The organism is Asticcacaulis sp. (genome assembly GCF_047605585.1).
In the GTDB taxonomy this organism is placed as follows: domain Bacteria; phylum Pseudomonadota; class Alphaproteobacteria; order Caulobacterales; family Caulobacteraceae; genus Asticcacaulis.
Genome location: NZ_JASGFK010000014.1, coordinates 1 through 57671, shown reverse-complemented (window position 1 = coordinate 57671; position 57671 = coordinate 1). Strand labels below are relative to the sequence as shown.

The 57671-nt window shown below is 59.4% G+C and carries 45 protein-coding genes and 1 pseudogene; 25 read left to right on the top strand and 21 right to left on the bottom strand.

The annotated features are described in order from the left end of the window. The first annotated feature begins 62 nt into the window (after nt 1-62). A complete protein-coding gene (locus QM647_RS19050) occupies nt 63-1262 on the top strand; it encodes a LysR family transcriptional regulator (protein WP_414997145.1) in 1200 nt (399 codons plus the stop codon). Nucleotides 1263-1814: 552 nt separating this feature from the next. On the opposite strand, the gene QM647_RS19045 is transcribed toward QM647_RS19050, so the two are convergent. From QM647_RS19045 to QM647_RS19015, 7 genes are all read right to left on the bottom strand, one after another. Then, nucleotides 1815-2648: a fumarylacetoacetate hydrolase family protein gene (locus QM647_RS19045; RefSeq protein WP_414997144.1), complete on the bottom strand. Its 834-nt coding sequence runs from the start codon at nt 2646-2648 to the stop codon at nt 1815-1817. Beyond that, entirely contained in the window at nt 2648-3532 is an 885-nt protein-coding gene (locus QM647_RS19040; protein WP_414997143.1) for a VOC family protein, read from the bottom strand. The genes QM647_RS19045 and QM647_RS19040 overlap by 1 nt, the downstream gene beginning before the upstream one ends. Then, the gene (locus QM647_RS19035) at nt 3529-3969 is read right to left on the bottom strand and encodes a GlcG/HbpS family heme-binding protein (RefSeq protein ID WP_414997142.1); all 441 of its coding nucleotides are present in this window, start codon (nt 3967-3969) and stop codon (nt 3529-3531) included. The genes QM647_RS19040 and QM647_RS19035 overlap by 4 nt, the downstream gene beginning before the upstream one ends. Beyond that, on the bottom strand, nt 3962-5470 hold the full coding sequence (locus QM647_RS19030) for a bifunctional 3-(3-hydroxy-phenyl)propionate/3-hydroxycinnamic acid hydroxylase (RefSeq protein ID WP_414997141.1): 1509 nt from the start codon (nt 5468-5470) through the stop codon (nt 3962-3964). Before QM647_RS19030 ends, QM647_RS19035 begins: the two co-directional genes overlap by 8 nt. Further along, on the bottom strand, nt 5467-6261 hold the full coding sequence (locus QM647_RS19025) for an alpha/beta hydrolase family protein (protein ID WP_414997140.1): 795 nt from the start codon (nt 6259-6261) through the stop codon (nt 5467-5469). The genes QM647_RS19030 and QM647_RS19025 overlap by 4 nt, the downstream gene beginning before the upstream one ends. Continuing rightward, nucleotides 6254-7549 carry an amidohydrolase family protein gene (locus tag QM647_RS19020; protein ID WP_414997139.1) on the bottom strand — a complete coding sequence of 432 codons (1296 nt, stop codon included), beginning with the start codon at nt 7547-7549 and terminating at the stop codon, nt 6254-6256. Before QM647_RS19020 ends, QM647_RS19025 begins: the two co-directional genes overlap by 8 nt. A 133-nt stretch (nt 7550-7682) precedes the next feature. Further along, complete coding sequence (locus tag QM647_RS19015; protein ID WP_414997138.1) at nt 7683-8588, bottom strand: LysR family transcriptional regulator; 906 nt, start codon at nt 8586-8588, stop codon at nt 7683-7685. Nucleotides 8589-8841: 253 nt separating this feature from the next. On the opposite strand from QM647_RS19015, the gene QM647_RS19010 reads away from it, so the two are divergent. The 6 genes from QM647_RS19010 to QM647_RS18985 all read left to right on the top strand — a co-directional run bounded on the left by QM647_RS19010 (nt 8842) and on the right by QM647_RS18985 (nt 19072). Further along, nucleotides 8842-11094, top strand: a complete 2253-nt coding sequence (locus QM647_RS19010; RefSeq protein ID WP_414997137.1) for a TonB-dependent receptor — start codon at nt 8842-8844, stop codon at nt 11092-11094. 67 nt (nt 11095-11161) lie between these two features. Continuing rightward, nucleotides 11162-12475: a glycoside hydrolase family 1 protein gene (locus QM647_RS19005; protein ID WP_414997136.1), complete on the top strand. Its 1314-nt coding sequence runs from the start codon at nt 11162-11164 to the stop codon at nt 12473-12475. A 10-nt stretch (nt 12476-12485) separates the two neighbouring features. Continuing rightward, complete coding sequence (locus tag QM647_RS19000; protein ID WP_414997135.1) at nt 12486-13427, top strand: alpha/beta hydrolase; 942 nt, start codon at nt 12486-12488, stop codon at nt 13425-13427. An 11-nt stretch (nt 13428-13438) separates the two neighbouring features. Next, entirely contained in the window at nt 13439-14446 is a 1008-nt protein-coding gene (locus QM647_RS18995; protein ID WP_414997134.1) for a nucleoside hydrolase, read from the top strand. After that, entirely contained in the window at nt 14436-15611 is a 1176-nt protein-coding gene (locus QM647_RS18990; RefSeq protein WP_414997133.1) for an MFS transporter, read from the top strand. The genes QM647_RS18995 and QM647_RS18990 overlap by 11 nt, the downstream gene beginning before the upstream one ends. Before the next feature lie 110 nt (nt 15612-15721). Beyond that, entirely contained in the window at nt 15722-19072 is a 3351-nt protein-coding gene (locus tag QM647_RS18985) for a glycosyl hydrolase (protein ID WP_414997132.1), read from the top strand. A gap of 203 nt (nt 19073-19275) precedes the next feature. On the opposite strand, the pseudogene QM647_RS18980 reads toward QM647_RS18985, so the two are convergent. The 8 genes and pseudogenes from QM647_RS18980 to QM647_RS18945 form a co-directional block, all read right to left on the bottom strand. Next, nucleotides 19276-20553: pseudogene (locus tag QM647_RS18980) on the bottom strand (malic enzyme-like NAD(P)-binding protein); the annotation flags it as partial. Between the two features lie 282 nt (nt 20554-20835). Beyond that, entirely contained in the window at nt 20836-20985 is a 150-nt protein-coding gene (locus QM647_RS18975; RefSeq protein WP_414997131.1) for a hypothetical protein, read from the bottom strand. A 12-nt stretch (nt 20986-20997) separates the two neighbouring features. Beyond that, a complete protein-coding gene (locus QM647_RS18970; protein WP_414997130.1) occupies nt 20998-21813 on the bottom strand; it encodes an SDR family NAD(P)-dependent oxidoreductase in 816 nt (271 codons plus the stop codon). A gap of 119 nt (nt 21814-21932) precedes the next feature. Next, the gene (locus QM647_RS18965) at nt 21933-22142 is read right to left on the bottom strand and encodes a hypothetical protein (RefSeq protein WP_414997129.1); all 210 of its coding nucleotides are present in this window, start codon (nt 22140-22142) and stop codon (nt 21933-21935) included. A 30-nt stretch (nt 22143-22172) separates the two neighbouring features. Next, entirely contained in the window at nt 22173-22631 is a 459-nt protein-coding gene (locus QM647_RS18960) for a GlcG/HbpS family heme-binding protein (protein ID WP_414997128.1), read from the bottom strand. Nucleotides 22632-22820: 189 nt separating this feature from the next. Beyond that, a complete protein-coding gene (locus tag QM647_RS18955; RefSeq protein WP_414997127.1) occupies nt 22821-25178 on the bottom strand; it encodes a TonB-dependent receptor in 2358 nt (785 codons plus the stop codon). 226 nt (nt 25179-25404) lie between these two features. Then, nucleotides 25405-25629, bottom strand: coding sequence for a hypothetical protein (locus QM647_RS18950; RefSeq protein WP_414997126.1), 225 nt, complete (start codon nt 25627-25629; stop codon nt 25405-25407). Further along, nucleotides 25629-27284, bottom strand: a complete 1656-nt coding sequence (locus tag QM647_RS18945) for a phytoene desaturase family protein (protein WP_414997125.1) — start codon at nt 27282-27284, stop codon at nt 25629-25631. Before QM647_RS18945 ends, QM647_RS18950 begins: the two co-directional genes overlap by 1 nt. A gap of 126 nt (nt 27285-27410) precedes the next feature. On the opposite strand from QM647_RS18945, the gene QM647_RS18940 reads away from it, so the two are divergent. The 11 genes from QM647_RS18940 (at nt 27411) to QM647_RS18890 (ending at nt 38992) form a co-directional block, all read left to right on the top strand. Then, the gene (locus QM647_RS18940) at nt 27411-27863 is read left to right on the top strand and encodes a winged helix-turn-helix transcriptional regulator (protein ID WP_414997124.1); all 453 of its coding nucleotides are present in this window, start codon (nt 27411-27413) and stop codon (nt 27861-27863) included. Nucleotides 27864-27993: 130 nt separating this feature from the next. After that, a complete protein-coding gene (locus QM647_RS18935; protein WP_414997123.1) occupies nt 27994-28941 on the top strand; it encodes a LysR family transcriptional regulator in 948 nt (315 codons plus the stop codon). Nucleotides 28942-29049: 108 nt separating this feature from the next. Further along, nucleotides 29050-30093 carry an SMP-30/gluconolactonase/LRE family protein gene (locus tag QM647_RS18930; RefSeq protein WP_414997122.1) on the top strand — a complete coding sequence of 348 codons (1044 nt, stop codon included), beginning with the start codon at nt 29050-29052 and terminating at the stop codon, nt 30091-30093. Then, the gene (locus QM647_RS18925; RefSeq protein ID WP_414997121.1) at nt 30090-31016 is read left to right on the top strand and encodes an NAD-dependent epimerase/dehydratase family protein; all 927 of its coding nucleotides are present in this window, start codon (nt 30090-30092) and stop codon (nt 31014-31016) included. The genes QM647_RS18930 and QM647_RS18925 overlap by 4 nt, the downstream gene beginning before the upstream one ends. Before the next feature lie 114 nt (nt 31017-31130). Next, nucleotides 31131-32456 carry a histidinol dehydrogenase gene (gene hisD, locus QM647_RS18920; protein WP_414997120.1) on the top strand — a complete coding sequence of 442 codons (1326 nt, stop codon included), beginning with the start codon at nt 31131-31133 and terminating at the stop codon, nt 32454-32456. Further along, the gene (locus QM647_RS18915) at nt 32457-33218 is read left to right on the top strand and encodes an SDR family NAD(P)-dependent oxidoreductase (RefSeq protein ID WP_414997119.1); all 762 of its coding nucleotides are present in this window, start codon (nt 32457-32459) and stop codon (nt 33216-33218) included. Nucleotides 33219-33246: 28 nt separating this feature from the next. Then, nucleotides 33247-34227 (top strand): fumarylacetoacetate hydrolase family protein, encoded by a 981-nt coding sequence (locus QM647_RS18910; RefSeq protein ID WP_414997118.1) that lies wholly within the window; start codon nt 33247-33249, stop codon nt 34225-34227. Between the two features lie 29 nt (nt 34228-34256). Continuing rightward, entirely contained in the window at nt 34257-35417 is a 1161-nt protein-coding gene (locus tag QM647_RS18905) for an alpha/beta hydrolase family protein (RefSeq protein WP_414997117.1), read from the top strand. 121 nt (nt 35418-35538) lie between these two features. Continuing rightward, nucleotides 35539-36654, top strand: coding sequence for an FAD-dependent oxidoreductase (locus tag QM647_RS18900; RefSeq protein ID WP_414997116.1), 1116 nt, complete (start codon nt 35539-35541; stop codon nt 36652-36654). An 18-nt stretch (nt 36655-36672) separates the two neighbouring features. Further along, complete coding sequence (locus QM647_RS18895; RefSeq protein WP_414997115.1) at nt 36673-37701, top strand: VOC family protein; 1029 nt, start codon at nt 36673-36675, stop codon at nt 37699-37701. 49 nt (nt 37702-37750) lie between these two features. Beyond that, on the top strand, nt 37751-38992 hold the full coding sequence (locus QM647_RS18890) for an MFS transporter (RefSeq protein WP_414997114.1): 1242 nt from the start codon (nt 37751-37753) through the stop codon (nt 38990-38992). A 73-nt stretch (nt 38993-39065) separates the two neighbouring features. Here QM647_RS18890 and QM647_RS18885 read toward each other — a convergent pair whose 3' ends face one another. The 3 genes from QM647_RS18885 to QM647_RS18875 all read right to left on the bottom strand — a co-directional run bounded on the left by QM647_RS18885 (nt 39066) and on the right by QM647_RS18875 (nt 44146). Continuing rightward, on the bottom strand, nt 39066-40007 hold the full coding sequence (locus tag QM647_RS18885; RefSeq protein ID WP_414997113.1) for an alpha/beta hydrolase fold domain-containing protein: 942 nt from the start codon (nt 40005-40007) through the stop codon (nt 39066-39068). A 19-nt stretch (nt 40008-40026) separates the two neighbouring features. Continuing rightward, a complete protein-coding gene (locus QM647_RS18880; RefSeq protein WP_414997112.1) occupies nt 40027-41844 on the bottom strand; it encodes a tannase/feruloyl esterase family alpha/beta hydrolase in 1818 nt (605 codons plus the stop codon). A 178-nt stretch (nt 41845-42022) separates the two neighbouring features. Beyond that, nucleotides 42023-44146, bottom strand: a complete 2124-nt coding sequence (locus QM647_RS18875) for a TonB-dependent receptor (protein WP_414997111.1) — start codon at nt 44144-44146, stop codon at nt 42023-42025. Between the two features lie 443 nt (nt 44147-44589). Here QM647_RS18875 and QM647_RS18870 point away from each other — a divergent pair, with 443 nt between their 5' ends. The 3 genes from QM647_RS18870 to QM647_RS18860 all read left to right on the top strand — a co-directional run bounded on the left by QM647_RS18870 (nt 44590) and on the right by QM647_RS18860 (nt 48098). Next, a complete protein-coding gene (locus QM647_RS18870; RefSeq protein ID WP_414997110.1) occupies nt 44590-46680 on the top strand; it encodes a TonB-dependent receptor in 2091 nt (696 codons plus the stop codon). Nucleotides 46681-46833: 153 nt separating this feature from the next. Next, complete coding sequence (locus tag QM647_RS18865) at nt 46834-47268, top strand: VOC family protein (protein WP_414997109.1); 435 nt, start codon at nt 46834-46836, stop codon at nt 47266-47268. Between the two features lie 8 nt (nt 47269-47276). Next, entirely contained in the window at nt 47277-48098 is an 822-nt protein-coding gene (locus tag QM647_RS18860; RefSeq protein WP_414997108.1) for an SDR family NAD(P)-dependent oxidoreductase, read from the top strand. Between the two features lie 48 nt (nt 48099-48146). On the opposite strand, the gene QM647_RS18855 is transcribed toward QM647_RS18860, so the two are convergent. Beyond that, nucleotides 48147-48716, bottom strand: coding sequence for a cytochrome b (locus QM647_RS18855; RefSeq protein ID WP_414997107.1), 570 nt, complete (start codon nt 48714-48716; stop codon nt 48147-48149). Nucleotides 48717-48887: 171 nt separating this feature from the next. Here QM647_RS18855 and QM647_RS18850 point away from each other — a divergent pair, with 171 nt between their 5' ends. Further along, entirely contained in the window at nt 48888-50447 is a 1560-nt protein-coding gene (locus tag QM647_RS18850) for a hypothetical protein (RefSeq protein ID WP_414997106.1), read from the top strand. Between the two features lie 74 nt (nt 50448-50521). On the opposite strand, the gene QM647_RS18845 is transcribed toward QM647_RS18850, so the two are convergent. Both QM647_RS18845 and QM647_RS18840 read right to left on the bottom strand, forming a co-directional pair. Next, nucleotides 50522-51127, bottom strand: a complete 606-nt coding sequence (locus QM647_RS18845; protein ID WP_414997105.1) for a PepSY-associated TM helix domain-containing protein — start codon at nt 51125-51127, stop codon at nt 50522-50524. Between the two features lie 57 nt (nt 51128-51184). Beyond that, complete coding sequence (locus tag QM647_RS18840; RefSeq protein ID WP_414997104.1) at nt 51185-52657, bottom strand: hypothetical protein; 1473 nt, start codon at nt 52655-52657, stop codon at nt 51185-51187. Nucleotides 52658-52890: 233 nt separating this feature from the next. Here QM647_RS18840 and QM647_RS18835 point away from each other — a divergent pair, with 233 nt between their 5' ends. From QM647_RS18835 to QM647_RS18825, 3 genes are all read left to right on the top strand, one after another. Next, nucleotides 52891-54681 carry a hypothetical protein gene (locus tag QM647_RS18835; RefSeq protein WP_414997103.1) on the top strand — a complete coding sequence of 597 codons (1791 nt, stop codon included), beginning with the start codon at nt 52891-52893 and terminating at the stop codon, nt 54679-54681. 89 nt (nt 54682-54770) lie between these two features. Beyond that, nucleotides 54771-55088 (top strand): hypothetical protein, encoded by a 318-nt coding sequence (locus tag QM647_RS18830; RefSeq protein WP_414997102.1) that lies wholly within the window; start codon nt 54771-54773, stop codon nt 55086-55088. Between the two features lie 266 nt (nt 55089-55354). Continuing rightward, entirely contained in the window at nt 55355-57550 is a 2196-nt protein-coding gene (locus QM647_RS18825; RefSeq protein WP_414997101.1) for a TonB-dependent receptor, read from the top strand. Nucleotides 57551-57671 lie beyond the last annotated feature (121 nt).

Below are 57671 nucleotides of genomic sequence, written 5' to 3'. Positions count from 1 at the left end.
GCGGTCCGCTCGCTTCCCGTAATCGATGATGAATGCTATCGGTTCTGGTTATAGGAGGAAGCATGGAAGTCTTCAAGCTGCGACGATTGTGGGCCGTGCAGGCGGTTTATGAGACCGGCAGCACGCTCAAGGCGGCCGATCTGAATCATATATCTCAATCGGCTGTAGCGGATGCGGTCAGCGCTTGCGAAACGGATCTGGATACGCGCCTGTTCGAACGTTCGTCCCGCGGCATGGCGCCAACGGCAGCGGGAGATATCTGGTGCAGCCGTGTGACCGCGGCGGCCACCTACCTTAAGGCCGCCGAAGACGCACTGCGAACACGCAGGGGCCGTACAGCCCTTCCCTTCCAGAGGATGGTCACGGAAACGCAGCTAAGAGCCCTTTCCGCCATCATCGAAACGGGCAACTTTAGCCAGGCCGCCCGTCTGCTGGCCGTATCGCAACCCAGCGTACACCGCGCCGCCCGGGAACTCGAAACACTTTGCGGTCTGTCTCTGTGGCGCCGGGATGGCGCCCGCATCGAACCGACACCTGAAGCCCGTGCCATCGCGCAATATGCCGACCTGTTCTTCAGCGAGATCAGCCGGGCGCGGGAAGCGGTCAGGGAATTGCAAGGCGTGATGGATGGCGCCCTGCGCATAGGCGCCCTCCCCCTGGCGCGGTCGCGCTGGCTGCCCGATGCGCTGGCCGGCACATTACGCGCCTTCCCGGACGCCAGGGTCAGTCTTCTGGATGGTCCCTATAATGAACAGCTGTCTGCCCTGCTGCATGGACGCATTGACTTTCTGCTGGGCGCCCTGCGTATGCCCGCACCCGAAGGCATTGTCCAAACGCCCATTTTCGACGATCCGTTTGTGATCCTTGTGCGAGCGGGTCACCCGTTGGCCCTGAATTTCGACAGCGACAAGGACAAGCTGACACCGGAACAGCTGGGGAGTCTTTCCTGGATTCTGCCGCGTGGCGGGACACCGGGCCGGGACAATTTCGAAGCCTTCATCCGCGCCAAGGGGCAGGCTTCGCCTCGTCGGGTGGTCGAGTCCGCATCCCTCGTCGCCACACAGGAATTATTGTTGAGAACGGATCACGCGGCCGTGCTCTCTGCGCAGCAGGTTGGCGGTTCTGTTTCGGCCGGCCTTCTGAAGGTCATGGGCCCTCCCCTGACCGGCTCATCGCGCCGGATCGGCATCAGTGTCCGTCAGGGCTTCATACCGACGCAACTGCAAGCGATCTTCCTGGAACATCTGCAAACAACGTCCTGACGATCTGGACTGATTGAACGCCACCGTGGCTGTCGACAGATTTTGGTCGCGCCGTAAGAGATTGGTTTAGACCTTATGGACCGTCGGCTCTGATCAAACCAGGCGGACTGGGTCGTCGTCTGCTATAACAAATATGAATGCATAAGATCACGCATTCCAATTTTCCGTTATTCAAAAACTGTGGTTTCCTTAAGCCAGAGCACCTGCGCAGTTAGACGCGGGGTCTAGACAGGAATGGAAACTCAATGACTAAGCTCAAGTTAGATCCAGCACTTGTTCTGTGCGCAGGTCTTCTCACCCTTGCCACCTTCGCACTTATTATCGGACCACGTCTGCGTGCTGAACGTGAGACCGGACGGACAATTGAACTGGCTGCCGCATACACTTACGCAATCTCACACGTGGCGAAATAGCCAGGCGTTCGACTTTAGCGCCACCTAAACGATTTAACCCGACAAGCATCCCCAAAATGAGCCCGACCAGTTACCTGGCCGGGCTTTCAAGTTTGCGGGTGGGGAGGAATATCCGCAGAAAATGGGATCAGGCGGAGGCTCACGCCTCATCGATTATGGTGTTTTTCAGCAGACCGACACCTGAGACCTCAACCTCGATGACGTCGCCAGCCTTCATCCACACCGGCGGTTCACGCTTGGCACCGACGCCGCCCGGCGTCCCCGTCAGGATAACATCGCCCGGATTGAGCATGGTGAAGCCCGACAGGTATTCGATGATCACCGGCAGCGGGAACAGCAGGTGGTCGAGCGTGGCGTGCTGCATGACCTGGCCATTAAGGCGCGAGGTGACACTGACCGCGTTCAGGTCGGCGATCTCGTCCGGCGTCACCATCCAGGGACCGAGCGGACAGGTGGTCGGGAAGTTCTTGCCCGGCGCGAACTGGGTGGTGTGCCACTGCCAGTCACGCACCGACACGTCATTGGCGCAGGTAAAGCCGGCGACGTGGTTCATGGCGTCGGCTTCGGAGATATAGCGGCCGCCCTTGCCGATGATGATGGCCAGTTCAGCTTCATAATCGAGGCTGGTCGAGGACTTTGGCCGCAGGACGGCGCCTTCATGGCTGTTCAGCGTATCGGCGAAGCGCAGGAAGATCGACGGATGGCCGACCTTGGCGCGGCCGGTCTCGACGCGGTGGGATTCATAGTTGTGACCGACACAGAAGATCTTGGCGGGGTTGGTGACCACCGGCAGCAGCTGGATATCGGCGAAGGGAATGGTCGCTTCAGCCGTGAGGCTGGCCAAGGCATCGGCCTTCAGGGCTGCTACCAGATCAGCCGGTGCACCCGAAATAGCGCCGAGATCGGAGACCTTGTCGCCTTCGACATGGCCATAGGTCACCCGACCATTATGGGTATAGGATACGTACTTCATCAGATAACCTTCTCTTGCAATGGCAAGTACTTGAATATGCGTTCGGCCTTGCCGAGACCCTCGAAATCCTTATCGGAAATGCCCCATTGGTCGATGCGGTTGGGCGGCCATGTCCAGTCTTCTGGCGCGCCGACCTGGTAATCCTCGGGCACGATCTCGACGGCTGTGGAATATTCGATCACCGCACCGAACGGCGAGATGTAATAGGCGTAGACATTGTCGCCCGGTCCGTGGCGGCCCGGTCCCCAGGCAGGCGTCGCGCCGTGGTCGCGCATGCGGCCTATACCACGCATGACGGCGTCGATATCCTGCATTTCAAACGCAATGTGATTGAGCGAAGCAAAGCCAGCGCGCGCAAAGGCGACGCTGTGGTGCGACGGCGAACAGCGGACAAACACCATGCCCTTGGTGCGGTCGGAGACGCGGAAGCCCAACGCCTTTTCTGCTACCGTGGCTGTTGCCTCGGCGTCGGCCGAATTCATCACCACATGGGTCAGCTTGACCGGCAGATCACGGCCCTCGATCGACGCAACCTCGGTGGCGCCGACGAGGAAACGGAACACCTCGCCCTCCGGCAACTGCACCAGCACGCCCCTGCCGCCACCCGGGTCCTTGCTGATCGTATCCTGGATGATCAGACCCTCGGCCGCAGCACCCTCGCGGATGCGCGCCAGATCGGCGTCATCCACCACAAAGGTCGTCGAGCAGACGCTGGGGCCTTCGGCTTCGGTGAGAGATACCAGATAGGGAAAGGCGCCGGAGCCACGCAGATAGCTGGTGACGCCGGTAATACCCGCATCCGCCAGTCCCCAGATATTGAGGAAGAAATCGCGCGCGGCGGCGGCATTGGGCAGGTTCAGTTCGATGCTGCGCAGGCGGATCATTGGGCGGCTCCCGTGTCATAGGTCAGACCCGCTGCTTCCAGACCCGCGACGGCGGCGCGTTCGTCATTGTCGCCTGTATCGCCGCTGACTCCGACTGCGCCGATCACTTCGCCCGATGCATTGCGGATCAGCACACCGCCGGGTGACGGCGCCATCTGGCCCTGGCTGACGGCATAGAGCGCAGTATAGAAACCGGGATTGCCGGCGGCGCGCTTGGCGAGATCGCGCGTACCGTAGCCCATGCCGATGGCGCCGGCGGCCTTGGCCTGGGCGATATCGAGACGCAGAAAGCCCGCCCCATCCTCGCGCTCGAAAGCGACCGGGCGGGCGCCGGCATCAAGCACGACAATGGCCAGCGGCGAGAATTGGTTGTCACGCGCCGTCTTCAGGGCGGCGGCAATGATTATGCGCGCGTGGGCGAGCGAAAGATCAGGCATGGAGGCTTACTCTGGCAGGCGTGGAATGAAGCTGGTCGTTCAGGGTGTGCAGCAGGGTTTCGAGTTCGGCAGATGTCTTGGCCCGGCCGAAGACATAGTTGTCGGGCCGCAGCAGTACGGTTTCGTCGTTCAGCAGCTCGGTGAGTTGCGGGTGATCGAAGCGGGTGATGCCAAGGCGCGCGATCACCGCTTCGCCGGCGGCCGAGAGACCGTCCGACTGGCCCAGCAGGCGGAAGCCGCCTCCGGTCAGATCATCGAGCAGCGCGCCATCGATGCGCGGCTGAATAAAGCGCTCCCCTGCCCCTTCAGTGACGAGACCATCCGTATAGGGCGCGATCAGATCGGCGGCGGTAGCGATGTCCTGGCCCGAACGCTGGCGCTCGCGGATCTCGTCATCGCGCGCGGCGGCCTTGTGTGGGTCGAGTTCGCAGATATAGCGCCCCGCCGCGACGGCCGCACCGATGACGTGGCGCACCTGCGGATCGCGTTCCGACTGGTAAGTATCGAGCAGGCTGTCATCGGCCAGACCACGCAACACCAGGTCAAGCTTGAACGCCAGATTGCTGACATCACGCAGGCCATGACACATGCCCTGACCGAAGAAGGGCGGCGTCTGGTGAGCGGCGTCCCCGGCGAGAAACACATGGCCCTTGCGCCATTCGCGCGCCACGCGGGCATTGAACTTGTAGGTGGCGGTGCGGACAATCTCGTAGGTGCAGCCCTGCAGGCACGGATCAACGAGCGCATGGATCGACGCCGGTTCGACAATCGCCGTTTCGCTCTCGCCGGGCAGCAGCATGAACTCCCAGCGGCGGTGGGCGCCACGTCCGGGCACGATGGTGGCCGGGCGTCTGGGATCGCAGGTCATAACCGAAAGCTGCTGCGGATCGGCCCCCTCGGGCAGGGACGGAATCGGCGGGAAGCTGATCGGCCCGTCGACATTGGCATCGACCACCAGCCAGGCTTCCTCGAACAACAGGTCATGCAGCTCGATACCCAGGGCGTGGCGCACCGGGCTGCGCGCGCCGTCACAACCAATGGCAAAGCGGGCGGTAAAAGTTTCCGCACCAGCGGTGATCTCGCAGCCGCTGGCCGTATTGCGCACGCCATCGACCAGCACGCCCGGACGAAACTCGATATTGGCGAAACGCTGGAAGCCTTCGCGCAAAGTGGCTTCGAGTTCCGGCTGGTAGAAGAAATAGTCATTGGCCCATCCGAAACGCTTCGGTTTGCCGACACTGCCCATATAGCGGATGACATCGCCGTCGGCGCCGAGGTGCATATGCCCTTGCGTTTCGCGCGTCTGGGGCAGGATCTTGTCGGCCAGGCCCACGCCCTGGAACAGGCGCATCATCTCGTGGTCGAGGTGAACAGCACGCGGCAGCGGAAAGGCATCCGCGAACTGCTCCAGCACCAGCACCTTGTGACCGGTCTGGCCCAGCAGGTTGGCGGCGGTGGCGCCAACCGGACCGCAGCCAACAATTATAACGTCGTAACTCATAACAAACTCTGCTTCAGGAAGGCCAGCAGACGCGGCGCCACATAGGCGCAGTGGCTGGACAGTTCGCGCATGTCTTCGCTGGAAAACCACAAATGGCCCGCACCCGGCACGGTCACATACTGCACCTGTGCGCCGCCCTGACGCAGGCGCAAGGCGAAGACCTCGGATTGCGCATCGTCGATATCCTCATCATGATCGCCATGGATCAACTGGACTTTCAGCCCGCGCACCGCATGGGTGACATGACTGATCGGCGAGGCATCGAAATAGAGACGCGGATTATCGAGCGGCGTGACGCCCAGCATCCGCACGGTCGGGTCTTCGGCGGCCGGCGCATTCTTGATCAGATCCGCCTGCCAGTGCGTCACCAGATCATAGACGCCATAGACGCCCACTAAAGCGCGTATTGGTGGCGTCTTCGCCTCATCGCGCAACAGAGTCGCCAGTGCCGCCAGATGCGCCCCGGCCGAAGCCCCCAGCAGGCCCACACGGCCGACATCCAGCCCCTCGTTCGCCCCTTGCGCCTGAAGCCATTCCAGCGCCGCATGGACATCGGCGAGATTGTGCGGCCACACGGCGCCATTGGTGGTCAGGCGATAGCTGGTGGCCAGAAAAGCAATGCCGTTGGCGGCGAGGAAATGCCCCCATTGCGCCAGCGCCTTGCGCGACCCGCGCCGCCAGCCGCCGCCATGGACGGCGACGACCACCGGATGTGGTCCCGGCGTTTGCGGCAGGTACAGATCGCCCGTGACCTCGCGCGCGACGCTCAGCGTCAGATCGGCCTTAAGCATGTTCTTCCCGGCTGGGCACGGGCGCGCCGGCGATGCGGCCGGATAGCTTGTTCTTGTGGAACTGACCACCCTTCATGATGGCCAGCAGGTTGTCCTTCTTTTGCAGGATGCGGACGTCCTTCGTAACATCGCCATCGACCAACAGAATATCCGCCAGATAGCCCGGCCTGATCTCGCCGACCTCCAGTTCCATCAGTTCACCGCCGAGCTTGGTGGCGGCGTGCAGCACTTCCTTTTCCGTGTAACCAAACAGGTCGACAAAATGCTGGAGATCACGGGCATTGGTGCCATTGGGATTGAACGGGAAGCCGTAGTCGCCGCCGATCAGGACGCGCACGCCGCGGCGCTTCAGTTCCGGAATCATCTTCTTCGCCCGCTCGATGACCGGCTTGGCCATCTCCTTCATGGAGGACATGTCGATATGCGGCGGCGGCGTGGCTTCCAGGGTGGCGACAATGACGCCGATGGCGGGCGCCATGAAGATGCGGTCCTTCTGTGCCACCAGCATATCAATGGCTTCCTCGTCGGCATAGGTACAGTGGTACATGACGCGGACACCTGCGCGGAGGCCCAGCTTCACCGCATCATTACCCTGGGTATGGGCCGACAGAGGGATACCGCATTCTCTGGCCGTTTCGCCAGCGGCCATGGCTTCTTCCTCGGTGCACATCAGATGGTGCGACGAGCCGGGATTGAGCGCGTCCTCGCCGGAAATCACCAGTTTGACCTGATCAACGCCCATGGCCTTGCACTTCTTCACAAAGGACCGGATCGCTTCCGGCCCGCGGCCGTGATTGACCGAGCCGGGCTTGCTTTCATCCTCTTCCGGGCTGCGCTCCAGGGTGCAGGCGCGCAGGCGCGGCCCCGGCAGATAGCCCTTGTTGATATTGTCGCGGATGACGACTTCGATGCGATCAGAAAGCGCGCCGGCGCTGTAGACACTGGTGAAGCCGCTATCGAGCAGGATGCGGGCGTTCTGCGCCGTCACGATCATCATTTCCTCGATCGGCAGCACGAATTCCGGGACGAACCGCTCAGTGGAAGACGGCCAGCTCAGATGGCCATGGGCCTCGACCATGCCCGGCATCAGCACCGCGCCACCGCCATCTATAACCTCGGCGCCGTCCTCGCTGATCTTCGGGTCCTTCTTGCTGAAAAGCCCCTCCGGACGCTTGCTCACCTTGGTGATGCGATCACCTTCGACCAACACTTCGCCGGGAAACAGATCCGAACCGGAACCGTCAAAGATACGGACATTCTTGAATAAAATACGCTTCACGGGCTTCATCCCCTGCTAGGCGCCCGATTTGAAAAAGGTAAGGGCGCACGTCTCATTATTTGAAACGTTTATGGCGGAAGACGCAGGCTAGGGATAATTCAATCGGCCCATGGATACTATCAGCCGAACTTATAGGAAGGGGTCAGAAGCTGCGGGCCAGATTGACCAGAAACTCCTTCAGCCAAAGGGTGCCGGCGTCGTTGTCCTTGTTGCGATGCCATTGCAGACACTCGGTAAAAGTGGCGATTGGCACCGGCGCCTTTAGCACCCGCAAGGGCAGACGCTCGGCGAACAGACGGGCTGTGCGGCTGTGAACCGTGGCGATATAAGGGGTGCCGATGATAGTATCGGCCACGGCATTGAAGGTGGGCGCGTAGACGACAATTCGCCGGTCGATCCCCAGCATATCCAGGGATTTCTGCTCAATATGTTTGGGATTCTTGGGGCCCAAAGTCACGCTGACATGGCGCATATTGAGATATGCCTCCGGCGTCAGACTGTCACCCACCTCCGTATTGCCGTCCCAGACAATGCAGGAGAAATCGTCACTGAACAGAGGCACATGCGGGTGAAGCGGAAAGGTCAGGCCCTGGGGGGTGATCAGGAAGTCGATCTGGCCTTCGTTGAGCAGGGGCGACGTCATGTCCGAATTGAGCAGAACCAGCAGATTTATATGGGGCGCCACGGTCGCCAGTTCACGGATCGCCCGCGTCAGGAAGGCGCTGTAGACATAATCAGAACAGACAAGCGTAAAGTCACGCTCTGCGGTAGCGGGGTCAAAGTCCGAGCGCGTAATGATGATTCGCTCGATCTCTTCCAGCGCCGTCTTTACCGGTTCGGCCAGGCTTTTCGCGAAAGGTGTCGGCTCCAGTCGGCGCCCGACAGAGACAAATAATTCATCCTCGAAATGGGTCCGCAGGCGCGCCAGTGAATTGCTGATTGCTGGCTGGGTGAGACTCAGAATGCGAGCCGTTTCGCTGACCGAGCGCCCTTGCAGCAGATGGTCCAGAATAACCAGCAGATTAAGGTCCAGCCGATGAAAGCGCATACAACCACCTGTTTTTATATGTTTTATTCGCGAAAACGACGTTTTCTTTCCCGCCCTAAACTACACGGTCACGGCAACAGCGCAAGCATAACCCTGCGTGATGGATGGCATTGAACGATTGAATTTGCGGCTTATGGCCACCTCCCCTAGCCTGATATGACCAAAACAAGGCGGCGCGTAATTGCCGCCATCACAGAGAGAAACGCCGCCCGAAGCTGAAACACAGCCGGACGATCAACAGGGAAGGACGACCATGACTCGTCATACAAAAATTCTGGCCTTGATGGCCACGGGCAGCTTGCTGGCCATCAGCACGGCTGCTTTTGCTCAAGACGCCAAACCGGCCAACGATGATCCGACTGTGGTCGTCGTCACCTCACAAAAGCGCGAACAAAAACTCCAGGAAGTCCCCATGGCCATCACGGTGGCCGGCGCCGCCCAGCTGGAACGTCAGCAAGTTACCACGGTGCGTGACCTGGACCGCGTGTCGCCGGCCGTGACCTTCGTCGATGGCGCTCCCGGCGGCGGCGCGGGCATCCGCGGCATCGCCACACAGACTTTCTCGCCTTCAGCCGAAGCCTCGGTCGGTATTGTGGTCGACAATGTGCCGCAGGGCAATGTCAACGTCTCGAACCTGTTCGATATGGAGCGCGTTGAAGTGCTGCGCGGACCGCAAGGCATGCTGTTCGGCCAGTCGGCATCGGCCGGCGTGATCAACATGGTCACCAAGGCGCCCAAGATCGGCGACACGTCCGGCCGCATCCATATCGACTATGCCGACAACGGTACCGCCGGCTCAGAATATGGCGAGCGTGTAGTTCAGGGGGTGCTTAATCTGCCGATCGACAGCCATTCGGCGGTGCGCGTGTCGGGTTTCTATAACAACACCAATGGCGTTGAACGTGATCTGGCGATCGGAGGCGACAATCAGAACACCGACATGGGCTTGCGTGTCCGTTATCTCAACAATATTACGGACAATCTCAAGCTCAATATTATCGCCGACTACGACTACCAAAAGTATGAAGGCAACCACACCTTTGTTTTCCGCAAGGCCACGAATGCGGATACCATAGCCGCCCTTGCCGCCTGCGGGATTACCGCGTCAGAAGACAATAACACTGGCTGTTCGCAATATCCGTCCAACGAAACCTACGCCAATGCCGGCCTGTCCGCGCAATTCGATTACAAGATGGGCGATTACACCCTGACGTCCGTCACGGCCTACCGCGCCCGTGATCTTGGCGATCATAATACGCTTGATATCGTAGCGCTCCGTGGTGTCTATCCGCAACTCTTCCAGGACGAGACCGGCAAGCTTCGCCAGGTGTCCCAGGAGTTTCGCATTACCTCACCCGCCACTGAGAAATATGACTGGGTGGCCGGTGTCTATTTATCGCGCAGCACCAACGACCAGGACGGCAAGGTGGGGCTAACCATAATTCCGGACCCGGTTGGCTCGATCCTGCAATTGGCGGAAGCCGACAGCGCAACCAACAATGCCGCTTTGTTCGGACAACTCAACTGGAACTTCACCTCCAAACTGACCGGACTCATCGGTATCAGATTGAGCCAGGTGGAGGTGTCAGACCGCGAAGCGTTCACCAAGACACTTACCCTGCCGTTCGAGCCTTTCCCCCCCTACAACCCCGTACCCTTTACCTGTGACCTGCTCGGCACCGACTGCGTACCTGCAGGCCCTTATCTTGCCAGTCTCTCGACAAAGGTGAACAACGCGTCCGGCCGCATTGGCCTGCAATATAAGGCCAACCCGGATCTGATGTTCTATGGCACCTTGAGCCGTGGCTTCAAGGCGCCCCAGATCAATGATACGGTTTTTGGAACAGCCGCTATTGTGCGGCCTGAAATCCCGACGTCCGCCGAACTTGGGGTCAAGGGGATGATCGGCCGGGTCGGTATTGACGCCAACCTGTTCTACACCAAGGTCAAGGACTATCAGGGTCAGAGCTGCGTCTTTACCCCGGCACTCACCTGTGGCCCGAAGAACGTGCCGGAAGTCATCTCCAAGGGCCTGGAAATCGACATGTTCGGTAAGCCCCTGCCAAACCTGACCCTGAACGGCGGCTTTATCTACAACCCGGTCACCTATCCAGATCAATATACCGGCTCAGACGGCACCGAGATCGGCGGCACGCAGATGACCGGTGCGCCAAAGTACAAGTTCAATCTCTCGGCCCAATACGATGTAAACCTGCCGAATGATTTCAAGGGCTTTATCAGTGTCGACACGACCTACAAGTCGCTGGTCCATATGTATCCGTCCAGCGACGTAAACTATGACGTCGCGGCGCACTGGATCACCGGTGCCAAGGTCGGCGTCAAGCTCCCTGATGGCTCGACGACTCTATCGCTTTATGCGCGCAACATCGGCAACACGCCCGATCCGGTAAACATCTATCCGGGTCCTTCGACCGGCGATTACCAACAGATCGTTGGCAAGCAGGGCCGCCGCGTCGTGGGCATCTCGCTCGACAAGAGCTTCTAAGCTTCCCTTGCCCGATACTGGCCCGCTTCTTCGGAAGCGGGCCGCTTTTTCTTTACAGGACCTGCCCATGCCCCTTTCCCGTCGCCAGATGATCGCCACCGCCTCCGGTCTGCTCGCCGCTTCATCCGCTGTCACATCTTCAGCCAAGACGGCCGCTTCAGGTTTCACCTTCCCAAAGGATTTCCTCTGGGGCGCCGCCACGGCCGGGCATCAGGTGGAAGGCAATAACGTCAATTCCGACATGTGGTTTCTGGAGCACCTGAAAAAGACTCCCTTCAAGGAACCTTCCGGCGATGCCTGCGATCACTACCACCTCTACGATCAGGATATCGCCATGCTGGCGAAGCTGGGCCTCAAGGCTTACCGTTTCTCGCTGGAATGGGCCCGGATTGAACCGGCCAAGGGCGAGTTTTCCGCCGCTGAAATGAACCACTATGTCCAGGTGGCGAAGACCTGCCTCAAATATGGCGTCAAGCCCGTCGTCACCTATAACCACTACTCCGTGCCGGTCTGGTTCGCGGCACAGGGCGGTTTCGAAAATCCGGAGTCGGTCGACCTGTTCGCGCGTTTCTGCGACTACGCAACCAAGGCCATCGGCCCCTATACGGCTTTGGCCGCCACCTTCAACGAGCCGCAGCTGGGCATCGTCCTGCACTGGATGCTGCCGGACTTCGTCGTCGCCGGCATGAAAGAAGCCATGGCCGATGCCGCCAAAGCCGCCGCATCGGACCGCTTCGCCAGCATCCAGTTCGCCGACCAGGACAAGATGCTGCCAAACCTGCTGGCCGCCCACCAGAAGGGCTATGAAGCGATCAAGGCCGGGCCGGGCGATTTCCCGGTCGGTGTCACGCTCGCTGTGCATGATGTGCAGGCTGTCGGCGAAAACAGCCGCGCCGAAGAATTCCGCCAGTCCGCCTATGGTCCGTGGCTTGATATCGCAAAGACCCATAGCGACTTCGTCGGCGTGCAGAACTACAGCCGTATGCGCATCGACGCCAAGGGGCCGATGCATCCCGAAGCAGGCGTCGAGCTGAACCAGCAAGGCGAGGAAATCTGGCCAGACTCACTGGAAGGCGCCATCCGCTACGTCTACGCCCAAAGCGGCAAGCCGATCTATGTCACCGAAAACGGCCTGGCGACCGAGAACGATGCGCAGCGCGTCGCCTATATTCCGCGCGTCGTGCAGGGTGTGGCCAACTGCCTGAAAGACGGCGTACCCGTGAAGTCCTACATCCACTGGTCGCTGATGGATAATTTCGAGTGGGTTTCCGGTTACGGCCCGAAGCTCGGCATCGTCGCCGTCGATCGCGCTACGCAGAAGCGCACCGTAAAGCCCAGCGCCGTTGTGCTCGGCAATATCGCGAAAGCCAATAAAATCTAGGGAGGATTTCATGCCGCGTTTCAAGAGTGCGTTGTTTGCTGCCTGCCTTCTGGCTCTGCCGGCCACAGCTTTTGCCGGTGATCCCGGACTGGACGCCTTCATGGCCATCTTCAAGGCGCACCCACCCCAGCCGGTGGCTGCGCCCGATATAAAGGCCATTCCACTCTCCAACACCGGATCGCCCGATACCACCCAGTGGGAGATCATGGAGGGCTACCGCACCGCGCGTAATGTCACGCAACCCGCGCTTTATCCCGTCCTGCCCGCCACCGGCACCGCCAATGGCACAGCTGTTATCATCGCGCCCGGCGGCGCCTTCCTGACCCTGGCCTTCGATACCGAAGGCATGGAGGTGGCCAAATATCTGGCGGCGCGCGGCATTACCTGCTTCGTCCTGACCTATCGTGTCGATCAAACCCCGCGCGATATAGACGGTCTGGCCGCCGCCATCGCCAACCGTGTCGGTAAGGCGCCCGCGAAAATGACCCATGGCGATATCCCGGCCGCGTCCGAAGCGCCCGCCCTGGCGGATGGTTTAGCTGCCATGACCTACGTGCGCAGCCATGCCGCCGACTATGGTATCGACGCGAAAAAGATCGGCTTCATGGGCTTTTCCGCCGGCGGTATGGAGACGATGAACGTCGCCACCCGTTATGACGCCGCCACACGCCCCGATTTCATCGGCGTCATCTACGGCGCCATGCATGACGTGCTGCCGCCCGCCGATGCGCCGCCGGCCTTTATCGCCGTCGCCGCCGACGATCCGCTGCTCGGCTATGCCAGCGTGCCGATCTTCGATGCCTGGCGTGAAGCCGGCAAGTCCGCCGAACTGCATATCTATGCCCACGGCGGCCACGGCTTCGGTATGCGCAAGGTCGGCACCAGCGCTGAGCACTGGATCGACGACTATTATAACTGGCTTATCGCCGAACACCTGACTACGGTCCGATAAGCATACGCAAGATGCGCCCAGCCCCAGTCAGTAAAAAAGGCCGCCGGACGTTTCTTCGCGGTGCCGTAGCGGCAGCGGGCGCTGTCGCGACCCGCTGCCTTGCAGGCCCGGTCAGTGCACCGAGGTATCGCCTGATCGTCGACAATGATCTCGCCGGTGATCCGGACGGAACGGTCGCGCTGGTCCACCAGTTGTTGTCTCCAACCGCACAGGTGTCGCTGATCACCACGTCGGCGCTGGATTCCGGACTTGCCCGTATGGCTGGCCTTGCCCACCCGGATCAGACGGCCGCGTCCGGCGCCGGCCGGGCCAACGAAATCGTCAACCGGATTAGGCCCAGGGTCGTGCCGAAGATTGTCGCGGGCGCGGAAACCTTCGGTGTTTCCGATGGCCAGATATCGGCCGCCGCCGAAGCGATCGTTGCCGAAGCGAACCGGGCCGACCCATTGCCGCTATATCTGACATGCGGCGGCCCGCTAACAAACATCGCGGCCGCGCTTAGACGAGACCCATCGATCGCCAGCCGGATGACACTTATCTGGATCGGCGGCTGTGCCTATCCCGAGGGTGGCGCGGAATACAATCTCATGACCGATCCGGCCGCCGCCCGTCAGGTGATCGAACAATCGCAAGTACCTCTCTGGCAAGTGCCGGAAGCGGCTTACAAGCAGGTCACCATTGCGTTTTCAGAACTGGAACAGGTCGCGGATCAGGGGCTGGCGCAATGGACCTATGACCGGCTGATCGACATTCCGCCATTTGTGAAACTCGATGGCGCACGCAGCCTGGGCGACAGCGCCATGGTGCTTCTGACCGCCTTGTCACCCGATGCCGGGCGTTTTCAGGAGATCCCTGCACGTCAGTTGTTGACCGAAGGCCAGTATGGCGCGCCGATCCCTGGCAGAACACTTCGCGTCTATGACGCCCTCGATGGCGATCTGGTCATCCGGGATTTTCTGGCGCGTCTCCAATTATTTGACCATAACAAGACACAGCGAGGAAACAGCTATGGACACTGAACATAGTGCCGGTAACGTCGCCCAGGGCATTCTGCTCTGCCTGCTCTCCACTCTTTCCGTGGCGGCGGCCCTGTTGATCGCACCGGTCCTGCCGGCCATCACTGCCGCCTTCGCCAGCGATCCTCAGGCGGAAATGAAAAGCATCCTGGCCCTGGCCGTGCCGGCGCTTGTGGTGGCCGTCACCGCCCCCTTCGCCGGCTGGCTGGTCGATCGCGCCGGCCGCAAAGGCATATTGCTGGCCTCGCTCGTTCTCTACCTGTTTTGCGGCCTGGCGCCCTTTGTACTGACCAGTCTCGATCACATCATCCTGTCGCGCATCGGAGTCGGGCTGGCGGAATCAGGCTTCATGACAGCTTCGACGACCCTGATCGGCGACTATTTCAAGGGCGCCCGGCGCGAACACTGGCTGGTTGTCCAGACCAGCACAGCCTCGGTCGCCGCCGTGGTGCTGACGGCCGTGGGCGGTCTGCTCGGCCAGTTCGGCTGGCGCGCGCCCTTCTCCGTCTACGGCCTAGCCTTGCTGTTCATTCCGCTGGTCATGCTTCTGGTCCGGGAGCCGAAGCACCAGCCGGATCACACTGCGCCGATCCAGTTCCCACTGGGCAGCGTCCTGCCGCTCTATGTCATCGGCCTCTTCGCCGCCATCCTGTTCTTTATCGTCCCCATCCAGACGCCTTTCCTGCTGACCGAACGCGGCATGGGTTCGACCCAGCTGATCGGCCTGACGAGTGCGGCCGGCGGCGTGGCCGTACCGATCGGCGGACTGATCTTCAAGGCCCTGTCGCGCTGGAAGCTGTCGCAGCACCTGCTGCTGGCCTTCGTGCTGATCGCCATCGGCCTGGCCCTGTTCGTCGGTGACGGCCGCTATGCCATGACCTGCGCCGGCATCGTCATCACCGGGCTAGGCTGCGGCATCACATTGCCGGCCGTCCTGACCGCCATCATGTCGCGCCTCAGCTTCGAACAGCGCGGTGCGGGCACCGGTGGCTGGCAGACGGCCTTCTTCCTTGGCAATTTCGTCAGCCCGGTATTGATCCTTGGTCTGTCGAACCCGCTGCATGGCCTGAGCTCTACCCTGCTGGTACTGGCCGGCGTTAGTGGCGCTGCCGCCGTGCTGGCCCTGATTTTGGCCCTCATCCCACGCCGTCGCGTCGCACCTGTTTGAAATCGGAATAGCTGCCATCATTCCAAGTGATTTGATGTGGTAAATCCTGATATGTAGGTTACGGTATCAATAATTGGTCATTCAAGTGACCGTCAGGGATGGAAATACCGATGACTACGCAAACCGCTATGCGCACCTTCAAGGCTCTTCTTCTGGCATCCGTATTCCTTGTGCCAGCGGCCCCTGTGACGGCCGCCGCGCCCGACCCCGTTGCCGCCGGCTTCGCCAATCCGCCGCAGAGTACCCGCCCACGGGTCTGGTGGCACTGGATGAACGGCAACATTACCAAGGAAGGCATCCAGAAGGACCTCGACTGGATGTCGCATGTCGGCATCGGCGGCGCCCAGACCTTCGACGTCAATCTGATGACACCACAGGTGGTGGAAAAGCGCCTGGCCTATATGACGCCGGAATGGGACGACGCCTTCCGCTTCGCCGCTGAAACCGCCGACCAGAAGAACCTGGAACTCGGCATCGCCGCCTCGCCCGGCTGGAGCGAAAGCGGCGGCCCCTGGGTGCAGCCGAAGGACGGCATGAAGAAGGTGGTGTGGAGCGAAACCGTCGTTACCGGCGGCAAGACGCTGAAAGTTCAGCTGCCGGCCCTGCCGCGCATGACCGGCCCCTACCAGGCTATGCCCAAACTGGCCGAGATCATGGGGCCAGTCCCCGATCCGGACGCTGCACCCAAGTTCGGAGGCGAGATCGGCGTCTATGCCTGGCCGGTGACGGAAAACGGCCTGCCCCTACCCGTCCTCCGCGCCGGCGACGCCATGTTGGATGCCCAGGCGCTGACCCGCATCGGCGTGCCGGCCGACCTTCCGACGCTCAACGCGGACAAGCCGGTGATCATCGCGATCGACTATGCAAAGCCACAGACCGTGCGTTCACTGACCGTCTATTTCCCCGGCGCGGCTTCCACCTTTGATCCGGCCGGCTTTACCCCTGTGCTTGAAGCCAGTGCGGACGGCCAGACCTGGAAAAAACTGGCCGACATCACCCTGAGCCAGATCCCCAGCACGGTTGGGTTCGCCGCCGTGACCGCCGCGCATTTCCGCCTCGTCCTGACGCAGAAGCCAGCGGAGGGCCCGCCGCTGTTCCTGCCCCTGCCCGGCGCCGACATGGGCCCGATGGCCAGTTTCGGCCAACCCGCGCCCCTGCGCGTGGCCCAGTTGGCCCTGTCGGACCAGGCCGCCGTCAACCAGTTCCAGGCCAAGGCGGGCTTCGCCACGGCGAACGACTATTACGCCCTCGACGCCAACACAGATCCCGCCGAGGCCGGTGTGGCGACCGCCTCCGTCATCGACCTGACCGGCAAGGTGTCGGCCGACGGTACCCTGAACTGGACCCCGCCGAAGGGCCAATGGAAGATCGTGCGCATGGGCTGGTCGCTGACCGGCATCGAAAACCATCCGGCCACCGCCGAAGCGACCGGCCTTGAGGTCGACAAGTACGATCCGGTGGCCGTGCGCAGCTATATCGAAACCTATCTGGCCGGCTATGAAAAGGCCGCCGGCAAGGACCTGATTGGCGCCCACGGTGTGCGCGCCATGGTGACGGACTCCACCGAAGTGGGTTCTTCCAACTGGACACCAGCCTTCCTGGACGATTTCAAACGCCTGCGCGGCTATGACGCCCGCCCCTGGTTGCCTGCCCTGACAGGCGCCCTGATCGGCACCCGCGCCCAGACCGACGCCTTCCTCTATGACTACCGCCGCACCCTGGCCGACCTGATGGCTGACGCCCATTACGGCACCATCGCCGATGTCGCCCACGCTCACGGCCTGACCCTATATGGCGAGGCGCTGGAAAGCTCGCGCGTCACCCTGGGCGACGATATGGCCATGCGCAGCCACGCCGATATTCCGATGTCGGCCATGTGGACCTACCGTCCGCAATTCGGCCCCACCGCCGTGGCGATCGCCGACATGAAGGGCGCGGCCTCGGTCTCGCATATCTACGGCCAGAACCTCGTGGCGGCCGAATCCCTGACCAGCGCGTTCGCCCCCTGGGCCTTCGCGCCTTCCGATCTGCGCCCGATGATCGATCTGGAATTCGCCAGCGGGGTCAATCGCCCGGTCATCCATACCTCGGTCCATCAGCCGCTCGGCGATGACAAGAAACCCGGCCTGTCGCTGATGATCTTCGGTCAGTATTTCAATCGCAATGATACCTGGGCCGGCATGGCGAAGCCGTGGGTGGATTATATCTCACGCAATGCCTACATGCTCCAGCAGGGCCGCAACTATGCCGACGTCGCCTATTTCTACGGCGAGGAAGCGCCGCTGGTGACGCTTTATCACAACCACACGCCGGCCGATGCGCCGAAATCCTACGCCTATGATTTCGTCAATGCCGATGCGCTGATAGACAAGCTATCGGTGAAAGGCCAAGACTTGGTGGCGGAAAGCGGCGCGCAGTACCGTGTGCTCTATCTTGGTGGCACCAGTGCGCGCATGACACTTCCCACCCTGCGCAAGATCGCCGCCCTGGCCGAGGCCGGCGCCACGATTGTGGGCCAGGCACCGACGGGTTCTCCGTCCCTGAATGACGATCCGGCTGAATATGCCGCCTTGGTCAAACGCATGTGGGCCGGAAGCGCGGTCACACAGATCGGTCAGGGCCAGGTTATTGCCTCTAGTGATGTCGAGGGCACGCTGGCCAGCATCGGACAGACGCCGGACTTCGCCCATTCCGGCAAGGACCAGATTCTGTTCGTTCACCGTCGCGTGGCCGATGGTGATCTCTACTATGTCAATAACCGCGAAAATGCAGCAGTGAGTACCGAAGCGCGCTTCCATGTCAGTGGCAAGACGCCGGAACTATGGCATGCCGACACTGGCCAGAGTGAACCGGTCAGCTATCGCATCGATGGCGATAGCACGATCGTGCCGCTCGACCTCCTGGCACAAGAGTCCGTCTTCGTCGTCTTCCGCGAAACGGCGAAGACGCAATCCGCCACGGTGACGCCCGCCGCATGGCATCCGATTGCCGATCTCGGAAAGAGCTGGAAAATGAGCTTCGATGGTCTGGCAGCCCCGTCACCTATCGTCAATGGCGCGCTCGGTTCGCTGAGCGAAAACACTGATCCGGCAGTCAAATACTTCTCCGGCACCACATCCTACCACACTACGCTTACCCTGCCGAAGGGCGTGAAACCCGACGCACCGCTGAAGCTTGACCTGGGCACGGTCGGTGACGTGGCGGAAGTCTATGTCAACGGCCAGTTGGCAGGCACGGTCTGGAAGGCACCCTACAGTGTCGCGATCGGCGCTTTCGTGAAAAAGGGTGCGAATGATATCGAGATCCGTGTCGCCAACCTTTGGGTCAATCGCCTGATCGGTGATGCCCAGCCCGGTGCGCAAAAGGTCACCTTCACGGCAGCGCCTACCTATACCGCGGATGCCCCCATGCGCGCGGCAGGATTGATCGGGCCGGTGAGGCTTCTGACAACCAGTCCGTGACAACTACTCAATTGCTGAAACAGAAAAGCGCGTCGATGTCTCGACGCGCTTTCGCCCTTGTGTGATCTCTGTTCGCTATTTTGTCAGGCATCTGTCCTGTCGTCAGGCTGATGACCTTAAAGCGGTCCATCGACTGAGGACCGTCAAACAGGAGCGACGACCAGGTCCGCCGCCTCAACCTCACAGTCGCGACCTGCGTGATGAAGCCTTCCCTTCAGGCTGTTTCTGTATTCATCCATATCAGCAATCGCGCGGCGTGCCACACCCGAGGCAACTGCGGCTTGAGCGACGAACGGCGGTACATACCAAATTAAGCGCGGATCAAAGGGCGAAGGAATGATGTAGTCTCGCCCAAAGCTCAGGGCAGCCAGTCCGTGCGCCTGGGCCACTTCCATGGGCACCACTTCTTTAGCCAACTGTGCAATGGCGTGTACAGCCGCCAGTTTCATCTCGTGATTCACGCATTTCGCGCGAACGTCGAGGGCACCGCGAAAGATATAGGGGAAACCGAGCACATTGTTGACCTGGTTTGGGTAGTCTGACCGTCCCGTAGCCACGATAGCATCCGAGCGCACACTTTTGACTTCCTCGGGTGTGATTTCCGGGTCGGGATTTGCCATGGCGAAAATTATGGGATCGTTGGCCATACTGGCCACCATTTCCGGTGTTAGTACGCCCTTGCCTGAAAGGCCGAAGAACACGTCGGCTCCGGCCACGGCTTCAGCAAGTGTCCGATGATCCGTATCGGTGGCATGCTCTGCCTTCCACTGGTCGACACCATCCCGGCCACGCCAAACGACACCGCGGCTGTCGACAACCGTGGTGTTTTCATGGCGGACACCCAGCGCTTTCACCAGGCTGAGCGAAGACAGGCCCGCTGCACCCGCACCACTCAACACAAGGCGGATATCTTCGATTTTCTTGCCGGTTATCTCCAGTGCGTTAAGCAAGCCTGCAGCTGCGATGATTGCCGTGCCATGCTGGTCATCGTGAAAGATCGGGATATCAGCCAGGTCCTGCAAGGACTTCTCAATAATGTAGCATTCGGGGGCTTTGATATCTTCCAGATTGATACCACCGAACCCTGCCGTGATGTTTTTCACCACAGTGATGAACTCATCCGGATCTTGCGTCTCGACCTCGATGTCGAAGCTGTCGATATCGGCAAAGCGTTTAAAGAGTACGGCCTTGCCCTCCATCACCGGCTTTGAAGCCAGAGCGCCGAGATTTCCCAATCCAAGAACGGCCGTACCGTTGGAGATCACAGCCACCATATTGCCCTTGGCCGTATAATCGTATGCCGTTTCCGGACGCTCACGGATCGCCAGGCAGGGCCAGGCAACCCCAGGTGAATAGGCCAGCGACAAATCCTCGGCGGTGGCCATTGGCTTTGTCGGCGCCAGGCTGATCTTGCCGGGCTGAGGATTTTGATGGAAATCGAAAGCATTGCGCGCCTCGGGCGCATTGAAAGTATCTGGCATTGGCACTGGCATTCCCATGGGCACGTTCGTGTCGTGCCGCTTTTGCATCGGGACAGCAAAACGCTTCCCTTATTGCCCAGCTTATAGCGCCTCTCCTCCGGCAGATGGACGGGTTTTTACCGTTTCAAGCTATCGGTCCCTCCAATAGCTAAAAAAAAGCCGCGCTCATCGGCGCGGCCAGTCATAGGGAGGAAACGCCCAGGGAGGGCCGCGCGGTAACATCAAATGCCTGCGCGTGACTTTAAAATATGCTGCATATGCGTTCAGCACAAGGGTTTGACGCTATTGTCTTTTTCGATAGCTCTCATCACCGCGGGCGAAGGCCCCACTGTTTCGCCCCTGTCCTGTCGCGCGCAAACCCAGGCAGGCATAAATCGGATAGACCGACAGCTCCGCCATCTGCTTTAACCCCTTCCACCAGAGACCCAGCATGATCGCTCCCGATTAATTTGGCGCGCTTGCGGCGCCGAGCGCCCGATAGCCGGCGATATCGGGCACGTGGGTGGTGCAGCCACCATCGCACACGATCAACTGGCCGTTCATATTAATCGCGGCGTCCGAAGCCAGCCAGGCGACGCTCTCCGCCAGATCTTCCGGTTCCCCCAAACGATCGCGCAAGGTTTCCTTCTCGACCAGATGTCGTACAACCTCGGGAAACACCTTGGCCACCTGCGGAGTCAGAGTGAGACCGGGTGCTAAACTATTGCAGCGTACGCCCTGTGGCCCATAGGCGGCGGCGATGCAGCGCGTCAGCTGGATGACGGCAGATTTTGAGGAGGAATAAGCGTTTTGGACAATATGGCCCTGAAGCGCCAGTGACGACACCATGTTAATAATCGAACCGCCGCCCTGCTTAAGCATATGGGGCAAAGCTTCGCGACAGGCGATCATGGTGCCGCGGACATTGACCCGGAATGTGCGGTCCCAAACCTCGGTCAGCATGGTGGCGATGTCGTGGTCACGGCCAGCGGTTTCCGGGGACAGGTCGGCGGCATTGTTATGAAGGATATCCAGGCGTCCGTAGTGGCTGACGGTTTGCTTGATCAGACGCTGAATAGCCACCTCGTCCCCCAGGTCCACGGCAGCGGCCAGGGCACCGGGTAGCTCGCCCGCCAGGGCTTCGGCCCGCGCCAGATCGAGGTCTGCGATCACCAGCCGCGCGCCACGTTGCGCCATCAGCCGGGCCGTGGCGGAACCCAGGCCGCCGGCCGCACCAGTGATGATAGCCACCTTGTTTTCGAGCGATAATCTGCCAAGCATCGGAACTCCTAATCAGAAAGAAAGCCCGTCTTCGCGGGGGGGATGCGAAGACGGGCAACACAACGGTCACTGAGGGGGTATGATGGGGTGACCGGCTTATTTGGAAACAGGTTCCAAATTCAGTCGATGGCGGATTGATCCGCCGGTTGCAGCCAGGCACGAAACCGGGCCATGCGGGCCTCCGAGATCCGCTCTATATCGGTGGCGCTGGTCGCATCCGAAGTGGCTTCAGCAATCGGAAACATGGCACCGGCAAAGCCCAGGGCGGTCATGGCCAGGCCGGAAAACAGGATTTCCAACGTAAAGGTCGAGGTGAGAAAACGATCCATGTCAGCCTCCAAGGCGATGAAGCGGGAAAATTATTTCAGGCGCGACTGAACCTGGGCGATGGCTTTGACCGCACAGGCTTCATCCGCTTCACTGGGCTCGGCCCCGCTTACGCCAATCGCACCAATAATCTCATCGCCAACCTTTATCGGCACGCCCCCCGCCCAACTGACCATATTGGGATCCGCCTGGACTTCAGCCGCGAATTTAGGATCGCTGGCGGCTCTCGCATGGACTTCGGAGGTTGCAATCTTGAAATGCAGGGCGGCATTCGCCTTACGGAAGCCCGTATAGGCATGTGAACCGGCTGTGCCGTCCGTGACATAGTAAAGCTTAGGCAGACCGTCCGCATCGATAATGCTGACGCCGATATGTTGGGGAGCACAGGCTTTCACCGCCGCTTGCGCCATTTCGACGGCCAGATCGATACTCGGTCCGCGCGACAGTTTATCGGGTGGACGGGGCCCAACCGGAAAGCCGCCCGCCGGCATGGCGGGTGCCGGAGGGCCATTATAAGCCGCATTCGGTGCCGTCGGCGCAGGTGTCTGTGCAAGAACCGCACCTGCGCATGCCGCGCCTATGGCTATTGACAGGCCTATGACTGATTTTCGCACAACCACGTTTCCACTCTGATTTGGAATTTCGCTGGCCAATTTTGGCCAGCGAAATCATTGAGACGATTAGAAGCTTTTGCTCAGACGTACGCCGACATAGCGGTGATAGTCGCGCGCCGGCTGGGCAATGACAGCATTATTGGTGCCCCAGATGCCTGCGAAGAAATCTTCCAGATTGGTGACATAGTACTGGTCGGTGACGTTGTTGACGAAAAGCGTGATGGCATAATCATTGACCTTGCTATGAGCGGTCAGCGACAGGTTCAGGATACCGAACGCGTCCTGCACGGTTTCGGGATTCTGGTTGGCCTGCATATTGGCCTTGGCGCGCCAGGCATATGTGCCGCTGAAATCATAGTCGAACGGGCCGCTCGCCATGTCGAAGCGTTTGTCGAAGCCCAGAGTAAATTTGGTCTTTGGGGAATCCGGCATCGGTTTACCGGAGAGGTCCTGTCCTTGACTCAGCACCGTTGTGCCGTCCGTATCGTAGACTGTTATACATCCCGTAGCAGTCGTCTGAGAGTTATAGCAGGGCGCACCTGTGTATGAGAGGAACTTTGCGTCGATAAAGGCGGCGCTGAGATTGAAGGTCAGGCCTTGTGCCGCTCGCCATGATGTGTCGATTTCCAGCCCTTCGGTCTGGGCTTCGGCGGCATTGGACAGGATTAGCGGCGTAGGCCAGGCAGCGCCGGTATCGAAGACCTGAATCTGGTAGTTCTTGTATTGGGTGTGGAACAGGGACGCATCGAAGGTCACCTTGCGATCAAAATAGCTGCCCTTGGTGCCCAGTTCGAAATGGTTGATTGTTTCCGGATTAACCGGATCGAGCGTCGCATCTGAGGTCAGTTGCTGGGCAGTATTGTAGGCAAAGGGCTTGTAGCCACGCGAATAGGTCAGATAGGCCTGGGAATTCGCACCGAATTTTTTCTGTAGGGTAATATCGCCAACAGTGGTCGTGGCCTTGTGTGAACCGGCGGAATAGAAGGCGCCCGCAGCGTTATTCGCAGTTTGGTCGATGATGTAGGACACATTGTCCCAGTTGAAACGCAGGCCGGTGATGAGCTTCCAGTCGTCGGTCAGGCTGTAGGTGCCGCGGCCATAAAGTCCGAGCGTTTTGACGTCGGAGGTTTCGGTATTGATAAGGGGATTGGCGACCCAGGTCCGGTTGTTATCCGAAACCACCTTGGTGTCGGACCAGAACAGGCCAGCGACAAAGTTGAAACGGCGGTCAACGGGCGAGGCGATCTTGAACTCCTGAGAGGCCGTCTGAATATCGTTAGTGATCTCCTGGTAATTGCCGAAGTGAAGCGCGGCATCGATCACCGCCTGCGGAACGCCATTAGCAAGCAAAAGATTATCGAAGAAATATGTCGCAACGATCGGCACGTCCTGCTTGTTGTACTGGGTTTCATGCTGAACCGCTGTGGTCGAGGATAGTGTATACTCACCGACCTTCCAGTCGACATTGAGGGACACATCGTTGTCATGGATGCGTGAACGCGCCCCGGAGATCGAATTGTACTTAGTATTTTTGAAATCCGTCGGGTCATAACCCGCCAGGAGCACATCCTGCGACAGGAAGGGCGCGTCTATACCGAAGATGGTCGCCCCTGGCGTGACGTAGTTATAAACGAAGTTGTTGCCTGACGAATACATGTAGCTCGAGCGCGCCGACAACATGATATCGAGATCCTCGGTCGGCTGGATCAGCACCTTTCCGCGCACGCCCGCCGAATTGGTGGCCGTATATTTGCCGGTCGCCAGGTTCTGCATCGGATATTGTGTGTGATCACCATAGGCCGACAGGCTGCCGGCCACCTTATCGCCCATGGGGCCGGTCACGAACATTTCCGCCCGTTGCTGATTGTCGTCAGTGCCCATAACACTGACATCGCCGCCTGCCACCTGACTGGGCCGCCGTGTAACAATATTGATGACGCCGGCCGACGCGGCGCGCCCGCCGAGCGTTGATTGCGGACCTTTCAGCACTTCTACACGCGCAATATCGGACAGCTGATTGGCCGCCATGGAGTCAGAAGATGTCGGTACGCCGTCGATCAGCACCGCGACACCAGACGTCAGACCGACCGTCCCTTCGTTCGCAGAGGTCGAGACCCCACGCATCGCCATGGGTACGCGTCCATTGAACGACCCCTTCAACTGAACCGAAGGCACGATCTTGTTCAGATCGGAAATGTCGGTGGCATTGGATTTGGTCAAGGCGCTGGTGTCGACAACCGAGGCCGACACGGCGATATCCTTCAGTTTTTCGGTTCGTTTTTGCGCAGTTACGATGACTTCGACGATCTCGTCCGAAGATTTGGCTTTTTCCTGGGCGTGCGCCACCGGCGCCAGAAGCGTCGCAACGGCGCCACAAAGGATCGTGGTGCTGATAAGTCGAACTTTGCTTGTAATCTTACACATGTCTAATTCCCTGCTTTTATAATCCGCTGCCAGATAGCGCGGTTTTTGTTTTTTGAGCTTGCCGTTGCGGCTGAAATCGTCAAATCCACAACAGCGATACGCGAAATCAATCGCATCAATATCGCTGTCATGCATTTGATTTATATATATATTTTCTAATTACAGTCTCGCGGCCGCCTCCGTACCGGCATGCGAAATCATTGGATGATGATAAATTTAGCGCACTCTAGTCCTGAGCCTTCTGTCCCAAATCCCTGAAAAGGAAGGTGATTAAAAACCAAATCTTGGCGGGGGTAAGCAGTTTCAACGCCGACCGGGCTTCAGCCGGTGTGAGTCGCGCTGACATGGGCATGGCGCCGAAGATTTTACCCTTGATGACCAGGACATTGCCCTCATTCTCCAGGGCCCGGACACGCATGAGCTCTTTATCGGAATTGTCGTAGATAATCATTAGCCTGCCTTCTTGTTCAGCCAGCCGAACAACCCTTTCGCTTTCGGCACGGTGAGGGTTTCAACCGAACGGTTCTTGATCGACTTGTCAAAATCCATATCGAGATCGTCGAAGATGCGAATAGCGGTTGCGCGTCCGGCGCCATAAACCCCACCGCCCGGATGCATGAACGGCCCGGTCAGATAGAGCCCGTCCACGCCCGGCACCGCAAACTGCGCCAGGTCCGGCGTCGGCCTGTGGCCACCCTGCTGAAACTGGTAAGGGGCCACGCCATGGAGATCGCCCTTGTACATCGAATTGGGCGATGACCGCTCCAGATCCAGTGGCGAATAGACGCTGCGGGCGATGATATTGTCCGAGGTCAGGTTCGATACGAAATGCCGGTAGGACTGGAGATTACCATCGGCCCACTCCTCCTTGTACTCGTCCCAGTAACTGGCGGGCTTACCCTGCATTTCATAGGGTGCAAACGAGATCGAATGGAACATGCCGGCGCCCGGCGGCACGCGCGTTTTGTCATTGATGCTCTCATCACCGCCCGCCAAAAGGCGGCGTTTGGGGACCCGGCCCCGCGCCACATCGTGGAAATCATCGATCATTTCGCCAAAATTGTCCGTGCCCATGAATTCCAGCATGGTCGCCTTGCCTACCTCGGGATCGCAGTAGTATTCCGCGTTCTTCTTCAGGTCGTAGTGCGACACGCAGATTGAGAACGGCGCCATGACTGTACGTTCGGCACGATGCAGGATCGGCTCGGGCGTCTCGACCACGAATTGGCGCAGCTTGTGCGGATGAATGGCGCCGATGACGCAGTCGCGGGCTAGGAACTCTTCGCCGTCTTCCATGCGTACGCCCGACGCCTTACCGCCGGAGACAATGACCTTGGCCACCTCTTGATTACAGCGCACCTCGCCGCCGTAATATTCGAGGCAGCGCACCAAAGCATCGGACAGCTTGCCTGAACCGCCAACCGGCTGTGAGACCCCATAGGTATGGATGATACCCGGCATCAGGAAGAAGCCCATCCCGGTGCCCAGTTCATCCGGCATTTGGAGGTTTTCCGAAACCAGCCGGACCAAGTGGATTTTCATCTTGTCGGATTCGAACAGTTCGTCCGCCAACTGGACCGACGACCGCGACATGGCATCGAACAGCTCACGGCCTTCATCAGACGAATCGAGCATGGCCGTCATAGCCCCCGTAGGGAACGGCGGCGAATAGAGACCGGAGACGATCATCGGTAGGACGGACATGCTTTTCAGCGCAAACCGGCGATAGGCCTCAGCGTCACGCTCTGACACCTTGGCAATGCTGGCGCAGGTCTTGTCCAGATCCCGATAGGTGAACATCGTGGACTGGTCTGGGAAGATAGTGGCGTGCGGTACGTCGGAATAATGATATTCCAGGCCGAATTGCGAAAACAGCCCCAGTTCGTCCTCGCGCAGGAGCGGATTGCCCTGGATCATGATATGCACGCTGGAATGCTCGTCATGCCAATAGCCCGGCGTGTTCAGTTCGCGGGTCGAGACGCCCCCGCCATAATAGGATTTGCGTTCAAGGACCAGCACACTCTTTCCGGCCTTGGCCAGATAGGCGGCGGCGGTCAGGCCATTGTGGCCGGCGCCGATGACGACGACGTCGTAAGTCTTACCCATGCGTAACCTCCGATAATTTTCAGGCAGGATACAGGGGCGAGAAATTCAGTATAAGACGGAACATATTTGTAACCACTCGAAAAATGAACTAAAGCGCTTTAAGGCACGGATTTTTCTGGATAAAAAATGACCGATCCCATCCTCGAGGGCATAGACCTTCCGCCTGATCAGAACGCCCGTCTCCACGGCTTGATCGCGCAAATGCGCCATGACGGCACTGAGCGGTCCGAACCGATGCGCGAGATATTCGCCCGTCTCGGCGATCGATGGAGCATGCTTCTGCTTCAAATTCTCCGCACCGGTCCGATGCGTTCCGCCGCCCTGCGCCGCGTCACCGGGCGGTTGAGCGCAGAGGGACGGATTTCGCAACGCATTTTCACCTTGCAGATGCGCCTGCTCGAGGCCGATGGCCTCGTGATACGCCATGTGACGCCGACCGTCCCCATCAGTGTCGACTACGCCCTGTCGCCGCTGGGGGCTGGCCTTTTGAACGAAGTCGACCATGTCATGGACTGGATTCGTGACCACATTCCGGACATTCAGGCGCCGAAAACCGATATGCAAATCCATAAGAGATAAGGTGTTCATAACGCCACAGTCGCGATCATTCCATAATGTGGGCTATTTTTTATGTGAAAACTGGGGTAGGCTTTTAAATACAAAAACCAAAAAAGTGCCCCGACAGGGGGAGAATGCCGAGGAAAATATTATGAGATTTGGTCGTCTGGATCTGAATCTGCTCGTCGCTTTGGATGTTCTTCTGGCCGAGCGAAATGTGACCGTTGCCGCTGATCGTCTGTGCCTGTCACAATCCGCCATGTCCGGCGCGCTCGCCCGCTTGCGCGAATATTTTGATGACGAACTACTGATCAATACCGGTCGAAAGATGATCCTCACGCCACGTGCGGAAAGTCTCGTTACACCCGTGCGTAATGTACTGCTGCAGATCAAGACGACCATTACCACGACACCTGAATTTTTGCCCGCCGAAAGCGACCGCAATTTCTCAATCGTGATGTCCGACTATTCGCTCGATGTGATGGTCGCTCCCGCGCTCGCCCAGATCGCCCTGCTGGCCCCGAACCTGACCTTTGAAATTTCTCCCATCGGCGATCGCCCGATCGGTCAACTCGAAAGCCGTGAAATCGACCTCCTTATCACCATCGATCAGGCAGTGTCGGATCAACATCCGAAAGCCACGTTGTTTACGGATGATTACGTCGTGATTGCCTGGGACCAGAACACTGAGATCGGCGAGTTCCTGGATCGCGAGACTTACGGCGCCCTGGGCCATGTGACCGTTCAGTTCGGTAAGGCCCGTCTGCCCACGCTCGAGGAATATTTCCTTCAGACCCTGAAGATCAAACGCCGCATCGAGATGTTCGCGCCCTCCTTTACCTCCGTGCCAAGGCTGATTGCCGGCACCAACCGCATTGCCACCGTGCATCGCCGAATGGCTCAAAAGGCCGCGGAAACCATGCCGCTCAGATTGTACGATGTGCCGGCCGAGATGCCCAAGGTGACACAGGTCGTCCAGTGGCACGCCTCTGCCAGCGATGACCAAGCCCTGATGTGGGTCGTGAAACAGATTCAAACCTACGCCCAGCATGGATCGATATCGGGCATGCTGGACCAATTGGCTGCCGTGGCCGAGTAGTTTTCCGCTCGATAGCTTCTATCGATAAAATCAAGTCCTGCGGCTTTGCCCCGCGCGCTATAGCTTGGTCTGAAAAACAGACAGGGCGTAAGCGCGTAAGGAGTCAGTGTGAAGGACGATAATCCCCTCAAGAACTGGACGGTTGACCGTTCTCAGATTTCCTTTATCGGCAAGGATTTGCAACGACCGGAGTGTATCCTCGCCGAGCGGGATGGCACGCTTTGGTCGGCGGATGCCCGTGGCGGCGTGGTAAAGATAGATACCGACGGCACTCAGACCGTTATCGCCCCGAAACGCGAGATCGCGGCCGAGACCGCCACTTTCGAAAATCGCTTCATGAATGCGCAAGGCTCCCTGCCGAACGGCATGACTTTCGATGCGAATGGCGATTTCCTGATTGCCAATTTCGGCACGGATACGCTCGATCGCATGACCCGTGACGGCAAGCTGACCACAATCCTCGACAATATCGATGGCCGCCCGCTCGGCAAGTGCAACTTCGTCACCCGCGATTCGAAAGGCCGCATCTGGCTGACGGTGACGACCCAACTCAACCCGTGGACCGACCATGTCAAACGCATGAGCTACGATGGCTATATCGCGGTTATCGACGACAAGGGCGCGCGTATCGTCGCCGACGGCCTGTGCGGCACCAACGAACTGCGCTTCGACGCCAAGGAAGAGTGGCTCTATGTGCCAGAAACCACAGCGCATCGCATTACCCGCTACCGGGTGCACGATGATGGCCGCCTCACTCATCGCGAAATCTACGGTCCATCCGACATTGGTGGTTTTGCCGATGGCATCGCCTTCGATGCCTACGGCAATCTGTGGAGCGCGTTGGTCCATAATGACCGCCTGATCGCCATAACGCCGGAAGGTGATGTCGTCACCCTGCTCGATGACGGTAATGCCGAGGCCAATGCGGCCCTCGATAAGGCCTGGCGTGACTGGGACATGAAGACCGAGCTGATGGCCGCGGCCCATGGCACACTCTGCCCTTGGATGGCGTCCCTGACCTTCGGCGGCCCCGACCTCAAGACAGTCTATCTCGGTTCTCTGCGCGGCGACCGCATTCCCGTCTTCCGCTCGCCGGTCGCCGGTCTGCCGATGATCTACTGGAACGAAACCTACGCGAAGGCTGACGCATGAGACTCTTGATTACCGGCGCCGGTGGCTTTGTGGGGCGAGCCCTCGTGCGCCAGATTCTCGCCGAGAATGCGCCGACACAGCTGATTCTGCTGGACCGCGCCCTGCCCGACCTGCCGAACGATCCGCGCATTCTCGCTATCGCAGGCGATCTGATGGACAAGTCCGTCCGTGATCGCGCCATGGCCGGCGGCATCGACGCCATGATCCATATGGCCACCATTCCGGGGGGCGCCGCCGAAGCGGACCGCGCCTTGTCGCGTCGCATCAATATCGACGCTTCCCTCGACCTGTTTGACGCGGCGGCGGCTGGCGGCAACCGTCCACGCATCGTCTTTACCTCCACCATCGCCGTCCTGCCCGCCCCGCCGCCGGCGCATATCGACGACGCCACGGCGCTGGAACCCTTCCTCTCTTACGGCGCGCACAAGCTGATGTGCGAAACCTATCTGGCCGACCTGCACCGCCGGGGCGAGGTTGAAGCCGTCAGTGTCCGTTTACCGGGCATTCTGGCAAGACCGAAAGGTCCGTCCGGCATGAAGTCCGCCTTTATCAGCGACATGTTCCATGCGGCGCTGGCCGATGAACCGTTCACCTGCCCCACCTCGCCCGACGGCCACATCTGGGCCATGAGCGTCGAACAGGTGAGTCGCAATTTGCGACACGCGCTCAGCGTGAAGGCCGACCTGCTGCCGCCTTCACGCGCCGTGACCCTCCCGGCCTTGCGTTTCTCAATGGGCGAACTGGCTCAGGCGCTGGACGCCAAGGTGACCTTCGCGCCCGACCCCATTCTCGAGCAACAATTCGCAGCCCAACCGCCTCTGACGACTGCAGCTGCCGACCGGGCCGGCTTTCAGCACGATAACGACCTGACCACGCTCGTCCGGCGGGCGCTTGCCGAAATCCGCACCACAACGTCCGCCTGAAGCGGGCACAAATTTGTGCTCGCGAATGGCAATAGCACCTATCGATCAAACGCGTTTGTCCGGCCTGACGGCCTTTTTGTATAAAGCGGCAAACCTATCAGGGAGTATATGATCATGGCCACCTGGCTGAAGCGCGGCATGGACGCGCAAACCAAGAGCGACAACAACAAGGCCGTCCGCGACACGGTCGAGGGCATTCTGGCGGACATTCAGGCACGCGGCGACGACGCGGTGCGCGAACTGTCGATCAAATTCGACAAGTGGGATCGCGAATCCTACCGTCTCACCCAGGCTGAGATCGATGCCTGCGTCGACACGCTGAGCAAGCAGGACATCACCGATATCGAATTTGCACAGGCCCAGGTGCGCAACTTCGCCCAACATCAAAAGGATTCTCTGAAGGATCTCGAAGTCGAGACCCTGCCGGGGGTCATTCTCGGCCACAAGAACGTGCCGGTCAACGCGGCCGGTTGCTATGTGCCGGGCGGCAAGTATCCGCTGCTGGCCTCGGCCCACATGTCGGTGCTGACCGCCAAGGTGGCCGGCGTAAAGCGCGTCGTCACTGCCGCGCCGCCCTTCTCCGGCAAGCCGGCCCCGGCCATCGTCGCCGCCCAGGCCATGGCCGGTGCTGATGAAATCTATTGCTTCGGCGGCATTCAGGCCATCGGCGCCATGGCGCTCGGCACTCAGAGCATCGCCTCCGTCGATATGCTCGTCGGTCCCGGCAACGCCTATGTGGCCGAAGCCAAGCGCCAGCTCTATGGCCGCGTCGGTATCGACCTCTTTGCCGGCCCGACCGAAACCCTGGTGATCGCCGACGACAGCGTAGATGGCGAACTGTGCGCCACCGACCTGCTCGGCCAGGCTGAACATGGTCCGGATTCGCCTGCCGTGCTGCTGACCACCTCGCGCAAGCTGGCCGAAGACACCCTCCGTGAAGTCGAACGCCTGCTCGAAATCCTGCCGACCGCTGGCATCGCCCGCAAGGCATGGGATGTCTATGGCGAGGTCATCCTGGCCGACAGCGACGAGGAAATGGTCGAGATCGCCGATTTCATCGCGTCCGAGCACGTTCAGGTCATGACGAAGGACCCGGACTACTTCCTGAAGAACATGACCAACTATGGCGCCCTGTTCCTTGGCCCGCGCACAAATGTCTCCTTCGGTGACAAGGTCATCGGCACCAATCACACACTGCCGACAATGAAGGCGGCGCGTTACACCGGCGGCCTGTGGGTCGGCAAGTTCATCAAGACCTGCACCTACCAGAAGGTCCTGACCGACGAAGCCTCGGCCCTGGTCGGTGAATACTGTTCGCGTCTGTGCGCCCTGGAAGGTTTTGCCGGTCACGGCGAGCAGGCCAATATCCGCGTACGCCGCTACGGCCATCGTGATGTGCCCTATGCGGGTGCAGCTGCGCCTCTGGCCGCGGCCGAATAGATGCTGCCCGTTACGCCGTCATTCGGGCTTGAGGGAAAGCGGGCTCTCGTGACCGGCGCCGGCCGGGGGCTGGGGGCCGCTTGTGCAGCGGCGCTGGCGCAAGCGGGGGCTGATGTGGTCCTCGCCGCCCGCTCCCTGCCGGAACTGGAAGCCGTCGCGGCGGAGATTACTGCCAGCGGCGGCAAGGCTACGCCCCTGGTCCTCGATGTCAGCGATATCGCCGACCTGGGGGCAGCAATCGCCGCCGCTGGCCCGTTCGATATTCTGCTCAATAATGCCGGCACCAATCGACCCAAACCCTTTACCGACGTTACGCCTGACGACTACGACGCCGTGCTCGATCTCAATCTGAAATCGGCTTTCTTCGTTGCCCAAGCCGTGGCCAAGGGGATGATCACTGCCGGCAAGGGCGGCTCGATCATCAACATGACCTCGCAGATGGGGCATGTCGGCGGTCCTAACCGCACGCTGTACTGCGCCTCCAAATGGGGGCTGGAAGGCCTAAATAAGGCCATGGCGCTCGATCTCGCCCCCCACGGCATCCGCGTCAACACCATCGCGCCGACCTTCATCGAAACGCCGATGACGAAGCCCTTCTTCGAGAACCAGGCCTTCCTCGACAGCGTTCTGGCCAAGATCAAGCTGGGCCGCCTGGGGCGTCCGGAAGACCTGATGGGCGCCGTCGTTTTCCTCGCCTCCGACGCATCGGCCCTCATGACGGGCACCTCCATGATTATCGACGGCGGCTGGACCGCAGACTAATTCAAAGACCAAAAGTACAGGGATCACTATGAAACTCGCCTCACTCAAAGCCCGGTCACGGGATGGCCAGCTCGTCGTCGTTTCGCGCGATCTCACCTCTTATGTCGATGCAGGCGTTATTGCACCGACCTTGCAGGCCGCCCTGGATGAATGGGAGACTTTAGCGCCGGAATTGGCAGCGCTGTATGAGGCACTCAATGCCGGCAAGATATCCAATGCGAAACCCTTCGATCCCGCCGAATGCCTGCCGCCCCTGCCCTTCCCCCGTCAGTGGCTGGACGGCTCGTCCTTCCTGATGCACGGCCGCCTGCTCGACAAAGCCTTTGGCATCGATCCGATTGTCGATGCCGCCACCATCCCCATCATGTATCAGGGGGCATCGGACGCCTTTATCGGCCCGCGAGAAGACGCCGGTTTCGTGGATGACAGCCACGGCATCGATTTCGAGGCCGAACTGGGCATGATCGTGGGCGACATGCCCGCCGGTGTCGATCGCGAAACGGCGCTTCCGGCCTTACGCCTGATGGTCCTGCTCAATGACTGGTCTTGCCGCGCCCTGCAACCCTATGAGATGAAGCGCGGCTTTGGCCTGTTGCATTCCAAGCCGATCACGGCGTGTGCGCCAGTGGCGGTGACCCCGGATGAGTTTGGCGAAGCGTTCGCCAATGAGCGGCTGGATCTGCGCGTCAATGTCTGGCGCAATGGCGAAGCCTTCGGACATCCGAGCGCCGGCGGCATGGATTTCGGCTATACCCAACTCATCACCCATGCGGCCCGCACACGCCCGCTGAAAGCGGGTACGCTTATCGGCTGGGGCACGACATCCGAAGCCAATCCGCATGTCGTAGGCTCCGCCTGCATCACTGAAAAGCGCGGCCAGGAAATCATCGACCACGGCAAACCGTCCCTGCCCTTCATGCACTTTGGTGAGACGGTGAAGATCGAGGTTTTCGGCAATGACGGCCAATCGGTCTTCGGCGCCATCGAGCAAACCGTCGTCAGCGCGTAAGTCGTCTGGGCGTAACAGGAGTATTTCCCATGTATGAACCCTTTCCCGGCAACTATATCTGGAACCTGGGCGCGAATCTGGCGCTGATCGACGGTGGCAATCATGGCGAAATCGATGTCGCCTGCCGCCCGATCCGCGAAGCCGCCGAAAAGGGCGCCGACGCCTCCTCGGCTGCCTATTTCGACAGTTGGCTGCGTGTCGCCGATCAGTTGACCGAGAATGCGAAGGCCGATGAGGATGCGGGACGTAACTGGTCGGCCGCCACCAAATACAAGCGCGCCGCCGGCTATTACCTCTCGGCTGAGCGCCTGCAATCGCGCGACTATCCGCCGCGCTGGGCGGCTTATCAAAAGGGGCTCGACCTTTTCCGCAAGTATGTGGCGCTCGAAGGCGCCAATGTCGAGTTCGTCGAAATCCCCTATGAGGGCAAATCCTATCCGGCCCTGTTCGTAAAGGCGCCCGCCACGGCGAACGGTCCCGCGCCCTGCATGGTCAGTTGCAATGGGCTCGATTCAATGAAGGAACAGATCTACGGCAATGGCATCGCCCAGGCGCTGAACCGCCGCGGGATCTCCTGCCTGCTGCTGGATCAGCCAGGCACCGGCGAAGCCCTGCGGCAGCGCGGTCTGACGGGCCGTCATGATTCCGAGGCCTGGGCCACCCCGGCCCTGGAATACCTGCTGACGCGTGAAGATGTCGATTCCACCCGTATCGGCATGCACGGCCTGTCGCTGGGCGGCTATTATGCGCCGCGCGCCGCCGCCATGGAGCCGCGTTTTGCCCTCTGCACCGTCATGGGCGCCAATCACAACTGGGGCGAAATGCAGGTCCGCCGTATGGCGCGCGAGGGTGAAAATCCGGTACCACATTACTGGGGCCACGTCATGTGGGTGTTCGGCAAAGATAATCTGGACGACTTCATGGCCTGGGCTCCGAATATGGACCTCAATGGCGTCGTCGAGAAGATCAAAGTGCCGTTCCTGGTCACGCATGGCGAAGGCGATCGCCAGATCCCGCTGGAATATGCCCACCAGTCCTATGACCAGGCGGTCAATAGTCCTAAACGGGATCTGCGGATCTTCACGACCAAAGACTTCGAGATTGAGCATTGTGGCGCGGACAACGGTACCGTCGCCCGCGACTACATCGCCGACTGGATCGCCGTGCAGTGGGGCCTACGGACCGGCTGACACCATTGCGCCCGATGGCACCTATCTGTCGGAACGTTTGGTGCGAAGACCAAATATCTGATCATATACCGTCAAGTAAAAAGCATCGGACAAGGTGCGGAGCGTACAGGAGAGTTGTTTGATGTTGAAATCTGTTTTGATCGTCGGTGGCGGCATAGCCGGGATGTCCCTGGCCATCCTGCTGTCCAAGCGCGGTATTGTTGCCGAGATTGTCGAGGTCGATCCGAAATGGAAGGTCTATGGCGCCGGCATCACCATAACAGGCCCCACCCTGCGCGCCCTGAAGCGCGTCGGTGTGCTCGATAAGGTGCTGGCCGTGGGCGCCGGCTGGTCCGACGGCTATGTTTTCACGAAGGCTGGCGACCTGATCACCGAACTCAAAACCTTCCCCTTAGAAGACGGCATCCCGGCCACCGGCGGTGTGCTGCGCCCCGAGCTCCATCGCATCCTGTCGGAAACCACGCTGGAGGCCGGTGTGAATGTCCGGCTCGGGACCACCATCGAGACTCTGACCCAACGTGAACGCGGTGTCGACGTTGTCTTTAGCGACGGCCGCACCGGCACCTATGACATGGTGGTCGGCGCCGACGGTATCTATTCGAAGGTCCGCTCTCTCATCCTGCCCAACGCGCCGAAGCCGAAATTTACCGGTCAGGCCTGCTGGCGTATCGTCGCGGAGCGGCCGGAGGGCTTTGATCGCTCGCATTTCTATATGAGCCACGACGGCAAATGCGGCTTCAACCCTGTGTCTCCGACCCACATGTATATGTTCCTGCTGGAGCATGTGCCCTCGAACCCCTGGCGCGAACCCGAAACCCTGCCACAGATCCTGTACGACCTGATGGAGGGCTATGGCGGCATCGTTCCCGGTATCCGTACCACCGTCCGCGATAATCCCACCATTAACTATCGGCCGCTGGAAGGCATGATCGTCCCCAAGCCCTGGTACAAGGGTGACGTCGTGCTGATCGGCGATACGGTGCACGGCACGACGCCGCACCTGGCCTCCGGCGCCGGCATGGCCGTCGAAGACGCCGTCGTCCTGGATGAGGAACTCGGCCGCCACGACAATCCCCGCGATGCTTTCGAAGCCTATCAAAACCGCCGCTTTAACCGATGCGAACTGATCGTCTCGTCGTCCTTGCGCCTCGGCGAGATCGAGATGACCCAGGGCGATGCGAAGGAACACACCCAATTGATGCAGACGGCAATCACGGCCCTGCGCGAACCTGTTTGAGAATGAAGTGAGATCACCATGGCTATACTCGGAGTAGAGAGCGTCATTTTCGGGGTCGATGACCTCGACCGTTGCGCCGTATTTTGGCAGGACTTCGGCTTGACCCCCGTTCGTCACGCCCCCGATGAACACGTTTTCGAAGTACAGACCGGGGCGAAGATCGTCGTGCGCCGCCGGGGCGATCCACGCCTGCCGACCGCTTATTCGCACAAGGTTGGCGCGCACGAGACCGTCTGGGGCGTTGACACGCAAGAGTCTCTCAATGCGCTCGTGGCGGGCTTGCGTGCCGACCGCGAAGTGACCGAAGACGCGGACGGGATTTTCCACTTCCAGGCTGACTGCGGCATGCCGCTAGGCCTAAAACTCTGGACCCCGCGCAAGATCGTCTCCCAGCCGGACCCCGTAAATGCACCGGGCAATATCCAGCGCCTTAACCTGCACCGCAAATGGCGCCAGCGCGCCATTCCGAAGACGATCAATCATGTCGTCTTCTTCGTGAAGGATTATGTCGGCACGTTCGAATTCTTCCGCGACCGCCTGAACTTCCGTCTTACCGACCATACCCGCGGTGTCGGCGCCTTCGCCCGTGCCGATGGCGCCTGGGAGCACCACAATATCTTCTTCGTCTCCTGCGAACTGCCGGTGGCTCCGGATGAGCCCGGCTTCATGCACATGGCCTTCGGTCTGGAGGACATCGACGAACTGATGCTGGGCGTCAACCTCATGGAAAAGAAGGGCTGGAAGAATGAAAGCCCGAATACCATGGGCGGTCTGTCGCGCCATCGCATCTCGTCGGCCATCTATTACTATTTCGACAGCCCGGCTGGCGGGGAAGCCGAATACCATGTCGATACCGACTATCTCGACGACAACTGGATTCCGCGCTCGTGGGATTTCAAGTTCGGCTCGCTAATGTGGGCCACACGAGTACCGACCATGTGGCAGGGCGATGTGCCGATGGATGTGACGCTCGATCCCGAAGGCAAATCGCTTGACGCTTATCGCCTGAAACCTAAAATTTCGGCGCAAACAAAAGAAAAAGTCTGAAAGACATCCACAGCGGCATAGCCCAACAACACATAATACAGGTGAGATAATGACAAATAACGTCCGCAAGGCCGGACCTCTGCAGGGGTTTACGCTTCTGTCCTGCATGACCCTCGCGGTCATGGGGGCGCTTCTGGTCGCCCCCGTGATTCCGCAAATGATGGAACATTTCAAGGATGTTCCCAATGTCGAATACTGGGTGCCGATGGTGGTGACCGTGCCGTCGCTCTGCGTCGCCCTGCTCTCTCCGGTCGCCGGCTGGCTGGGTGACAAGTTTGGCCGTCGCCGTCTGCTGATCCCCAGCATGGCCATCTATTCCGCCTTCGGTCTGGCCCCGCTGTTTTTGCACGATCTCACCCACATCCTGATTTCCCGTATCGGCGTCGGCATTACCGAAGCGGCCGTGATGACCCTCTCCACCACCATGATCGGCGATATGTTCGAAGGCAAGTCACGCGACCGCTGGCTGGCTGGCCAGACAGCGACCGCTTCCACCTCGGCCATCATTTTCCTCTTTATCGCCGGGCAGGCCGGCAAGTTTGGCTGGCAGGGGCCTTTCGTGATTTACGCTTTCCCGCTGCTGATCATGGCCGCATTGATCCTGTTCACCTGGGAAACCAAGGAGAGCCGCAAGAGTGAACCGATGGAGCCCCATGTCTTCAATGTCGGCGAAGCGCCTCCCCCGATAACGACGGCAAAGACCGGTTTTCCTTCCCTGTTCATGCTCGGCGTCTGCGTGGTCACTTTGTTCGCCTCGCTGATGTTCTACACCATCCAGATTAACCTGTCCCAGGGCCTGGACGCGATCGGTGTGAAGGATCCGGGTCAGATCGGCACCCTCACGGCCATCGCCTCGATCGCAGTCCCCGTCGGCACCTTCGTCTTCTGGTTCGTCTCCAAGCGCTTGCCGATCGCCGTTCTGCTACTCGTGGAGTTCGCCATCATGGGTGGCGCCTATGTGGGCATGTCCAAAATGACTGATCCTTGGCAATTCGTCGGATTTGCCGCCTTGTCTCAGATTGGCGCGGGCATGATCCTGCCGACTCTGCTGACGTGGGCCATGAGCCGTCTAAGCTTCGAAAACCGGGGCATCGGCACCGGCATCTGGCAATCGATCTTCGCCTTCGGCCAGTTCGCCACAGGGATTGTCTTTGCCTATCTGTCGGCCACCCTGCACTACGGCATCATCCCCACCTTCATGATTCTCGGTTTCAGCTCTATCGGGGCCGCCCTACTGGCCTTGATCGCCGCAGTGGCCTTCCGCGCCAAACCAACCGCAGAACTGGCCTGATCGCCGGATCGCAAAAAACAGACGGGCCGCTTCTCAAAGGAAGCGGCCCGTTTTTCATGCTTAGACTGGCACCCTATTTATGGCTGAGCCGGTCGAAAAAGCTGAAGGTGCGCTGGAGGATATCTTCCAGTTGCTCCGGTGCCGCGCCGGTAAATCCATGTCCCAGACCTGGCACTGACTCGAAAGTGACATCGGCGCCTGCAGCCTTCAGCCGCTCATAAAGCGCCTGACTTTGGGATACAGGCACGAGCGTATCCGCCGCGCCATGTAAGATCAGGCCGGGCGGCGCCGAGGCGGTCACGAAATTGACCGGACTGGCGCCTTTCAGAGTCTCTTCGCTACATGTCCGCGCACATCCGAGCAGGCTGGTAATCGTGCCATTTTCGCTCCCCTTGGCCATGGCCGTGAAATCCGTCGGTCCGAACCAGTCGACATAGCCCTGAACGCGTGCCGCCGCCGGGGCCGTGTCATTGGTCAGGGCGGTGAGCGCAGTCAGGTGACCACCGGCCGAGAGGCCCCAGATATAGACGCGGGATGGATCTATGCCCCAGTCGGCCGCGTGGTCCCGCAGGAAGACAATGGCGTCACGCACATCCTCTTCCTGTGCCGGAAACCTCGCTTCGCCCTTTAGCCGATAGCTGACGCCGGCGACGGCATAGCCCCTGGCCGACAGCCGCGCCAATACCTGCGTCCAGTCGCCCCAGGTCCAGTCGGCGCGCGGATTGCCTATGGCATAACCGCCCCCATGAACCCAGATCACCAGAGGGAGCGCCTGTGTTGCAGGCTTGTCGGACGGCAGATACAGGTCAAGTTGCAGTGGCCGGTAATCGGGCACACTCTTGTAGGTGATGTTCCCCAGCATGATCGCTCCATTGGCGAAATGATGGGCGTCCGGATCGGAAGGCGCGGGCAATGGTGCGGCATAGAGCTGCGGCAGGTCGGGCGGAATCGCGAACGCTGGCGAAGTGATCGCCAGCGCTGCCGCCAGACCGATTAGGGCTGGTCGTAAGGTCATTTGTCTCTCCCTGATAAGGTTATTGGCTCGTGAGCTTTCCGTTCACGACCGAATAGGTTTTCTGGTTGTCTGGCCCGATCAGGGCGATGGCCGCCTGTGGGAAGGCTTGAGGCAAGGCAACCGGGCTTTTCACAGCCTCGTAGCTTGTCCAGACCTTCGGATCGCCCTTACCGGTATAATGCGGAATATTGGGATAGGCGTAGACCGGGCGTGTTGCGACCGGTTCCGGACCGGCGGACACATAGGGCTTGCCCATGTCCCCTCCCGGTCCGCCACCTGGCGGCGGGCCACCGGCTCCACCCGGACCACCTGGCCCCGGCGGCGGACCGCCCGCGCCGGGACCAGGCCTGCCGCCTTCCGACTTGCCGGCAATCAGGTATTCAGGCGACTGCCCCAGTTCGGTCCAGGCCATCAGCGCGCTCAAGGTATCGATCTGGTCGTAGCCGTCGCCGCCGCCGCAATGCCCCACGCCTGGTAAGAGGAACAAACGCATGAAGCGGTCGGTTTCAGCGGCGCCGACAAAGGCCTGCACACCCTGATAGTAGGCGATCGATATGCCGGGCGTGATCGAGGTGTCCGACAGGCCGTGCCACAGTATCAATTTGCCACCATGGGCGGCGAACGGTTTCAGATTGGTGTTGGTGGCGTTGTACAGCGGCGCCAATTGCGACACGCGCGCGAAATTTTCGGGATCGAAGGCAAAATGAGTAACATCACCATCGGCTGGGCTGACTTCCGGTAGAATAACATATTCCATTGAACGCGAAGCCATGCCGGCGCTCATTGGCCTTGCTGTTGGTGTCGCAGGGAGATTCCATTGGGCTTCGCCACCATAAAGGGCACCAAATGTATAGATGTTGCCAGCCGCGTCAGAGGCCCCGGAATAGAGTTTACGAACGACCGCCAGTTCTTCCGTCGTCAAACAGGTTGGCATGTTAATGTCCTTGGCGCAGATAAGGGTGCCAGGATCAAAATGGCAGGCGCGTGGATCCTGCAGCAGGCCATCGGATACGCCCGAAAGGGTGTCGCAAGCCGCAAGAACCGTTTGGTGCAATAGATTGAGTTTACCGGGCATCAAAATATTGGTGCCATCTGCACGCTGGTTCGAAAGTGCATTCCAGGCGTGATAGAAGGAATTCTGTATCTGGAACAGGGCCGCCGGGTCGCCCGCTGAAACACCGTCGAAATCGTCTGGAAATCGCTGAGTTTCCATAAGGGCTTCGCGGCCGCCATCGGAACAGCCGGTGAAGTAGGAATAGCGCGGCCCCTGGCCGTAATAGACCTTGATCAAAGCTTTGGCGACTACGGCTGTTTCGTGATTACCACGATAGGCGAAATCAATCCGCTTTTGTGGGTCTGCGGCGAATTCCGCCTCGCTGTCACTCCCCATCTGCCCCTTATGGCCCATATCGTCGCCGGCCACCACAAATTCGCCGTTCAACGCCGGCGCGCAGGTCGTGGCGTTGGATATACCGACCGAGGTCATGCCGCACAGGCCGCCGCACCCGCCCTGAAGAAAGCGCTGCGTCCAGTTCTGCGCCGGCAGATCGACTTCGAAACCGATGGACGGCGCGATCGTGCCCAGGACCTTGCAGAACGCCCCCTTGGGCGTATCGATCAGCCCCGCGGAGGCGATGGTCACGACCGAACCATCATCGCTTCTGATATCTGCGCGCGCCAGTTCCGCGCAATCGCGCACCGGCTTGACAACGCCAAGATCGGCATGGGGCCGCGCCTGTGCCGCCGCTATCTGCGGCAGGCCGAGGCAGAAACCCGCCATCATCAGACCGAGGGTTGAAGCGCCGTGTAGGCGCCGGCGTTGAAGTGGGGGTGTCATGAAAGTCCGCCTTCCTGTCCTGTACGGTCTGTCTGCCGCGTCCGCACAGACTAACCGTCTTGCGTGCACCGTCAAAACGACAACTTCGATGACGGATATCCGGCATACCTATGTTTCAGATGGAAACAAAAGGCCCCGCCTGCGAAGCGGGGCCCAAGGTCTGGCGTATGATCAGAGGTTAGAAGGTTCGGTTCAGCACCAGGCCATAGGTGCGTGGCGCCGATAGCTGGGCATAGCCGAAGAAGAAGGACTGTTTGATGATGGCGTCATTCACATTCTTCACATAAGCATTTAGCGACCATGCGCCGCTCGGTGCGCGATACAGCAGAGAAATATCACCGGTCGAATAGGCCTTTTGCACATCGCGGATATCGGTCACAGGGTTCTGGTCGGGATAGACATACTGTTTATCCACCCCGCGCAGATCGATGCGGGGCGTCAGGCTGGCGCCGCTGCCCAGGGTGAAAACGTGCGAATAACCGAACTTCAGCGTCGTCTTTGGGGCGTTCGGGAACGGCGCATCCTTGAAAACCGTGTCGCCCTTCAGTTTGGAATCGAGCAGCACCAGTGAGCCGTAAAGCGTATCCTTGTCACTGAGCTTCGCCTGAGCCTCGACTTCGAAACCCATTTCCTGCGCCGGTGTGGTCAGGACCTGGATACTCGGCCCGGTCTGCGTCATTGTGAACAGGACCAGTTGATAGGCCTGATAGTCATAATAGAACATATCGCCATTGACCTGCAGGCGGCCGTCCAGGAAGCGGTTCTTTGACCCCAGTTCGTAGGCGGTCATCTTCTCCGGCTCATAAAGCGTACCGTCGAAATTGTATCCGCCCTGGCGATAGCCGCTATTTACCGTGCCATACACCATCGAAGTCGCGCCGACATCGCTTTCGAAACCGATCCGGTAATCGAAATGGTCGTCCTTCGAGGTGGGCAGAACGGCATCGACATTGGAATCAGCGATGTTTCGGCCGGTGATCTTCTCCTCGGCGGCGCGCAGGCCCGCGATTACACGGAAACTCGTCCCCAAGGGCACCGTCACCTGCCCGAACAGGCCGTCGGTGAAGCTGTTGCGATAATCGATCAGGATATCCCTCGGCGTCCAACTGGCACTGGGGTAGGCACATCCCCCTGACGGCTGCACGCCCGGTCCCGCGCCGGAATAGCCATAACCCGGCACATACATGTAGTTGCCGTCGACATCCTCGCACGCCCCCGCCAGCGCCTTCTGCTGGTTGTGGCTGTCATAATGATAATAGCCGACATTCCATTGCCAGTTGGCGCCAGCTTCCGAGGCATAGCGCACTTCCAGGGATTTCTGCTTGTTGACCAGCGGGTCCGCCGACCAGGCGATGTTGCCACCAAAAGCGCCCTTCGATACCCCATGCGTCTGCTGTAAAGCGGGTTCGATGAACAGGGTGCCCGGTCCGAGCTTCGCGGTATAGGCCGCCCAGACCTTGCGGTAATTGACGTTCTGATGGCCGGCCGCCACATCATCGGTATAGCGGTCGGTATCCGGCTCCTGCACGCCCGGCGCCACATAGGCCCCGCCCGTGCCCTTGCCGCCGATGTGGGTGGCTTCCGCCCCGAGGATCAGCTTGCTGTCCTCACTGGGCTTGATCAGCAGCTTGGCGCGCAACGCCTGGGCCACATTGTCATCATGACCATTACTGAGATAGCCGTCGCGGCTCACTACGGCGCCCGCAACGCGCAAGGCAACATGATCTCCCAGCGGCGTGTTGAAGGCGCCTTCCAAATGTCCGAGATTATAACTCCCGAGCTCTGCGGCGACATAGCCACTATCTCCCGCCAGCGATGGATCCTTGGAAATGACATTGACCACCCCCCCGATCGCGCTGCGACCATAGAGCGTGGCCTGAGGACCGCGCAGAACTTCGACCCGGTCTAAATCATAAAAGCCGGCAGACGCGTTTTCCGCGCGACCGGAATAGGCGCCGTCATAATTGGTAGACACCGCACCCTGGCCCAATTGGGGCGGCAGAGACAGGCCCAATCCACGGATGGACACAAGAAACCCCTTGGCCGCCCCCTGCACTATGGTCGCGGGTTGATTAACGAGAACGTCATCGATCTTGGTACGCCCCTCTTGTGTGATTTCCTGACCGGACACAACGCTGACGGCCATAGAGGTTTTTTGCACAGATTTCGCTGATTTATCGGCCGTCACGATAACAACGGGAATTTCATCTTTCCTGGTGGTGTCTGGCGCACTGTCCTGGGCATGGACAGCATTGGTCGTCATGCAGGCGAGCGCCGTCGCGGTCAGAAGTCTGACCTTCATAGATATCTTCATTGCCTCACATCCCTGTTTTACTGTGTCGTGTGTTATTTTTACACGTGTCAAACAGGTAACGGCATCGCCGATTTTTCGTCAAAATCGTTTAGCGGATAGCTGCCATCGGCAATGCCAATTTCACGCAACGAAAATCACTTTTTTATTTATAATCAGATACTTTACCGCCCTCTTTAATCGCCACACCTGCAAAAACGCCGTTCTCCCACATCGGAACGTTACAAATTTATCGCAATGAAGAATGACGTGTGACAAGCCCGATATCGCATCAGCAAAATAAATAGCTCTTATTCAAACCACGGTTTTGACTTCCGCCCGCTTCCCGTTGAGTGGAGGGCGCGAACACTAAAGTTCTACTGGCGCAGACCGAGGAAACCATGAATAACCACACGACACTACAGTTGCGATCACTTTTGCTTGGCGGGGTCGCTATGGCGACACTTTATGCCGGCGCCTGCCTGGCTCAGGATACGCCTCCCCCACCGCCCCCGGCAGCCGGCGAGACGACGGAAATTATCGTGACCGCGCAAAAGCGGAGCACGAACATCCAGAAAACCCCCTTGGCAATCACCGCGCTGTCGAGTCAGGAAATCCAGAGCCATGGCGTCACCGATCTGACCCATGCGGTCGATTTCGTGCCAAGCGTCCAGGTCAAGCAGGCCAATACCGGTGCCGGCTTTTATATTCGCGGCATCGGTTCGCGCGGCGCCAACAGCCTGCCCGATTCGCCCGTTGCCGTCATGATCGACGGCGTGCTGCAGCAACGCAACGAACTCGTCTCCGCCGGTTTTGCCGATCTGAACCGCATTGAAGTTCTGCGTGGTCCACAAGGCACGCTCTATGGCCGCAACGCCAATGCCGGCGTGGTCAACATTATTACGAATGACCCGAAGCTGAATAGCTACAGCGGTGCCGGTAGCGTCCAGTACGGCAACTACAATGCCTTGCGGGTCGAAGGTATGCTCAACCTGCCAGTCGGCGACACTGCGGCCCTTCGGGCGGTCGTCGTGTCCAATGCGCATGACGGTTATCTGTCGAACGGCCTGATGGATGCGGGCGAAACCCTGGCGAGGGTGAAATATCTGTATCAGCCCACGGCCGGTTTCCGCCTTCTTCTGGGCGCCGAATCGGACCGCATCGACTCAAATGGCCCCGGTAATGTGCTGCTGCCGACCTCAAGCCGCGACGATGCCTGGGAAGCACCGGACTATTCCAGCCTCTATACCATTCCCAGCGGTGACACGATCTACTGCAGCCCAAACTGCCAGGCCGCGTTCAATGTCAAGAACACGCGCCTGACCGCGCAGGGAGACTGGGATTTGGGTTTTGCCAGTTTCACCGGAATTCTGGGCCATCAGGATTTCAAACGATACTACGCCCAACCCTTTTCCGGGCTTTGGGAGACCGATGAGGCAACCGCAACCCAGGACTCAGTTGAATTGCGCCTGGCCTCGCCCACCGGCTCTCGCCTGACCTGGGTCGTCGGAACCTACTGGCTGGACTATGATGGGGGTGGCGAAGTCAAGAAGAACTATACCTTCGATGAGTTGACCGAATTGCGGGAAAACGACGCCAAAACCCAGGCCCTGTTTGGACAGATCACGGTCCCTGTCACGGAGCGTTTTCGCCTGACCGGCGGCCTGCGCTACACCAAGGACGATCTGACATCCCTCACGGCGAGCGGCACCGTTTCAGGCGGCATCACCGAGGTGGACGACGAAGTGACCAAATCCTATGACAAGGTCACGTACAAGCTGGGAAGCGAGTATGACCTCAGCCCGACCGCGCTGGTTTACGCCAGCACATCAACAGGCCTGAAGTCGGGGGGCGTCAACTCGAACGGTGTCGGCTACGATCCCGAAGAGATCACGGCCTATGAACTCGGAATCAAGAACCGTTTGCTGGGCGGTAAGTTGACGCTAAACGCCGATGCCTTCGTCTATCGCTATACCGGCTACCAGATGTCTTATTACTATTACGTCGGGGATGAGCCGGTCTTCCTGACCGCCAATGTTGGCGGCACCACAAAGGTTTCGGGTCTGGAAATCGAAGGCATGTACCGTCTGACACCAAGCGACCGGATCAATGGCAGCCTGGCCTTGCAAGATTCCGCCTTCGGCAGTGCCCAAATCGCTTCCAGTTGCTCGGACGACGTGTGTACCTATGTCGATCTCACCGGACGGGATCTGCCGCGTGTGCCCAAGACCACCGTGACGCTCGGTTATGAACACACCTGGGATCTCGGCACCGGCGCCAATATTAAGGCCGGTCTCAATGCCCAGTGGAAGGACAGTTATCAAGTGGATATTGTCACCTTTGCCAATTCCACCACCAAGGCCTATTCGCTGTGGAACGCCAATCTGGTTTACAATGCGCCGGGCGACAAGTGGGCCATCAGCGCCTATGTCAACAATATCACCAACTATGCGGTACTGGAGCAAGCCAATACCGCCGGGTCCGCCGTATATGGCGTCATCGGTGCGCCCCGCACCTACGGCATCCGACTGAGCGGTAAATTCTAGGCCACCCCACTGATGAAAAAGGCTCCGGGACCCTTGTGTTCCGGAGCCTTTTTCATGCGCCATCGATGGCTCCAATCGGCAAAATCGATGGCTGGCGGCCTTCCCATTGAGGTGACGAGCAAGCTAGATTACGCGAAACAAGAGGAAGCGATTATGAGCGAGTTCACCTACTGGCATCATCACGGCGGGGTCAGCCTGCCCAATCTGGACGAAGGGATCGAATGGTATTGCTCTAAGCTCGGTTTCCGGCTTGAAAAGCGCTTTCCTATCCCGACCATTCCCGCCGAGGTCGCCATCATCGTCAATGGCGATCTACGCATGGAACTTTTCGAACTGCCCGACGCCGTGGCCATGGACCCGGCCCGACGGGTTCCAAATGAAGACCTGCGCACTCATGGCAACAAGCATGTCGCCTTTGGCATTCACGATGTTCTCAGTTTTGGCGAGGAATTGAAGCGCCGCGAGGTCGATGTGGTCTGGGTGCACAAGTTCGACCACGGCGCCAATATCTTCATCCGGGATTGCGCCGGTAATCTGATCGAATTTCTTGAAGCCGCGCCGCCGAGCGCTGCACCTTCCAGCCTGTGAGTGCCACGATGTCTAAAAAGACCGCCGTGCAAACGGCTTTGCCTGCCTCTGCCCCTGCCTTTGCGCCGGGTTACGGTCGTCTGCTCGGCAAGGTGGCCGTGGTTACCGGCATCGCCCATGGCATCGGCCAGGGCATTGCCCTGATGTATGCCCGTCAGGGCGCAAAGGTCGTGGGCTGCGACATCGATGCCGAAGGCGCGGCCGCCACCGCCGCCATTGCTGCCGCCGAAGGCTGGTCCATCGAGGCCATGACCTGCGACCTGATGACCGAGCCCGGGGCGCAGGCCCTGATCGATCGCGCCGTGGAGCGCCATGGCGGGTTCGATATCCTGGTCAATGCCGCCGCCGTCGGCATCTTCAAATGGCTGGACGACATGACCTATGCCGACTGGCGCACCACCATGGTTGGCGAACTCGATATCGTCTTTCTGGCGATCAAGGCCGCCTGGCCGCACCTGAAAACACGCGGCGGCGGCTCGATCATCAATTTCGCCTCGGCCAATGCCTATCACGCTCTGGAACAGTCCGGAGCCCTCGCCCACTGTGCCGGCAAGGGCGGCGTCCTCGCCATGACCCGGCAACTGGCCATGGAAGGCGGCGCGCACAATATCCGCGCCAACACCATCTCGCCGGCCCTGATCAAGACCAAGGCGACCGAGGAGCCACTGAAGAACCCTGTCTTTGTTGAGAATGTGCTGGCCAAGGGCATGATCAAGCGCCTGGGCACGCCCGAAGATGCGGCCTGGCTGGCTACCTTCCTCGCCTCGGATGAATCGACCTGGATCACCGGCGCCGATTTCAACCTTGATGGCGGCGCCACCGCCTGGTAAGAGAGAACGCTCGCCGTAAGAGAGAAGGCCCGCCAAAGCGGGCCTTTTTTACAGGCTCATACGCCGGAACTGCGGATGCCGGTCGATGAACTGGTGCTTGAGCGCGGCAAGGACATGAAGCACAAGCAAGCCGATCATCAGATAGCCTGCCACAGTGTGCGCACTGACAGCCGTATCGTGCGCCTGTTTCTGCACTGCAGAATTCAGAAACGGCAGGACCGGGAGGGCCGGGATTTTGAATAGTCCGAAATAGTGCGGGGCGCCAGGCCCACCGGGCGGATGCGCAGAAATGATCGCCCACCCCGTCACCGGCAGTCCCAGCATGAGGGCGTAGATCGTAAAATGGGCCAGATGCGCGGCAAGGTGTTCCCATTGCGGACCATCGAAGAGCGCCGGTGGCCGGTGCGTCAGCCGCCAGCAGATGCGGGCCAGGGTCAGGATCAGCACCGTCATCCCTATGGACATATGGAGGGGAATCCAGAAGCCACGGACCGGCCCGTGCAGACCCTCCATGATCAGGCCCAGGCTCAGATTGAAGATGATCAGAGCGGCGATAAGCCAGTGCAGGATGACAGCGATCCGCGTATAACGCACGTCCGCCGGATGATGAATGTCCATGGTGTTTCCTCTTTTCGGTGCAGGCTAACGCAGACCGGATCAGGTGACAAAACCATAGGATGGATAGGCATCATGGATGCCGCCAATAGGTGCTATTGAAACCTTGATTTTGCCAACCGGCGACGGATGCCGCAGAACTGTCAGACCTATAACAAAACAGGGAATAGCGTCATGATGCCAAAGTCAGGAATTACCGCCAAATATCTCAGGATCAGCCTGCTCGCCCTATCCGTCGCGGCTATGCTGGGCGGCGCGGCCGATGCCAAGCCGGTCAAGGCGAAGACCCCGGTCGAAACCGTCCAGACCCGCAATGCCCAAGACTATCAAACCCTATTCCCCGGTGTCTACTCTGACCACGAAAAGGCACTGGTCGCCAAATATTACGCCGACAATGCTGCGCTTGAAAAGCGCGGGCCGATCGATATCCAGGCCCTGATTGCGGGCAGGCTGCCGGCCGATACGCCAGGCCTGGGTCCTATTATCCAGGTCACCGAGGACTGGGTTCGCTACAATAACGATAAGTATGACCCGGGCGATCCCATTCGCTCCGATGCGGCCTATGCGAAGTCGCTCGGCTACAAGGACATTCTGGCCTATCCAACCTTCGGCACCAATGACGATATCTTCATGATCCCCTATCCGGGCGCTGCACGTGACAAGTTGCTAGTCAGCGAATTGAACCATAGCGTCACCTCTTACGTGCCGGTCTATCCGGGCGACACCCTTTACCTGGTCGCCAATGAGCGCCACGTCACCGACATGACGCCCCTGCAAGGGTCGATTTACCGCAGCCTTGCCATCGAAACCCATGGCAGCGTCTATAACCAGCGCGGCGAGAAGGTGAATGATGTCATTTTCCGCGTGGTCGAAAATATCAAGGTCCTGAAAGATCCGGCCAAGCGTCCGGTCAATCCCGGTTTCGGCGATATCTGGGAGGCCCCCGACTGGATGAGCCGTCCCGAGCATTACTATACCGATAAGGATTGGCAGACGATCAAGGATATCTGGTCCAAGGAAACCCGTCGCGGCGCAACCCCGCTCTACTGGGAAGATGTCAAGGTCGGCGACAAGCCGGCGTGGACGCTGGATGGACCGATCGAATCCTCCGTATCGCCCGTGAAGCCCTGGGGCATGGGCTCCGGTGGCAGTCGCACGCTGAAGGCCGAGATCATGAACCCGGAAACGCTGAAGACCCTGGCGCGCAACGAAAAGGATGGCATCTACCGAACCACGGACCGCCATATCCAGGTCCCGCCCCCGCCCTCAACCGGCGCGCCTGGCAATGGCGACCTGCCACAGCCGGTCTCGACCGGTGATATCGACACAACCAATATACACAAGGACAGCATCAAACGCAGTCCGATGGTCAATTACGAGGGCCGCGACATCGCTATTCGCACCATCCAGAACTGGATGGGCGATCGCGGCTGGCTTCAAAACATCCGCTGGACCATCATGGGGCCCAAGGTCTACAAACAGTTCAACATGACTGTCCCCAAACACCCCACCAGCCAGTATTTTCTGGATGAGGTGCCCGGTATGCAGGGCAAGCATGTCAATGCTCATGGCCTGACCAAGGATGTCTATATCGTCAAGTCACAGGTCGTCCAGAAATATGCCGAGGATGGCAAGTTCTTCGCCCGCTTGGTCTGGTGGATCGAGACCATCGACGGATATATCGTCGAGGAAGGGGACGCCACGGTGCGGTTGCCATCGAAAACAGCCTCCTGAAACAGGAAGGGGCCGCAGTCGCGGCCCCTTCTTTTTCTGCGGTCTATTCCCCTATGCCTGGTCTGCTACACGTGTCAGTTCCAGAACAAGCTCCTACGTCCGGCTTTGAAGCGGCGCAGAAACATCTGCACATACATCCAAATGCCACTGAGCGACAGGATCAGCAGGGCGATGCCGCAGATGATCGCGACATATTTACCCCACGGCCCCATGAAGTCACCGGTATGCAATGACATAATGAAGCGATGCGTGGACTCCGGATTGGCCATTGGGCCTGCGGGGGGAACCCCGGGTGCGGACTCAGTTGCCCCCTCATCCGGCAAACGCGTCCCGTCAGGCGAAAAGCGAGTACGTGTTCCGTCGATCATAGTCGCCGTGACACTCGGATTACCATCCGTCGCCGTCAGGCGCACAGTGGCGATGGTATCCCCGTTACGGTAGGCGGCCGCCAATAACGCCTCGGCATTCGCCCGGCTTAACGGCGCCAGAGCGGATGGCAGGCGCTCTGCCCCGCCCGGACCGGATAGCTGAGCGCCGGCGGGCGGTGGGCCACCTCGCTGCGGTGGGTGCTGAATCAACTGAATGTGAAGAATAATGCCGGTAATGGCGATGCCGGCCATGAACAGGGCAACAGGCAGGCTGATCCAGCGGTGACCTGTCCGCAAGAAACGTTCGAACATCGATTTTGCCTTTATGAATACATAAAGAGGGATCGGTTTCCCGATCCCTCCCAAAGCCTAGTTGGCGACGGACAAGGTACCGCCACTGGCCAGCTTGTAGGTGCCGGCGACCAAGGTGTCCGCCTGTGCCCGCGCTGAAATCGCAACCCCCGCCGGCGCGTCGATCTGCGCCAAGCTTCCCTTGAACAGGATAAGCTCGGAATTGCCGGTGGCGGTCCAGGTGCTGCCACTCTCCAGCGCCAGACCGGCGTGATTGACCGCGCCCGTCAACCGGCTGTTCTCCAGAGTGACCATCAGCTTTCGCTTGTCATCATCGCCCTGAATGCCGCCGTTCAGGGTGCTGTTCCTGAAATCGGCCTTGATGCCTGGCGACTGATCGGTCGGCTTGGTGGCATTGGCATCATCATTGACAATCGACTGCAGGATCAGCCCGTCGCCCGGCGCGAAGGTGGCGCCATCGACCGTGATATCGGCATTGGCGCTCTTGATCCAGAAACTGGATTTGCCGGTCGTGTAGGATCCCCCCTTGATCGTCAAGGTGGCCACTTCAGTGGGACGTCCCATGACATTATGGATCATGATACCATGATCGCCAGAGGTGGCATTCACATTATTAAGCGTGGTCTTGTTCTGTCCGGCGATGATACTCACAAAGGTGGCTGATTTGATGACGGTGTCATTGACCACGAGTTCGATACCATTGTCGGTATAGGTGCCGTATCCGCTCTTTATGGTTTCGAGATAACAGCGATTGCATTCAATATACTTGCCGCCGGCATCGGTCGACAGGGCGCCCCAGCCGTCTGAAATGATCTTCGTATCGTAATAATAGCTCACCCCGCCCATGGTGGTGTTTACCGCGCGAGCCGTACCCTTGATGCCCAAGGGCGGTGGCGCCTCCATCATGCCCGGGCCGATATGCGGCTTATAATCCGCCGGCAGGGGGCCGCCATGGGTGATCAGTTCCGAATTATAGACCCTGACAACAGCGCCCTTGCCAGTTGAAACGACGGCGCTGGAAACCGGCGCACTGGTCTCGATTTTTACGTTCTTCAGCGTCAGGACACCACCATAGGCCGCCACTGCCGCCGAACCGATGCCACTGGCATCATCGCCCCCCGTGCCCGACAAGGTGATTTGCGAATCGGCCAGAGTAAAGTCAGAGCCTGCGCCATCGACATAAAGGGCGTTGAACTTTTCCTTGGCGGAGGCCAGTTTTAACCCCGTGGCGCCCTTTGCCTTTACCTTGCTGCCAACCGTCTTCGCCAGTTGAGAATCGGCCTTCATATAGGCGCCGTCCTTGATATGGATGCCGATATTGACCGGCTTGGAGTCACCGAAACCTGTCATCGGCAAGGGCTGACCGTCCGGCCCGAGGGGCGGCGCCATACCCTCCGGCATCCCGGCCGGCGGCGGCCCTTGAGGCGGCCCCGGCGGGGTCTCCTGGGCCATAGCCATCCCGGTCCATAGCAGAGAGGCGGTTCCGGCCAGTAACAGGCCGCGCACCAGCTTGCGTGATGTTGTTGTCATGTCTGTTTCCCACTGTAATTAGTTTTTATTGCGGGCCAGGGAAACCGCGCTGCCCTGATTTGTCAAAACCATGTCACCAATAGCTGGCATTACTGTTACGCATAAGTGTGTCATTCGTGAAATACATAGCTGCCATCTTGCAGACTGATACCTGCTATTGAATTTATGATTTTGCCACCTGAGCGTGGCTGTCACAGTTTGTCGTCACAAGAACCACAAACAGGGAGTTCCTCATGATCCATTTTGATCGCCGTGCCGTGCTGCGCGCCATTACCTCGGTGTCCGTCCTGGCGCTGATGTCCGGCGCCAGTCTGGCCACCGCCGCCGATATCCCCTTTGCGAAGGGGCAGGCATGGACCGTTACCCAAACGACCGAACTGAACAACCTGACGATTCCGGCAGGCGGCTCGATATCCGCACCGGACGGCAAGAGCGTCACCTTGACCGTTGATGGTGTGGAGCGGCCTATCGCGGCAGGCGCCTACAATGGCCATGTGGTGATCACCGTTACCGATCCAATTACCATCAAATACAAGGATCTGGAACCACACCAATTCCGTACGGCGGTCTATATCAACAATGGCCGCTATGACGCCACGCGGTCGGTATCGGCGGCCCGCCTGTCCGGTACGGTCAACGACACAGAAGCCAGCGACGTCAACATTGATTCACAAAATGAACGTTTCAACGGCTTCGTCGTGACCGGCGATTCCAAATATACGATCGACAATCCGGTGATCGATCTAACTGGCAACGGCGGCAATGACTTCGCCGGCTTTGGCGCCGGGATAACCGCCATCGGTAATGCCGACCTGACAGTCAACAATCCGAAAATCCGCACCAAGGGCGCGATCCGTACCGCCATCTTTGTCGGTGGCAATGCCGTGGTTCATGTCAACAATGCCGATATCCTCGTCGAGAACGGCAAATTGCCTTCTGACTATCAATTCACCGTCCAGGTCGGTAAGATGATGGAAGTGCCGTGGATGCTGGGCCTCTCCGGCAATGTGCGCGCCACCAATCTGGTCGACCACGGTACCGTCTATTACACCAACAGCCATATTGTCAGCCAGGGCTGGGGCGCCATGTCCACCGACGACTCCGCAGTGGTCCGCATGTACGTCAAAGACAGCCTCATTGAGACCCTCGATAGCGGTTACGGTGCCTATTCGATCGGTGACTCCATCGACACCTTCGATCACTCGACGCTCAATGTCGCCGATATCGGTGTGATCATGGCCGCACAAGGTTCGGCTACCCTCACCAATGGCACGATCCTGAATTCCAAACGCTACGGCGTGATGATGCATTCCGGCGGCGGGGGCGGCAAGCTGATCATCGACAAGGGCAGCGTCGTTAATTCGCGATTGACCGCCATTGAAGCCAAGGGCCTGGGCACGACTATCCTGATCGATGACGCCAAGATCAATGCTGGCAACGGCATCCTGCTGCAGGCTATGGAAAACGACGATCCGTTCATGAAAAAGATGATGGCCGGTGGCGGAATGGGCGGTCCTGGCGGCCCCGGCGCGCCGGGCGGTCCAGTGGTCGGCGTCCAGGACGGCCCTCCGGGTGGCATGAAAATGCCGGAAGGCAGCCCGGATGTCGCGTTGACCCTGCGCAATACCGCCATTGAGGGCGACGTCATCAACACCCGCACCAAGCAAGGTGGCCTGACGGTAACGCTAGATCACGCCAGTCTGTTTGGCGGGGTTTCCACCGGCATCCAGGCGCCACTCGGCGGCGTCGAGCCCGACGAGCACACCTATTGGCAGATCGGCAATGTCACCACCAGCTGGGGCGCGACCTCCGAGAAAAACGGGGCCGGGGTTTCGGTCGGCGAAAGTTCAGTCTGGACGGTGACCAAGACCTCTTACCTGACAAGTCTCGACATCGGTAAGACCGGCAGGATCGATGCCCCACAGGGTTATCGGGTCAACCTGACGATCGACGGCAAACCGGCTGCCCTAAAAGCCGGAAGCTATAAAGGCGCTTTGGTCCTGTCGGTAAGCCCCGGCAAATAAGACAAAGGTCAATGGCGCCGAGCCCTCGGCGCCATTGTTCATATGACGCATCTGTAAAAACAAAACGCTTCACGACAGGATGGAAACCGATGAAAAGACACCTCTACAGCCTGCTGACCACACCTCTTCTGTTTTTTGCGCTGGGCGCTTTCGCGCAAGCCCCCGACACAGGCGCCCCGCCCGCTGGGGGGCCGCCGCCCGATGGCCAGATGCCCACCGGCGCCGAATTCATCGCGCGCCTCGATACGAACAAGGATGGGGTCGCGGATAAAACAGAAGCCGCCGCCGATCCACGCTTTGCAGGCGATTTCGACAAGATCGACACCGATCATGACGGCCACGTCACTCCGCAAGAAATGACGACTTTCTTCGCGGCGATGGGGGCGCCGAAACCGCAAGGCGGCTGATCACGCTGCCTAACGGGCCTCTCGCTCGATAGGTCGAAGGCGCATTACAAGGCCAGGCAGAGACGGCAGCACGACGCGCGCCGCCTCTCGCCTGGCTTTTGCTTTTTCAAGTGCCATTAAAGCCAGTTCGATCCCATTACCGTGCAATTCAGTAAGAAATAAAATCGATTTTTACTATCGATCAATCAGATTTGACTCTCGTCAGTAAAAGAGAAAGCCTGACTTTGCGTAATAACTAAAAACCATTGTATAACGCGGAGGAAATAATGAGACAATTGACCAAGCGCCAATGGCGCCTGATTCTGCTTGCCAGTTCGGCTTTACTGAGTGTCCTGCCGATGGTGGCCACGGCGCAATCGGCTACCAACAGTGAAAAGGCCGCCACGAGCGGAGATGAGCCCAATGTGGAAATCATCGTGACCGCCGAACGGCGATCGACCACCTTACAAAAAACACCGACCTCCATGACCGTCATGAATGGCAAGGACCTCGCCGAACGCGGCAAGAACGGCCTGGGTCAGATCCTGGAAGATACGCCTGGTGTCAGCGTTGCCGCCGGCGCCGGTATCGGCTCCGATTCACCTGGAACCAGTGTAGTGATTCGCGGCGTTCAACCCGACAGCTTGGCTGGCGGTTCATCGACCGCAGCGCCTACTACGGCAGCCTACACCGATCAGGTGTTCTCCGGCATCGGCGGTGAATACGACATTTCCCGTGTCGAAGTTCTACGCGGGCCGCAGGGCACGCTTTACGGCCGTAGCGCCACGTCCGGTGTGGTCAATACGCTTACTCAAGATCCGAAACTCGGTAATCTGGGCGGGGATATCCTGGCGGAAGGCGGGACGGCTAGCCTGAAACATGTGAGTGGCGCTATCAATGTGCCGTTGGGCGATAAGGTGGCGGTGCGCCTCTCCGGTAACAATTACATTCGCGATGGTTACGATTCCGCTGAGGGTGGCCATCTGGTCAATACGGGCGAGCGCCTGAAAATCCTTTTCAAGCCAACGGATAATATACGCCTGCTGATTGGAGCCGCCGGACAAAATCAAGTTGTTAATTCCGGCGGTACGGCGTTAGTCGCCACGGGCGCCGACACCTATACGGACTCTGACACGTCAGTTGGCAGCAAGAAATACAAGTCCAGCCAGTATTGGGCACAACTGGATTGGGACCTGGGCTGGGCCAACCTCACCTACATTCCGACCTATCGCAAGTGGTCCACAGCGGGCACAACCGTTATCGGTCCGGACATCATCCATGAAACCGCAGGCATTCCGCAAGATGATTTCACGACCCATGAACTCCGACTGACCTCGCCATCTCAGGGGCGTTTCACTTGGCTGGTGGGGGCCTTCTATTACCATAATGCCTATGAGAACACGACCACCGACATCTGGTGGCACTCCCAGGCACTGACCTGGACCCAGGATGTCAACAAGCGTACCACAAATGTTGGCATATTCGGCGAAGGCACCTATCAGTTGGGCGACAAGACTCGCCTGACTGCGGGTCTGCGCTTCGATGAAACCCGCGTCGCGACTTTCGGCTATTATACCTCTAACAACGCCACTCCGGCGGCCGGCGCTACACCGTTCGATTCCGACTGGTTCTTACCGGAAGTCCTTTCGACTGCCAGTCTGACGCGTGAACAGGGCACGACTAACTATAGCAACACCACGTTCAAGCTGAGGCTGGAACACGACCTGACAGCGCACAATATCTTATATGGCACGATTGCCACGGGTTTCCTGCCCGGAGACTCCCAGTTCACCACGACCAGCGCCGGAGCCGTCGCCCTGCCCTACGACCAGGAGAAATTGACCGCCTATGAAATCGGAAGCAAAAACCGGTTCATGGAAGGTCGTTTGACGATTAATGGCGATCTCTACTACTATGATTATTCCGGCTATCAGTCGACGGTGAATACCTCAGGCAATGCATCGAGTCCGTTCTATGCCGTACTAACGGCACCGGCCAAGATGTGGGGCGGCGAAATTGAAGGGCGCTGGATGATCACCCGTACCGATACGATCAATCTGGCCTACGGCCACACCGATGCGAAATACGACGATCCTTCGGCCGAATTTCAGACCTATGTCGCCCAGGAGAATATACCTGGCATTTCACCAGATACGGTCAGCATCGGTTATGAACACGGTGCAAGTCTGGCCGGTGGCTTCGTAAAAACGCATCTCGACTTGCGCTACAGCGCAGCGCGTGATTTGGGCGCGATCACACCCGATCAGGTGACATCTGGTTTAGCGGGCTGGAATCGCGCGCAAGCCGCCACCTTGGGCGATGCGGATATCACCTGGACTTCGCCGCAAGGATCCTACTCTGTGACCCTTTATGGTCGTAACTTAGGTGACAAGCGCGTACGGACCTCTTTCCTCTTCCAGGATTCTTCCATTACCTTGAGCGATCCGCGCACTTTCGGTCTGGTTCTTCAGGCTCACTACTGAATTTAACAAGCTCAGAGCGAAGGTCACCCGCACAGGTCATGCAGGCCTGCCAAAGTGACCTTCGCCGCTAGAGCAGATTTCTAGCGGATTGAATCGTTTTGGGATTCCCCTCGTGTCCGAA

What these genes read in the sequence shown, in the direction of transcription:
- QM647_RS19050 (WP_414997145.1), top strand. Translation starts at nt 63, where the DNA reads ATGGAAGTCTTCAAGCTGCGACGATTGTGGGCCGTGCAGGCGGTTTAT.
- QM647_RS19045 (WP_414997144.1), bottom strand. Translation starts at nt 2,648, where the DNA reads ATGAAGTACGTATCCTATACCCATAATGGTCGGGTGACCTATGGCCAT.
- QM647_RS19040 (WP_414997143.1), bottom strand. Translation starts at nt 3,532, where the DNA reads ATGATCCGCCTGCGCAGCATCGAACTGAACCTGCCCAATGCCGCCGCC.
- QM647_RS19035 (WP_414997142.1), bottom strand. Translation starts at nt 3,969, where the DNA reads ATGCCTGATCTTTCGCTCGCCCACGCGCGCATAATCATTGCCGCCGCC.
- QM647_RS19030 (WP_414997141.1), bottom strand. Translation starts at nt 5,470, where the DNA reads ATGAGTTACGACGTTATAATTGTTGGCTGCGGTCCGGTTGGCGCCACC.
- QM647_RS19025 (WP_414997140.1), bottom strand. Translation starts at nt 6,261, where the DNA reads ATGCTTAAGGCCGATCTGACGCTGAGCGTCGCGCGCGAGGTCACGGGC.
- QM647_RS19020 (WP_414997139.1), bottom strand. Translation starts at nt 7,549, where the DNA reads ATGAAGCCCGTGAAGCGTATTTTATTCAAGAATGTCCGTATCTTTGAC.
- QM647_RS19015 (WP_414997138.1), bottom strand. Translation starts at nt 8,588, where the DNA reads ATGCGCTTTCATCGGCTGGACCTTAATCTGCTGGTTATTCTGGACCAT.
- QM647_RS19010 (WP_414997137.1), top strand. Translation starts at nt 8,842, where the DNA reads ATGACTCGTCATACAAAAATTCTGGCCTTGATGGCCACGGGCAGCTTG.
- QM647_RS19005 (WP_414997136.1), top strand. Translation starts at nt 11,162, where the DNA reads ATGCCCCTTTCCCGTCGCCAGATGATCGCCACCGCCTCCGGTCTGCTC.
- QM647_RS19000 (WP_414997135.1), top strand. Translation starts at nt 12,486, where the DNA reads ATGCCGCGTTTCAAGAGTGCGTTGTTTGCTGCCTGCCTTCTGGCTCTG.
- QM647_RS18995 (WP_414997134.1), top strand. Translation starts at nt 13,439, where the DNA reads ATGCGCCCAGCCCCAGTCAGTAAAAAAGGCCGCCGGACGTTTCTTCGC.
- QM647_RS18990 (WP_414997133.1), top strand. Translation starts at nt 14,436, where the DNA reads ATGGACACTGAACATAGTGCCGGTAACGTCGCCCAGGGCATTCTGCTC.
- QM647_RS18985 (WP_414997132.1), top strand. Translation starts at nt 15,722, where the DNA reads ATGACTACGCAAACCGCTATGCGCACCTTCAAGGCTCTTCTTCTGGCA.
- QM647_RS18975 (WP_414997131.1), bottom strand. Translation starts at nt 20,985, where the DNA reads ATGCTGGGTCTCTGGTGGAAGGGGTTAAAGCAGATGGCGGAGCTGTCG.
- QM647_RS18970 (WP_414997130.1), bottom strand. Translation starts at nt 21,813, where the DNA reads ATGCTTGGCAGATTATCGCTCGAAAACAAGGTGGCTATCATCACTGGT.
- QM647_RS18965 (WP_414997129.1), bottom strand. Translation starts at nt 22,142, where the DNA reads ATGGATCGTTTTCTCACCTCGACCTTTACGTTGGAAATCCTGTTTTCC.
- QM647_RS18960 (WP_414997128.1), bottom strand. Translation starts at nt 22,631, where the DNA reads ATGCCGGCGGGCGGCTTTCCGGTTGGGCCCCGTCCACCCGATAAACTG.
- QM647_RS18955 (WP_414997127.1), bottom strand. Translation starts at nt 25,178, where the DNA reads ATGTGTAAGATTACAAGCAAAGTTCGACTTATCAGCACCACGATCCTT.
- QM647_RS18950 (WP_414997126.1), bottom strand. Translation starts at nt 25,629, where the DNA reads ATGATTATCTACGACAATTCCGATAAAGAGCTCATGCGTGTCCGGGCC.
- QM647_RS18945 (WP_414997125.1), bottom strand. Translation starts at nt 27,284, where the DNA reads ATGGGTAAGACTTACGACGTCGTCGTCATCGGCGCCGGCCACAATGGC.
- QM647_RS18940 (WP_414997124.1), top strand. Translation starts at nt 27,411, where the DNA reads ATGACCGATCCCATCCTCGAGGGCATAGACCTTCCGCCTGATCAGAAC.
- QM647_RS18935 (WP_414997123.1), top strand. Translation starts at nt 27,994, where the DNA reads ATGAGATTTGGTCGTCTGGATCTGAATCTGCTCGTCGCTTTGGATGTT.
- QM647_RS18925 (WP_414997121.1), top strand. Translation starts at nt 30,090, where the DNA reads ATGAGACTCTTGATTACCGGCGCCGGTGGCTTTGTGGGGCGAGCCCTC.
- hisD (WP_414997120.1), top strand. Translation starts at nt 31,131, where the DNA reads ATGGCCACCTGGCTGAAGCGCGGCATGGACGCGCAAACCAAGAGCGAC.
- QM647_RS18915 (WP_414997119.1), top strand. Translation starts at nt 32,457, where the DNA reads ATGCTGCCCGTTACGCCGTCATTCGGGCTTGAGGGAAAGCGGGCTCTC.
- QM647_RS18910 (WP_414997118.1), top strand. Translation starts at nt 33,247, where the DNA reads ATGAAACTCGCCTCACTCAAAGCCCGGTCACGGGATGGCCAGCTCGTC.
- QM647_RS18905 (WP_414997117.1), top strand. Translation starts at nt 34,257, where the DNA reads ATGTATGAACCCTTTCCCGGCAACTATATCTGGAACCTGGGCGCGAAT.
- QM647_RS18900 (WP_414997116.1), top strand. Translation starts at nt 35,539, where the DNA reads ATGTTGAAATCTGTTTTGATCGTCGGTGGCGGCATAGCCGGGATGTCC.
- QM647_RS18895 (WP_414997115.1), top strand. Translation starts at nt 36,673, where the DNA reads ATGGCTATACTCGGAGTAGAGAGCGTCATTTTCGGGGTCGATGACCTC.
- QM647_RS18890 (WP_414997114.1), top strand. Translation starts at nt 37,751, where the DNA reads ATGACAAATAACGTCCGCAAGGCCGGACCTCTGCAGGGGTTTACGCTT.
- QM647_RS18885 (WP_414997113.1), bottom strand. Translation starts at nt 40,007, where the DNA reads ATGACCTTACGACCAGCCCTAATCGGTCTGGCGGCAGCGCTGGCGATC.
- QM647_RS18880 (WP_414997112.1), bottom strand. Translation starts at nt 41,844, where the DNA reads ATGACACCCCCACTTCAACGCCGGCGCCTACACGGCGCTTCAACCCTC.
- QM647_RS18875 (WP_414997111.1), bottom strand. Translation starts at nt 44,146, where the DNA reads ATGAAGGTCAGACTTCTGACCGCGACGGCGCTCGCCTGCATGACGACC.
- QM647_RS18870 (WP_414997110.1), top strand. Translation starts at nt 44,590, where the DNA reads ATGGCGACACTTTATGCCGGCGCCTGCCTGGCTCAGGATACGCCTCCC.
- QM647_RS18865 (WP_414997109.1), top strand. Translation starts at nt 46,834, where the DNA reads ATGAGCGAGTTCACCTACTGGCATCATCACGGCGGGGTCAGCCTGCCC.
- QM647_RS18860 (WP_414997108.1), top strand. Translation starts at nt 47,277, where the DNA reads ATGTCTAAAAAGACCGCCGTGCAAACGGCTTTGCCTGCCTCTGCCCCT.
- QM647_RS18855 (WP_414997107.1), bottom strand. Translation starts at nt 48,716, where the DNA reads ATGGACATTCATCATCCGGCGGACGTGCGTTATACGCGGATCGCTGTC.
- QM647_RS18850 (WP_414997106.1), top strand. Translation starts at nt 48,888, where the DNA reads ATGATGCCAAAGTCAGGAATTACCGCCAAATATCTCAGGATCAGCCTG.
- QM647_RS18845 (WP_414997105.1), bottom strand. Translation starts at nt 51,127, where the DNA reads ATGTTCGAACGTTTCTTGCGGACAGGTCACCGCTGGATCAGCCTGCCT.
- QM647_RS18840 (WP_414997104.1), bottom strand. Translation starts at nt 52,657, where the DNA reads ATGACAACAACATCACGCAAGCTGGTGCGCGGCCTGTTACTGGCCGGA.
- QM647_RS18835 (WP_414997103.1), top strand. Translation starts at nt 52,891, where the DNA reads ATGATCCATTTTGATCGCCGTGCCGTGCTGCGCGCCATTACCTCGGTG.
- QM647_RS18830 (WP_414997102.1), top strand. Translation starts at nt 54,771, where the DNA reads ATGAAAAGACACCTCTACAGCCTGCTGACCACACCTCTTCTGTTTTTT.
- QM647_RS18825 (WP_414997101.1), top strand. Translation starts at nt 55,355, where the DNA reads ATGAGACAATTGACCAAGCGCCAATGGCGCCTGATTCTGCTTGCCAGT.